The organism is Robbsia betulipollinis (assembly GCF_026624755.1).
In the GTDB taxonomy this organism is placed as follows: Bacteria; Pseudomonadota; Gammaproteobacteria; order Burkholderiales; family Burkholderiaceae; genus Robbsia; species Robbsia betulipollinis.
This window is the reverse complement of record NZ_JAPMXC010000002.1, coordinates 1-56,132: the sequence shown is the minus strand read 5'-3', so window position 1 is coordinate 56,132 and position 56,132 is coordinate 1. Positions and strand designations below refer to the sequence as shown.

Here is a 56,132-nt window from a genome sequence, read left to right as displayed (position 1 = left end):
ACGAAGAAGCCGCAGCGGCGAGTTGCGGTATGGCCTCAGACGCCGACCGACGTTTCCTTGTATTTTCCATACGCCATCAACCGCTCGAACCGCCGGGCGCGCAGGTCGGGGACGCTCATGCCCTGGAACTGGCGCAGCGCATCGATCAGCGCGCGGCGCAACAGTGCCATCATGGCCTTGGGGTCGCGCTGCGCGCCGCCCAGCGGCTCGTTGACGATCTTGTCGATCAGGCCGAGCGCCTTCAGGCGATGCGCGGTGAGGCCCAGCGCCTCGGCGGCCTCGGGTGCCTTCGACGCGCTTTTCCAGAGGATCGACGCGCACCCCTCCGGCGAGATCACCGAGTAGGTCGAAAACTGCAGCATCTGCACGACGTCGCCGACGGCGATCGCGAGCGCCCCGCCCGATCCGCCCTCACCGATCACCGTCGCGATGATGGGCGTCTTCAGTTCCGCCATCACGTAGAGGTTGCGGCCGATCGCCTCGGACTGGCCCCGCTCCTCCGCGCCGATGCCGGGATAGGCCCCCGGCGTGTCGATGAACGTAAACAGCGGCAAACCGAATTTTTCGGCCAGCCGCATCAGGCGCTCGGCCTTGCGATACCCTTCCGGACGCGACATGCCGAAATTGCGCAGCGCGCGTTCGCGGGTATCGCGGCCTTTTTGCTGGCCCAGCACCATGCAGGGCTGACCGTTGAAACGGGCCAGACCGCCGATGATCGAAAGATCGTCGGCGTAGGAACGGTCGCCGTGCAGTTCATGAAAATCCGTGAACAGCTCGCCGATGTAATCGAGCGTATAGGGCCGCTGCGGATGACGCGCGATCTGCGAGACCTGCCAGGGCGTCAGGTTCGCGTAGATGTCCTTGGTCAGTTGCTGACTCTTGCGCGACAGGCGCTCGATCTCTTCCGAGATATCGACCGCCGAATCGTCCTGGACGAAGCGAAGCTCTTCGATCTTCGCTTCGAGTTCGGCGATCGGCGCCTCGAAATCCAGAAATGTCGTTTTCATTTATTGGGAATCCTCGTGTTCCGGCCAGCGCGTATTCTACACGGGCGCGCGGCATCTTCCGTATCGGCCGTCGGCGTCCCCGCGCGCGCGTCGCGCCGGCCCCACGGCCGGGCGCGACGCAACGCGACGCAAGACGGGCGGACGGCTCAATACACCACCGGCACCGGTTCCAGACTGCGCCACATATACCAGGTCGCCACCGTGCGCCAGGGCTCCCAGTTGGCGGCGACCTCGCGGGCCTCGCTGCGCGTCACCGGTTCGCCGCTGAAATAGTTGACGCTGATCGCCTTGATCAGCCCCAGATCGTCCAGAGGCAGGACGTCGGGGCGCATCAGGTTGAAGATCAGGAACATCTCGGCAGTCCAGCGGCCGATGCCGCGGATGCGGGTCAATTCCTCGATAACATCCTCGTCGTCCATCGACGCCCAGCGGTCGACATGCAACGCCCCGCCGACGAAGTGCTGGCCCAGGTCGAGAATGTACTCCGCCTTGCGACGCGACAGGCCGCACGCGGCCAGCCGCTCGTAACCCAGTTCGACGACCGCCGCCGGGAGGATGTCCGGACAGGCCGCCAGCACGCGTTCCCAGACGGACTGGGCGGCCTTCACCGAGATCTGCTGCCCGATGATCGAGCGCGCCAGCGTAACGAAGGGGTCGCCGCGCGCCTTCAGATGCACGGGGCCGAATTGCGGAATCAGCTTTTTCAGGATGCGGTCGCGTTTCATCAGATCGGCGCACGCCTGTTCCCAGTATTCGGGACGCACGACGGTGGGGATCAGATCGGCGATCTGCACCGCGACTGCCTTCACGGGCCCGGCATCCGCCGCGTCCTTCCGCACGGCGCCCATCGGCACGGCAACCGTCCGCGCCGCGCCCGCCCGGTCCTCGCCGCTCGCATCGCCTTGCGCGTCGGGAAGCGCGTGGCCGCGATGCACGACCGCGCCATCGGCAAGCACGACATCCTGGACGCCCACCGTGCCCAGGGCCGGAGCTTGCGACACCACAACGCCGGGTACCACGGCCGCGCCTTTCCCGGCCGTTTCGTCCTGGCGCGCGGCCTTTCCCGCCGCCGTCGCTTTCTTCGTCGACGTCGTCTTCGTCGTCTTCGTCGCCTTCACGGTTTTGGATGCCGGCACATGTGGTGCCGCCCCCGCTCTCGCCGCGACGACATCCATGGCGCTGCCCGCCGTCTTACCCTCCGAAGCGCGCGGAGCGGTCTTCGACGATGCCGTTTTTCTGGCCGTTGCCATCTAGCAATTATCTCCGGTCTTCTCAGTCTTGCCTGCCCACGCGCGATGCGACGACGGGTACGCCGGCAGGCTCGCCACCGGGGCGGCCGGAGCGATCGCCGGCTTGCCGGCCCGTTCCCCTGAACCCGACGACGCCGGGCTCACCCGCGCCGCCAGTCGGTCAGGCCGCCGGCTTTGTCTTCGAGCACGATGCCGGCGTCCAGCAGTTCCGCGCGAATGCGGTCGGCCAGCGCGAAGTCCCGCGCCTGCTTCGCCGCGGCCCGCCGGGCGATGCGCGCGTCGATCTCCGCCGGGTCCAGCCCCGGCGCGGCGTCGGCGCCAGCCGCCTCCTGCAGGAACATCCGGGGTTCGCGCGAGAGCAGGCCCAGCACCGCCCCCAGTTCCCGCAACTGACGCGCCTGCACAGGCGACGCGGTGCGGTTCACCTCGGCGGCGAGTTCGAACAACACCGCGACGGCCACCGGCGTATTGAAATCGTCGTTCATCGCCGCGCGAAAGCGTACCGCGTGCGGATCGCGCCAGTCCAGCGGCGCCTCGTCGATTTCGATGTCGCGCAATGCCGTATAGAGGCGCGTCAGACTTTGCCGTGCGTCGTCGATGTGCGCATCGCTATAGTTCAGCGGGCTGCGGTAGTGCGCGCGCACGATGAAGAACCGGACGACTTCCGCGTCGAAACGCGCCAACACCTCGCGGATCGAGAAGAAATTGCCCAGCGACTTGGACATTTTCTCGTCGTCGATCTGCACGAAGCCATTGTGCATCCAGTAGTTGACCGGAGGCTTGCCGCTCGCCGCCGCGCTTTGCGCGATCTCGTTCTCGTGGTGCGGGAACTGCAGATCCTGCCCGCCGCCATGGATGTCGAAATGTTCGCCGAGCAAGGCGCAGGCCATCGCCGAGCATTCGATATGCCAGCCGGGGCGGCCGCGGCCCCAGCGCGACGGCCAGCCCGTTTCCTCCGGCTCGTCCGCCTTCGCGTGCTTCCACAGGACGAAGTCGAGCGGATCCTGCTTCGCCTGATTGGCCGCCACGCGCTCGCCGGCGCGCAGGTCGTCGAGCGATTTGCCGGACAGCTTGCCGTAGCCGGCGAAACGCCGGACCGAGAAATTCACGTCGCCGTCGTCCGCCTGATAGGCGTACCCCGCGCGCTCCAAAGTATCGATCATGCCGAGCATCTGCGGCAGGAAAGCCGTCGCGCGCGGCTCGATGTCGGGCCGCGCCACGCCCAGCGCCTGGGCGTCCTCGTGCATGTAGCGGATGAAGCGGTCGGTCAGCGCGCCAATCGTCTCGCCGTTCTCCACCGCGCGGCGGATGATCTTGTCGTCCACATCGGTGATGTTGCGCACATAGGTCACCTGATAGCCCAGCGCGCGCAGCCAGCGCTGCACGATGTCGAAAACGACCAGCACCCGCGCGTGACCCACATGGCAATAGTCATAGACCGTCATTCCGCAGACGTACATCCGCACCTCGCCCGGCCGGATCGGCACGAAAGTCTGTTTGTCGCGCGCGAGCGTGTTGTAGATGCGAAGCGAATCCATAGAGAGTGTCGTGCGAGCGAAGATCAGCGGCGCTGGTGGAGGAACAAGCCGGCCGTGTGGGGGAAGCGTGTCGGACCGTTCCCCGGAACGGCCCGACGTTTTGCTAGAATGCGAGGGAGTATAACATTCCAGATCGAGCACATGAAACTACACGGCGACCGCCCAGCCTTTCCCGCGAACCTTGCCGTACGTTGCGCGACGTTCGCCGCGGGCGCCTTCTGTCTGGCTGGTCTGGCGACCGTCGCCGTGCTGCCGGGCGTCGCGCAGGCCCAGTCGGCGAAGCACCACCGCGACCTGACGCCGGAGGCCGATCAGGCGATCGCGGGCAATAACTGGCCGGCCGCTCTCGCCGCGCTCGACAAGCGCGTCGCCGCCAACCCGCGCGACGTGCAGGCCCGTTTCAAGCGCGCGACGGTACTCGCGCGCATGGGCCGCGACGACGAGGCGATCCAGGCGTTCACCGACATCACGCAGACCACTCCGGAGCTGCCCGAGCCCTACAACAACCTCGCCGCGCTGTACGCGAAGCGCGGGCAATACCAGCAGGCGCGCGCGGTGCTCGAAACCGCCCTCGCGGCAAATCCGGCGTTCGCGCTGGCGCGGCGCAACCTGGGCGATATCTACCTGCGCCTGGCCGCCGACAGCTACCAGCAGACGCTGCGTCAGGATCCGTCCGACGGCGTCGCCGCGGGCCGCGCCAAGGCGCTCCAGTCCCTCCTCGCCGCACATCCGGCGAGCGCCGCCACGCGCCGCCCGGCGCACGCGCCGGCACCCGTGGCGGACGACGCGCCCGCCACCACGAGCGCCGAAGCGGTCAACGCGCGCGGCTTCGTGCCGAGCATGGGCGCGCAGCCGCCGACGATCCTGTCCGTGCCGACCAACGACGCGGTAGGCGCGACCGTCGAATAGGGCGACGTGCCGCGCGTTTGCGACATCGCCCCCGTTTCCACGCCGACTCCCTGATTTCCCGACCGAGGTATCCGCCATGTCCGCCATGTTTCGCCCCGCCGTTCTCTCGCTGCTGCTCGCGGGCAGCGCCCTGCTCGCCCCGGCCCTTGCCGGCGCGGCGCCCCCGGCCGGTGCCACGCATCCGACGGTGCTGCTGAAGACGTCACAGGGTCCGATCACGCTCGAACTCTTCCCGGAAAAGGCGCCGAAGACGGTCGCGAATTTCCTCGATTACGTGAATCACGGGCAGTATGCCGGCACGGTGTTCCACCGCGTGATTCCGGGGTTCATGATCCAGGGAGGCGGGTATGATGCGAACCTGCGCGAGAAACCCACGCGCGCGCCGATCCCGCTGGAGGCGCGCGCCGGCCTGAGCAATGTCGTCGGCGCGGTGGCGATGGCCCGCACGGGCGACCCGGATTCGGCGACCGCCCAGTTCTTCATCAATACCGCGGACAACAAGAATCTCGACTATCCGCGTCCGGACGGCAACGGCTACGCGGTGTTCGGCCGGGTGACGGCGGGCATGGACGTGGTGCGCAAGATCGAGGGCGTCGCCACCGGCTCCAGCGACGGCATGTCGGACGTGCCGCGCACGCCGGTCGTCATCGAATCGGCGACGGTGGTAAAACAGTAATACCGTAGCAATACGGAAACGCCGCCAGCCCGGCGGCGCTTCCCCCCTCACCGACCAGACAGGAGTCGACATGGTTGAACTGCACACGAATCACGGCATCATCAAGATCGCGCTGAACGCCGAGAAGGCACCGAAGTCGGTCGCCAATTTCCTCGCCTATGCGAAAAAGGGCCACTACGACAACACGGTGTTCCACCGCGTGATCGACGGCTTCATGATCCAGGGCGGCGGCTTCGAGCCGAGCATGACGCAAAAGCCGACCGACGCCCCGGTCGACAACGAGGCGAACAACGGCCTGAAGAACGTGAAGGGCTCCGTGGCGATGGCGCGCACCAACGATCCGCACTCGGCCACCGCGCAGTTCTTCATCAACGTCGCGGACAACGACTTCCTGAACTTCACGTCGCCGACGCCGCAGGGCTGGGGCTACACGGTGTTCGGTCAGGTCACCGAAGGCCTGGACGTGATCGAGAAGATCCGCAAGGTGAAGACCGGCAACAAGGGCTTCCACCAGGACGTGCCGGTCGACGACGTGATCATCGAGAAGGCGGTCGTCACCGAATAAGGTCAGGCCGATGTCGGCGACGCCCCGCGACGCGGTCGCGCCAGCGGCGCCGCTCACACGCCCGGTCGCGCCGCCCGGCGACGCGGCGCGGCCGGGGGAACCCGCCGCGCCGTCCGCCGGGCGCGCCACCCTCTTTCTCGCCGACCTGCATCTGAGTCCGGCGATTCCGCGCACGGTCGCCGCGTTCGAACGCTTCATCGATGCGATCGACGCACACGATGTCGGCGCGGTCTACATTCTTGGCGACCTTTTCGAATTCTGGATCGGCGACGACATGCTGCGCACACCGTTCGCCGCCGCGGTCGCCGCGCGTCTGGCCTCCCTCGCGGCGCGTGGCATCGCGCTGCGCGTCATGCACGGCAATCGGGATTTCCTGCTGGGGCGCCGTTTCGCCCGCGCGGCCGCGGCCGAATTGATCCCCGACCCCTTCATCCTCGACACCGCCGGCGCCCGCTGGATCCTCACCCATGGCGACGCGCTGTGCACGGACGACATCGGTTACCAGCGTTTTCGCCGGTTCGCGCGCCACCGCGCGGTCCAGTGCCTGTTTCTGGCATGGCCGCGCCGCTGGCGCATGAAGCTCGCCGGCAATATGCGGGCGAACAGCGAACAGGCGGGCGGCTCGCGCATGCATATCAGCGACGTCAATGGCGACGCGGTCGCCGCCCTGTTTGCCCGGAGCGCGGCCACGCGCATGATCCAGGGGCATACGCACCGCCCGGCGCGGCATGACGAGTCGCATGACGGGCGCGCCGCCACCCGCTGGGTGCTGCCGGACTGGGAACTCGATACGACGCCGCCGCGCGGCGGTTACCTGCGCCTGGATGACCAGGGCCTGCGGGAGATCGCGGTGACGTTCTCGACAATCCGCTAGGCGTGCCGGGACCCTCACCGTCCCGGCATACCGCCCGGCCCCGGACCTCACGCCTGCCGGTCGTCCCGGCAGCGTGCCAGCACGTGTTTGGCGATGCCGCGAAAGATATTGACCTCCTCGCGCGTGAGCGCGGTGCGCGCGAACAGTTGCCGCAGCCGCGACATCAGCTTCTTCGGATTCTCCGGGTCGAGAAACCCCACGCGCACCAGCGCCGCTTCCAGATGGCCGAACATGCCGGCGATGTCCTCCGCGCCGGCGCCCGCGTCGCCCGCGGACGCGGCCTGCCCGGGCACGAGCGGCGACGACGCGCTCGCAAGCGCCGCATCGAGGCAGGCGAGCCGCATCTCGTAGGCCAGCACCTGCACCGCCTGCGACAAATTCAACGAACTGTAGGCCGGATTGGCCGGGATATGGGCGATCGCCCGGCAACGCTCGACGTCGTGGTTCGCCAGCCCGGTCCGCTCGTTGCCGAAGACCAGCGCGACGCCGCCGCCCTGGGCGGCGACGGCCGCGCCCTGCATGCCCGCCGCGCGCGGCGCGAGCAGCGGCGGCCCGTACTCCCGGGGCCGGGCCGACAGCGCCAGCGACCACTGCACGCCCGCAAGCGCGGCGTCGAGATCGTCGACGATGCGCGCCGCGGCCAGCACATCGTCGGCGCCGCTGGCCATCGCGCGGGCTTCCGGCTCCTCCCGCACCGCCGCGTGACGCGGATGCACCAGCACGAGTTCGCCGAAACCCATGGTCTTGATCGCGCGCGCGGCGGCGCCGACATTGCCCGGGTGACTGGGTTCGACGAGCACGAAACGCACGCGCGCCGCGAGCGTCTCGAACGGGGAAGGACCGTGAACGTCTGCCATGCTTTCTCTCTGCCGATGCGCCTGGGGCCCGCAGTGTAATCGAACGATGCCGGAAGTTTATCGGGAACGCCGCGCCCGACTCGGCTAAAATAGCGGTTTCGCTTTTTCGCCGGGACATTCGGCTCCCGTCCCCTGCCCGGTGGCTGGCCGTATTTCGCGGGATTTATCGCGCTGGCCGCATCGCGCAGGATCAGTTCGCTGGATTCATTCCGCCGCACCCATTTTCGGGCGACTCGGTCGCCAGCGCTGGCCCACCAGCGCGCACAGGACCTCATATGCATCATCCCATGCTCAATATCGCCGTCAAGGCGGCACGCGCCGGCGGTCAGATCATCAATCGCGCGTCCCTCGACCTGGACCGGGTGAAGGTCAGCAAGAAACAGCACAACGATTTCGTGACCGAGGTCGACAAGGCGTCCGAGGCCGCGATCATCGGCACGCTCCTCGCCGCCTATCCGGACCATTCGATCCTGGCCGAGGAATCCGGTGCGACCGACAACCGCTCCGACTACCAGTGGATCATCGATCCGCTCGACGGCACGTCGAACTTCATCCACGGCTTCCAGTACTATTGCGTGTCGATCGCCTTGCTGCACAAGGGCGTCCCGACCCAGGCGGTGGTGTACGACCCGACCCGCAACGATCTCTTCACCGCCTCGCGCGGCGCCGGCGCCTACCTCAACGACAAGCGCCTGCGCGTGGGCCGCCGCGACCGCCTCGCCGACGGGCTCATCGGCACCGGCTTCCCGTTTCGCGACACCGACGGCGTCGAGAGCTATCTGCGCCTGTTCGGCAAGATGACCGAATCGTGCGCGGGCCTGCGCCGCCCGGGCGCGGCCGCGCTGGACCTGGCGAACGTGGCGGCCGGACGCCTCGACGGTTTCTTCGAGCAGAACCTGAAGCCGTGGGACGTGGCCGCCGGCAGCCTGCTGATCACCGAGGCGGGCGGCCTGGTGGGCAACTACCGCGGCGACGCCGACTTCATGGACCTCGGCGAGATCGTCGCGGGCAATCCGAAGATCTTCGCGCAGATGGTTCATCTGCTGGGCGAGTACTCGAAGCAGAAACCGGCCTCGGCCGCCGCGGACGAGACGGGCGCGAGCGCCTGAACGCCCCAGGCACGCGTGACGCGGCCGCCGACGCGGTGGCCGTCACGACCCTTGCTGTCACCACGCGGCCATGACCCGCCCCGCCGGGGAAGACCGCGCGGCCAGCCCCGGCCGATACGCGCCGGCTGCATAGCCTGTACTCTGGGAAAGCGCGGTGGTCGTGGAGCATCGTCTGCGCCATCTCTGACCTCCTTCGCACCGTTCCCGAATGAAAAAAGGCTTTTACACGATCATCGCGGCGCAGTTCACGTCGTCGCTCGCGGACAACGCGCTGCTGATTGCCGCCATCGCCCTGCTGGTCGACCGTCACTCGGCGTCGTGGGTCACGCCGCTGCTGCAGATCTTCTTCTCGATTTCCTACGTCGTCCTCGCCCCGTTCGTCGGCGCCTTCGCCGATTCGCTGCCGAAGGGGCGCGTCATGTTTCTCGCCAACGCGCTCAAGGTCGCCGGCTGCCTGCTGATGCTGTTCGGCGTGCATCCGATCGTCGCCTACGGGGTGGTGGGCATCGGCGCGGCCGCGTATTCTCCCGCGAAGTACGGGATTCTGACCGAACTGCTGCCCGCCAGGGATCTGGTCAAGGCCAACGGCTGGATCGAGGCCGCGACCGTGGGTTCGACGATTCTCGGCACGGTGATCGGCGGTGCGCTGATCGCGCCGCATGCCGCCGCGTGGATCGGCGCGCTGCATCTGCCGCTTCTCGACAGCGCCGCGCGCGGCGCGATGTTCGTCGTGATGGTCTGCTACGCCGCGGCGGCCCTGATCAACCTCGGCATCCCCGACACCGGCGCGCGCTATGAACAGGTCTCGCTGACCCGGCCCGCCTACCTGGTGCGGGACTTCGCCCACGCCTTCACCGTGCTCTGGCACGACCGTCTCGCGCAGATCGTGCTGGCGGTGACGACCTTGCTTTGGGGCGCAGCGGTCACGCTGCAATTGCTGGTGCTGAAGTGGGCGCAGACCGCGCTGGGCACGACCCTGTCCGGCGGCGCGGTGCTGCAGGGCGTCATCGGCATCGGCCTGGCGATCGGCGCCACGCTCGCCGCCACGCGCCTGCCGTTGCGCAAATCGATGAGCGCGCTGCCGGTGGGCATCATCACGGGCTTCGCCGTCATCGGCATGGCCTTCTACAACCGCGACCTGTTCCCGGCGGGCTGGGCGATCGTCATCGGCGCTTACCGGATTCCCGTCTACATGCTGCTTGCCTACCCGCTGATGGCGGTCATCGGCGCGCTGTCGGGATTTTTCGTGGTGCCGATGAACGCGGTGCTGCAGCATCGCGGCCAGGTGCTGCTCAGCGCCGGCCATTCGATCGCGGTGCAGAATTTCAATCAGAACATCGCCGTGCTGGCGATGCTCGGCCTGTACGCGCTGATGCTCGCGCACGGCATGGCGATTCCCTGGATCATCACCCTGTTCGGCGTTTTCATCTGTCTGATGATGGCGCTGGCGATGCGCCGTCATGCCTACAACGTGCGCCACCACGGCGTGCGGCTCGTGGTGGACGACGATGCGGCCGGCGCGCAGGGCGCCCATGCGGCGCGCCGCGGCGCCGCGCAGCCGTCGGGCAAATAATGCCGGGAGGCGGTAGACTGATTAAAGGGATAGCCATCGTGGGCACGCAGCCCGTCAGCGGGCGGCCCGATATGCACCGATACCCGCCGAACCACCGTCATCAATAGGAGCTAGAAGAATGGGACTGTTCAAGAGCAAAAACGAGCGCATGGCAGACGACGCCGTCCAGCAAACCCGCAAGATCGGCGGCCGCCTGTCGGACCGTGCCAGTTCCGTGATCGACGACGGCAGCGACCGCCTGAAATCCCTGATCGACGATCTGGAGTCGGCGCTGAAATCCAGCGATCTGAATGCATCGTCCCTGCGCGACAGCGTACGCAGCAAGCTGGATACGGTCCGCTCGAGCGTGACCGAGCGCGGCGCGGCCATGTCGCAGAACTTCAACGATACCCTCGGCACCGCCGACGACTTCGCGCACGAAAAGCCCTGGCAGGTGATTGGCGCCGTCGCGGGCATCGCGCTGGTGATCGGCTTCCTGGCCGGCCGCAGCTAAGCTCGCCGCGCCCCCCGTAACGGGGCGGCGCCGGAGTCGTTGCGACATCCCGCTGCCCCGCCTGGCGCTCTGCCAGGCGGGGCAGCGTCGTTTGCGCCACCCGAAACCGTCCGCGCGCCAGCGAAGCGCCCACCTTGTCCGGTGCGCATCCTCTTGCTATGCTGCGCTGCCTTCGCGTCGTCGGCTGCCCTGCCTCCGCGTCAATTATTTCGCTGTCCTGACGAGCTATCGTGCCGCCCGCCCTTTTGCCTCTCCGCCGAGCCTGCCTCCTGTTGTCGGCCTGTTGCGTGCCCTGTGCCGCCTCCCCCTTGCCGGCCTTCGCGCCCGCCGCACCCGCGCCTTCCGTCCCGGCCGCGCCGCTTGTGCAAGCCGCGCCGCTTGTGCCGGCCGCGCCGCTTGTGCCGGCCGCGCCGCTTGTGCAGGCCGCGCCGCTCGCGCCGGTCGGGGTGACGGGCACCGTTCCCGGCGCCCCCGTTTCCCCCGCAGCGGGCGTCGTCACCCTGCTCGAGCCACGGCGCGCGCTTGCGTCCCTGCCGGCCAGCGACGGCGCCGATCTGCTCGACAAGCTGCCGGGTTTCTCTGCGATTCGCAACGGCGGCAGCAACGGCGACCCGGTCCTGCGGGGATTGTCCGGCTCGCGCCTGAACATCCTGGCGAACGGTACGACCCTGCTGGGCGCCTGTGGCAGCCGGATGGATGCGCCGACGTCGTATCTCGCACCGCAGACGTTCGACCGGGTGCGGATCGTCAAGGGACCGCAGACCGTTCTGTGGGGACCCGTCGGCTCCGCCGGCACGGTGCTGTTCGAGCGCGACACCGAGCGTTTCACGGCCCCCGGCATGCGTTTTCACGGCGCGCTGGCGTTCGCGAGCGCGGCGCGCGACGACCGCCTCGCCGATCTCGCCGTCGGCGCGGGCATCGGCGAGCTGCGGGTGATCGCGCAGCACGCGCGCGCGGACGACTACCGCGATGGCAGCGGCCGGCGCGTGCCGTCGCGCTGGGAAAAACACCAGTTGGACGCCACGCTCGGCTGGAACCTGGATGCACGCCACCGGTTCGAACTCAGCGCCGGTGCGGGTGACGGAGAGGCCCGCTACGCGGGCCGCAACATGGACGGCGTGCGTCTGCGACGCGACAGCGGCGCGGTGCGTTTCACGCGGCGCGCGCCGGGCGACGCCCTCGAGGCGATCGCGCTGCACGCGTATGCGAATCACACCGATCACGTCATGGACAACTTCACGCTGCGCCGCGGCCCCGCCGACGCGCCAACGCGCATGGCGTCGAATGTCGAACGTCTGACCCTCGGCGCCCGGGCGGCGACAACGCTGCGGCTCACCCCCGATCTGCAGGTGGAGTCCGGCATCGACGCCCAGACGCAGCGGCACGGCACGCGACGGCGCGTCGCCGGCGTCGCGCCCGACGACTTCGCGCATCGCCCATGGGCGCGCGACGCGACGTACGCCCAGCTCGGCGGCTTCGGCGAAGCCCGATGGACCTGGCGCGCGGCGCATCGGCTGATCGCGGGCGGACGCGTCGACCATGTGCGGGTGCGGGACCTGCGCGCGCCGGTCCCGCCGGTCCCGCCGCTCACAGCGGATGCGTGCACGCGCCGCGACGCTTGGCTCGCGAGCGGCTTCCTGCGCGTCGAGCGCGATTTCGCGGCGTTGCCGGTGACCGTCCATGCCGGGCTGGGACACGCCGGCCGGTTTCCGGATTACTGGGAATTGTTCGCACCGAGCGCCGGCCCGCGCGTCGATCCGCAACGCGGCGTCAATGCCTTCGGCAGCGTGCGGCCCGAGCGCACCACGCAGATCGATATCGGCGCGCGCTATGCACAGGGAGAGCGCGAGGGCTGGCTCTCGGCGTATGCCGGCAAGGTCGACGATTTCATCGTTTTCGACTATCGCAGCGCACCGGGCAGCCGCGTGCGGCAGGCCGATGCGCGCCTGCTGGGAGCGGAACTGGGCGGCCAATGGCCGCTCGGCGCGCGCTGGCAGGTACAGGCCTCGCTCGCCTATGCCTGGGCGCAGGACCGGCACGCCCATGGCCCCCTGCCCCAGGTGCCGCCGCTGGCCGGCCATCTCGCGCTGCGTTACCGGCACGGCGCGGGCGAGGCCGGCGCGCATTGGCGCCTGGCCGCCCCGCAGCACCGGATCGCGCCGGGTCAGGGCAACGTCGCGGGCCGCGACCTGGCCACGAGCCAGGGTTTCGGCGTTCTCTCGCTGCACGCCGCGTATGCCGTGTCGAAGACCGCGCGCATCGCCATCGGCATGGACAACGTCCTGAACAAACGCTACGCCGAGCACCTGAACAAGGCCGGCAGCATCGCGTTCGGCTACCCGGGCGCGGCGCGTTTCGACGACCCGGGCCGCGCGACCTGGGCGAAGCTGATTCTGGACATCTGAGTACCGACCGTGCGCGCCACGCGCCGTTCGCCGTGCCGGGGCCGGTATACTGGCACGTTGTCGACGAGGGAGGCACCGCTATGCTGTCATCGTGGGAACTGGTCGCGCGCCTGATCCTGGCCGCCGTGTTGGGCAGCGTCATCGGCTTCGAGCGCGAGCGCCTGTCGTGGGCGGCGGGGCTGCGCACGCACATGTTGGTATGCGTAGGATCGGCGCTCTTCATGCTGGTCTCGGCCTTCGGCTTCAACGACGCGCTGGGCCGCGAGCACGTGGTGCTGGACCCCTCGCGCGTCGCCGCGCAGGTGGTGTCGGGAATCGGTTTTCTGGGCGCCGGCTCGATCCTGCTGCGCGGCGAGGTGATCCGCGGACTGACCACGGCCGCGAGCCTGTGGAGCGTCGCCGCCGTGGGTCTGGCGGTCGGCGGCGGCCTGTACACCGGCGCCATCGCCGCGACCATCATCATCCTGTTGATCCTGGCCGGCGTGAAACCGCTCGAAGAGCGCTACCGGGCAAGCTGGCAGACCCGCACCATCCGCCTGCAGGTGGAGCGTGGCGCGCTGACGCTCAGCAAGCTCGATGCCGCGCTGGGCCCGCGCTCCAGCAAGGTCCGGCAGTTCGCGGTGCAGCCCGGCGAAGACAACGGCGACTTCGACGATGTCACGATCGCGCTGGCACGCGCCTCGAACCGGCAGACCGACGAGATCCTGCGCACCCTGCTCGCCTTGCCCGGCGTCAAGGCCATGCAGGAACCCTGACGCCCGCCAGGCGCCCGCGATGGGCGCCGTGTCAACGGCGGAAAAGGTACCAGGCGAGCCCCAGCGTGCCAAGCATGCATATCGTGAGTTCCATCGCATTCTCCAACGCGCCGCGGCGCGACGACAGGTAGGCAGGCGCGCCGGCAGGCGCAGGCGTCGACGGCGCCGGGAAGCGGCAACCGATTGCCCATGTTAATGAGAATCATTATTATTTACAATCGATTCCGGTAACAGGGTCTTTCACCCGGGCGGCACGCGCCCGCCCGGGTGCGATGCTCAGTCCTGCCTGCCACCTTCAGCCTCAGGCAGCGGCGTGCGCGGCCGGCCCATCAGCACCGGCTGGAAAAACACGGCGCCGACGAGCGTGCACAGCAGCGACAAGGTCAACAGCCGCCCCATGCTCGACGTGCCCGGATGGTGCGAGAACCAGAGACTGCCGAACGCCGTCGCGGTGGTCGCCGCGCTGAGGATGACCGCCTGCGTCAGTCCCGAGTGCAGCAGCCCGGTCTGCCCGCGCCGCCAGGCCAGCACATAGTAGATCTTGAATGCGACGCCGATGCCGAGCAGCAGCGGCAAGGCGATGATGTTGGCGAAGTTCAGCGGCAATCCGAACAGCACGCACAGTTCCAGCGTCACGGCCCCCGACACCAGCAACGGAATCAGCGTGCGCAGCACATCGTCGAACCGGCGCAGCGCGATCCATAGCAGCAGCGTGATGGCCAGCAGCGCGATCGCCGTCGCCTGGAGAAAGGCGGTGATGATGGCCCGCGCCGACTCGATGATGGAGATCGGCCCGCCCACCGCCCCCGGTGCCGCCTGCAGCACGGCCGAAGTGAAGCGGCGCAGCATCGCGTCGTTGCTCGGGTCCGTACCGGGCGGCACGCGCGGCGAGACCTCGACCAGCGCCTGTCCGGCCGCGTTTTGCCAATTCTCCCGCAATACCGCCGGAAGATCGGTCAGTCCGACCGGGGCCGCCTGCAACAGACTGGCGAGACGCGACAACGAGATGCGCAGCGGCAGCGCAAGCGCCGCCTCGGCGCGGTCCCGCGTGGCGGCGTCGGCGTCGGCGAGCCGCCGCAGGCTCGCGCCGAGGCGCTTCGCCTCGGCGGCACCCGGCCCCGGGTGGTCGAGCGCCGCGTTGCGCAGTTGCAGCGATGCCTGCCGCAGCGCCGATACCCGCGCCGCGTCGGTCGCCGCCGGTAGCGGCGCTTGCGCGAGCACCGGCGCGAGTTGCGCGCGCAGCGCCACGATGGCGGCCAGCTTGGCGGCCTGATCGGCGGGAATGAAACTGTTCAGCGACAGCGCCTGCCCCACTTCCGGCACCGCGGCGAGGCGGGCCGCGCTCGCCTGCGCCGCCGCCAGCGACGGCTGCAATACCTGGATGTTGTTCACGCTCGCGACCGAGCTGTCGAGCGCGGCGAGCGTACGCATGGATTCGCTGTGCGGATCCTTCAGATGCAGCGGGTTGAAATCGAAACGCAGGAAGAAAAGCAGCGGCAGACCGGCGATCACCAGGGCGAGCGTGCCGATCAGGATGGGCTTGCGCTGCCGCTCGAAGAGACGGTCGACCGGCGCGAGCCAGGCAAACCCGGGCGGCGCGCGCTCGCCGCGCGGCTTGAGCAGCACGATCAGTGCCGGCAGCAGTGTAAGACTCGACGGAAACGCCACGAACAGGATACCGACGCCGGCGATCAGTCCCAGTTCGGAAATGCCGCGATAGGCGGTCGGCAAAAAGGAGAAAAAGCTCACCGCGGTCGCCGCCGCGGCGAGCGACAGCGGCAAGGCCAGCCCCCGGGCGGTGCGCAGCAACGCCGCGGACAGATCCGCCGCCAGGAAGCGTTCCTCGCGATAGCGCACGCCTACCTGGATACCGAAATCCACGCCGATGCCGACGAACAGCACGGCGAACGCGACCGAGATCAGGTTCAGCGCGCCGACCATCCACAGACCCAGCGCGGCGGTGGCCGCCAGGCCCGCGATCAGCGTGACGAACACGGCCAGCACGAGACGCAGCGAGCGCACCGCATACCAGAGGATCGCCACCACCGTCAGCAGCGTGGCGATCGCGTTCGGCACCGCGCCCTCGGCCACGGAAGCGAACTCCTCGTCCGCGAGCGGGCGCGCGCCCGTGAGCCGCACCGTCGCATGAAAGCGCGCGTCGAGCCGCAGATCGCGGGCGGCGGCGCGGATCGTCGCCGATGCGGCGGCGCCCGGCTCCAGCGCGCTGAAATCGAGCACCGGCCGCACCGTGACGTAGCTGCGTCCCGCCGCGACCGGCGCGCCGTCGGCCGCTTCGGCCACGGCGTCGCGGGACTGGGCGAGATTGCGCCACGACAGCGCGACCGGCTTGCCGTCCAGCGCCCCATCCACCGCGTCGGCGCTGCGGCCCAGCAGCGTGCGCATGTCGGCCAGCGCGAGCTTGCCGCTCTCCACTGGCACGAGCAGCGTCACCGAGAGCAGATTCGCCAGCCCGCGCAGACTGGGGTCGTGCGCCAGCGAATTGAGCAGCGAGCGCGCGTCGGTCAACTGCCGGCCCAGGCGCTCGACTTTCGCGGTGGACAGATATAGCAGGCCGTTTTTCTCGAAAAACGCGCCGCCATCGGGCCGCGCCACCGATTCGAAGCGCTTCGGGTCGCCCGCGAGACGCGCGGCCAGCGCGTCGGCGGCCGCGTCGGCGAGTTCCGGCGCCGGGGCGTCGATCACCACCAGCGTGGTTTGCGAGCGCCCCGGGAAGGCTGCATCGAGCGCCCGGTCGCGCGCGGCCCAGGGCCGCTTGCTGTCGATCAGGCCGCTGATGTCGGTATTGATGGCGAAATGCCGGGCGACGTACACGACGCTGCATACCGCCAGCAGCACGGACACCATGACGACCCGCCACGGGTGTCGGATCGAGCCGTTGACGACTCTCGTAATCAGCGAAGTCAGCATGGTCGAAGCGCGCTCCTGTTGCGAAAGGCTTGCAGTATAGCGGCACCCCGCCCCCGGCACGGGCGCCTGGAGGCGCGGCAGGGAGCGACGGGCCGATCCGCTATACTCGACCACATCGACGTGGCCAGGCTGTCGCTACAGCTTTCCGCTCCCCCACTCTCCGCTCAAGGATGACACTCCGCTTGCGCTCGCACCCCTTTTCCGTTCATTCCCTGTCCGCTTCCCGCCGTGCGCCGCACGCCGCGGCCCTCCTGCGCCGTCTGCCGCATGCGCTCGCGCTCGGCGGCGCGGTCCTGCTGCTCGCCGTCGCGCCGGGTCTCGCCACCGCCGCCCCCACGGCCTCCGCCGCTTCGGCGCCGGTTGCCGCCCGGGCCGCGTCGGACGTGGTCGTGCCGCCCGCCTCGGCCAGCGCCGACGCGACCCTGAAAGCCGCCGTCGAAGGCACGCTCGCCGCCATCCGCAGCGATCCCGTGGCCAAGGGGGGCGACCCCGCGCGCACCGCGCAACTGGTCGAAACCCATTTCCTGCCGTTCACCGATTTCCGCCGCACCGCGCGGCTGGCTGCCGGAGACGCATGGAACAGCGCCACGCCCCAGCAGCAGGAAGCGATCTTCCAGCAATTCCAGGCGTTGCTGGTGCGCGTCTACGCCGCGCAGTTGACGCAGATACAGGGACAGCACATCCAGTTCCGCTTCGACCACCCGAAGCCCGTGCCGAATTCCACCGACGTGGTGGTGCGCAGCCAGGTGCATACCGACACCGACGACATGTCCACCGGCTATCGTCTCGCGAAGACGCCCACGGGCTACAAGGTGTACGACATCGACCTGATGGGCATCTGGCTGATCCAGGTCTACCGTCAGCAGTTCGGCGACCAGTTGCGCCAGGGCGGCGTCGACGGCCTGATCAAATTCCTCGCCGCGCACAACGCGGCACACGGCGCCGACTGAGCGCTGCCGGGGATGGCGTCGCGCGGAGAATAAAAACCTGCCGGGAGCGCCCTCGCGAGAACGTCGCGGCGCGTCCGGGCTGCGGCCAGTACGAATCTCGTTTATATTTCGGCTTTGCATTTCGCGTTGTATCGCTCATGCCGCCAAAACCTCGCACCTGGGACGGACGTCTGGCTCGCCAGATGATACTGCCCCTGGTGTCCACGCCCGTCACGCCGAATCACCTCACCACCGTACGCCTGATCGTGGGGCTGGCGTGTGCCTGGGCGTTCTCGCTGGGAGGCTATGGCTGGACGAATCTGGGCGCGCTGCTGCTGGTGCTCTCCAACGTCATCGACCATGCCGACGGCGAACTGGCCCGTCTGAGCGGCAAGAGCAGCCGCTTCGGGCATTTCTACGACCTCGCGGCGGATTCGCTGGTGACCGTGCTCTTGTTCGTCGGCATCGGCGCCGGCGTCGCGCATATCGCGGACACCCCTGCCGGCGCGCACCTTGCGCCGCACTTTGCACCGCATTTTCCGCACTACGCCACGGCCGCCGGGACGCTGGCAGGCATATCGGTCGCGGCGATCTTCTTCATGCGCATGCGCATCGAGGAAATCGCGGGAAAGGCCGGCACCGCACAGCCGAGTTGGGGCGGGTTCGAGCTCGAGGACATCCTGTATCTGATGCCGCTCGTCACGCTGTTCCAGGGGCTGCAATCCTTCCTGATGCTGGCCGCGATCGGCGCGCCGGCATTCGCGCTGTGGATCACCTTCGATTATTTCCGCGTCATGCGGCGCCGCGTAACGCCCGCCGCCCCCGTTTCCAAGACTCCCAGCAGGCCGTAACATGCGTTCCGCCACCTTGCCCGAAAGCGTTCCCCAGCCGTCCGCCCCCTCCCAGCCCGATGTGTCCGCGGCGGCGGCGCTGCCGGCGCGCCTGGCCGGATTCGACAACGACGCGTTGCAGGACACCTTCCACGCGCAGGGCGAATTCCTGTTTCTGAAGGAATTCCTGCCCGAGGCCACCACCCGCATGCTGATCGACGGCATGCAGGCCGCCCGCGTCGAGATGAACCGCAACTATCTGCCCGGTCACAAAAAGGGCGGCAGCGTCAGCCGTCACGCGATCGACCGTCTCGCCCCCGGCATCGCCGAGCTGTACCGCTCGCCCGCGCTGATCGCCTGGCTCTCGCGCCTGTCGCGACAGAAACTGCAAATCTCGCCCGATACCGATCCGCACGCGTACGCGCTCTATTTCTATACGGAGCCCGGCGACCATATCGGCTGGCATTACGACACGTCCTACTACAAGGGTCGCCGCTACACGCTGCTGCTGGGCGTGGTCGACCGCTCGTCGAGCAAGCTCGAATACCGCCTGCACACGCGCGACGCCGCGAAAAAGACCGTCGAGGGCGTCGAGGGACTCGACCCGGGCGGCCTCGTTTTCTTCGACGGCGACCAGCTGCATCACCGCATCACGCCGCTGGGCGTGGGCGAGGAACGCGTCTCGCTGACCTTCGAGTACGTGACCGACCCGGACATGGGACGCTGGCAGCGCTTCATCTCCAACATGAAGGACGCGGTCGCCTATTTCGGCTTTCGTCAGGTGTTCCGTTCGCGCCGCGCCGGATGAAACGCTCCGCCTTCATCGCCCTCAGCCTGGGGCTCGCGGTCTTCGTCGCGCTGCTCTCGTGGCGGGGCGCGGGGCTGATCGCGGCGACCTTCGTCGCCGCCGGCTGGGGGCTGCTCGCGGTCGCGCTCTTTCATCTCGTGCCGCTGCTGCTGGACACAGCCGCGATGCATGTGCTGGCGGACCGGCAGACGCGCTTCGGCGCGACGCTGGGCGCGCGCTGGGCGGGTGAATCCGTCAACAGTCTGATGCCCGCCGGCCAGATGGGCGGGCCGGTCGTGATGGCGCGCATGCTGGCCGGCGGGACCGGATCGATGTCGGCGGCCGGCGCGCTGGTCGCGGTGGCCACCACGCAGCAGGTGTTGGCGCAGGCCCTGTTCGCGATCCTCGGCGTGGCCCTGCTGTCGCTGCGCACCGGCAGCGGGCATCTCGTCCTGCCGTTGATCGCCGGCATCTCGCTGTTTACGCTCAGCGGCACGTTTCTGTACCGGCTGCAACGCCGGGGCCTGTTCGGCAGGCTCGGCGCCCTGACCGCGCGTCTTGGCATCGGATCGGGCGCGGGTGGCGGCTGGGCCCGGCGCGCGGCACGGCTCGACGCGATGGTCGAGTCGATGTATGCCCAGGCGCGCAGCGTGCGCGCCTGCTTCGGCCTGAACCTGCTCGGCTGGCTGGTGGGCACGGGTGAAGTCTGGCTGGCGCTGCACTTCATCGGCCATCCGGTGAGTCTGCTCGACGCGCTGCTGCTCGAAAGCCTCGGCCAGGCGATACGCGGCATCGCGTTTGCGATACCGGGCGCGCTTGGCGTGCAGGAAGGCGGTTTCCTGCTGCTCGCGCCCTTCGTCGGCCTGTCTCCCGAGGCGGCGCTGGCGCTGTCGCTGTGCAAACGCACCCGCGAGCTGCTGTTCGGCTTGCCCGGGCTGGGATACTGGCATTGGCGCGAGCGCCTGCGCCGGCGCGCGGCCGCCGTCGCGCCGCATGGCGTGCCCCGCCCTGTGCCGCATGGCGTGCCCGGTCCTGCGCCGCATGTCGTCAAATCGCCCTGAACCGTCGTAAAGTTGCCCTGACCGGCACCGTACCTGAATCCCGCGGCATGCCGGCAAACCCTCCCGCGTGGTATCGATGCCGCGAACGGGATCTGCCCCCGGGTCTTCCCGCCCGGTCTCCTCATACTTTCCTTGCCTAACTGATCTCATGAGCAAACGTGCAGTCATCCTGGCGGCAGGCGTCGGACAACGGCTGCAACTGGCCGCCGACGCTCCCGCGCCGAAGTGTCTCCTGCGCTTTGACGGGCGGACCCTGCTGGAGCGGCATCTGCGGCTCCTGCGCGCGGTCGGCGTGGAGGACGTGGTCATCGTCGTCGGCTACGAGCACCAGCAGATCGCCGACGAACTCGACCGGCTCGACTGGACGCCGCGGCCCACGCTGATCCTCAATCCGCAATACCGGCAGGGCAGCGTCGTCAGCGTCGCCGCCGCCGAATCGGCGCTGTGCGCCGGTGGCGATGTGCTGCTGATGGACGCGGACGTGCTGTACGACGTGCGCATGCTCGCGGCGCTGGTGGCCGACGACAGCGCCGACCGCCTGCTGCTCGACGCCGGTTTCGAAGCCGGCGACGAGCCGGTCAAGCTGTGCCTGCGCGACGGCCGGCCGGTCGAGTTGCGCAAGAAAGTGGCGGACGGTCTGCGTTACGATCACGTAGGCGAGTCCGTCGGGTTTTTCCGTTTCACGCAGGCGAGTGCGACACGCCTCGCGCAGATCGTGCGGCAGTACGCACAGACGCAGCGCGGCGGCGAGCCGCACGAGGAAGCCGTGCGCGACCTGCTGCTCGAATCGCCGGAGCGCTTCGCCTGCGCGGACGTCACCGGCCTGCCCTGGCTGGAGATCGATTTTCCAGTCGACGTGATCCGCGCCCGCGAAGTCGTGCTCCCCCAACTCCACCCTCTTCTGTGATCATCGACATGAACGCATCGCCCACCCCGGCACCGCACTCCCCGCACGCTTCGGTCAATCCGTCCGCTTCGGCGCAGACGTTGAGCCGCGCCGCGCAGTTCCGCGCGCTGCTGACCAGCCCGCAGCTCGAATTCATCATGGAAGCGCATAACGGCGTGAGCGCCCGGATCGTCGAGGAAGCCGGCTTCAAGGGCATCTGGGGCTCGGGCCTGACGCTGTCGGCGCAATACGGCGTGCGCGACAACAACGAGGCGAGCTGGACGCAGGTGGTCGACATGCTCGACTTCATGGCCGATGCCAGCAAGCTGCCGATCCTGCTGGACGGCGACACGGGCTACGGCAACTTCAACAACTTCCGCCGCCTGATCCACAAGCTCGAACAGCGCAGCATCGCCGGCGTGTGCATCGAGGACAAGATTTTCCCGAAGACCAACAGCTTCATCGACGGCGAGCGCCAGCCCCTGGCCGACGTCGACGAATTCTGCGGCAAGATCAAGGCCGGCAAGGATTCGCAGTCGGACCCGGATTTCTCCATCGTCGCGCGCGTCGAGGCGCTGATCTCCGGCTGGGGCATGGACGAGGCGCTGCGCCGCGCCGAGGCGTATCGCGCCGCCGGCGCCGACGCGATCCTGATCCACAGCAAGCGCTCCAAACCCGACGAGATCCTCGAATTCGCGAAGGAATGGGCCGGCCGCAGCCCGCTCGTGATCGTGCCGACGAAGTACTACAGCACGCCGACCGACGTCTTCCGGCGCGCCGGCATCAATCTCGTCATCTGGGCGAACCATCTGCTGCGCGCGGCGATTCCGGCGATGCAGGCGGTCGCGCGCGAGATCCACGCGAGCGAGACGCTGGTCGAGATCGAGGACCGCGTCGCCCCCGTCGACGAGATCTTCCGCCTGCAGGGCGCCGCCGAATACAGCGCCGCCGAGCGCCGCTACTTCGCCCCCAGCCGCCCGGCGCCGCGCGCCGTCGTGCTGGCCGCGAGCCGCGGCGACGGTCTGGAGACGCTGACGCTGGAACGCCCGAAGGTCATGCTGCCGATCGGCGGCAAGCCGCTGCTGCGCTGGCTCGTCGACGCCTTCAAGAAGGAAAGCGTCAACGACATCACGGTGGTCGCCGGCTACAAGGCCGAGGCGATCGACATCCCGGGCCTGCGCAAGGTGCTCAACCCCGACTACGCGACGAGCGGCGAACTGGTCTCGCTCGCCGCCGCCGCGGACGTGCTGGACAGCGACGTCGTCATCACCTACGGCGACCTGCTGTTTCGCCAGTACATCCTGCAGGACCTGCTGCAGCAGGACGCGGAGATCTGCATCGTGGTGGACTCGTCGCAGGCGGCGGGCACGGGCGTCGACCTCGCCTGGTGCTCCGCACCCGACGACCGCGGCCTGTTCGGTCAGCAGGTCACGCTGCGCCACATCGGCAACGCGGCGGGCAAGGACACGAGCCACGCCGCGAGCGCGCCCCTGGGCGCAGCCGCCGGACGCTGGATCGGCATGCTGAGCGTGCGCGGCGCGGGTCGCCAGCATGTGGCCACGGCGCTCGCGCACCTGCGCGCGCAATCGGATTTCGCGCAACTCGGCGTCCCCGCCCTGTTGAACGCCTTGACCGAAGCCGGCCATCCGGTCGGCGTCCTGTACGTGCACGGCCACTGGCGCGGCGTCAACGACCTCGAGGATTTCCGCCTGGCCGGCGAATTCGCCCACGCGCAACGCCCGATCGGCACAGGGAGCGCGCATGATTGACGCCGCCCAGTTCGTCGAGGCGGCGCGCGCACGGGGGTTTTCCCGCTACGCGGGCGTGCCCTGCTCGTACCTGACGCCCTTCATCAATTACGTGATCCAGGACCCGTCGCTCGATTACGTTTCCGCGGCGAACGAGGGGGATGCCGTGGCGATCAGCGCCGGCGTCGCGCTGGCCGGCGAGCGCGCGGTGACGATGATGCAGAACTCGGGCCTCGGCAACGCGGTCAGTCCGCTGACCTCGCTGACCTGGACCTTCGCGCTGCCGCAGCTGCTCATCATTACCTGGCGCGGCGAGCCCGGCGTGGCCGACGAACCGCAGCACGCGCTGATGGGACCGATCACGCCGGCGATGCTCGACACGATGGACGTGGCCTGGGAAATCTTCCCGACCCGGCCCGAGGACATCGACGCCGCGCTCGAGCGCGCCTGCGCGCACATGGCTGGCACCGGCCGCCCGTACGCGCTGTTGATGAAAAAAGGCAGCGTCGCACCGTTCAAGCTCAGCGGCTCCGGCGCCCCCACGCCGCGCGCGGCATGCGTGCTGGAATCGGGCGCGGAGGCGCCGCGCCCCGGCGTGGCGTCCAACGCGCGCGCGGCGCGTCCGAACCGCACCGAGGCGCTCGCGCGGGTGATCGCGCACACGCCGCTTGGCGACACCGTCGTGCTCGCCACCACCGGCTTCGCCGGCCGTGAACTCTATGCGCTCGCAGACCGCGCGAACCAGCTCTATATGGTCGGCTCGATGGGCTGCGTCGCCACGCTCGCGCTCGGGCTCGCCCGGGCGCGTCCGGACCTGCGCGTCGTCGCCGTCGACGGCGACGGCGCGGCGCTGATGCGCATGGGCCTGTTCGCCACGCTGGGCGCCTACGGTCCGTCCAACCTGCTGCACCTGGTGCTCGACAACGGCGTGCACGACTCCACCGGCGGACAGGCGACGGTTTCCGCCGGCGTTTCGTTCGCGCGCGTCGCCGCGGCCTGCGGTTACGCATGGGCCGCCGAGGGCGATGCGCTGGACGTGATCGACCGCCTCTTCGCCGCGCCGCACGCACGGGACGACGCAGCGCCGGACACGGCGTCAAGCCCGGCGGGAAGTCCGGCGGAAACGGCATCCTCCCTCTCCGGCGGCACCCGTTTCGCCTGCCTGCGTACGCGCCCCGGCAGCCCCGCCGACCTGCCGCGTCCGTCCGTCACGCCCGTGCAGGTCCGCCAGCGCCTCCAGGCGCACATCGCCCGATGACCTCGCCCATGCTCCTGCTCAATCCCGGCCCCGTCACGCTGTCCGAGCGTGTGCGCCGCAGCCTGCTGCAAACCGACCTCTGCCACCGGGAGGACGAATTCTTCGACTTGCAGGACGAAATCCGTGCGCGCCTGCTCGACGTCTATGCGCTCGATGCCGCGCGCTGGGCGCCGGTGCTGCTCACCGGCTCCGGCACGGCGGCGGTCGAGGCGATGATGTCCTCGCTGCCCGGTGCCGACGCCCGTCTGCTGATCATCGAAAACGGCGTCTACGGCGAGCGCATGAGCGCGATCGCCACGCGTCATGGCATCGCCCACGAGACCGTGCGCCACGCCTGGGGCGCACCGGTCGACGTCGCGGCCGTGATCGCGCGACTGGATACGGCAACCCCGGCGATGCCGGCCGTCACCCACGTCGGCATCGTCCACCACGAGACCACCACCGGCCGGCTGAATGCCGTCGGCGCGGTGGGCGCGGCCTGCCGGGCGCGCGGCATCGGCGTCCTGCTCGACGCGGTCAGCAGTTTCGGCGCGGAGATGATCGACTTCGCCGGCTGGGGTATCACCGCCGCCGCCGCCACCGCGAACAAATGCCTGCACGGCGTGCCCGGCGCCTGTTTCGTCATCGCCGCGCGCGATGCCCTCGCGCAGGCCGCGCCGCGCACGCTCTACCTGGACCTGCCCGCCTGGGCACGCGCGCAGGATGCACGCGGCACGCCATTCACGCCGTCGGTGCATGCGTACTACGCCTTGCTCGAGGCATTGCGGGAATTCGCCGACGAAGGGGGCCTCGACGCCCGGCAGGCGCGCTACGCCGCGCTCGCCGACCAGGCGCGCGCCGGTCTCGCCGCGATGGGCATCGAAGGGCTGCTCGAGCCGCGTGACGCATCGGTCGTGCTGCGGGCCTACCGTCTGCCCGACGGCATCGACTACCCGCTGCTGCACGACACGCTCAAGCGGCACGGTTTCGTGATCTACGCGGGTCAGGGCGCGCTGGCGAAGGCCATGTTCCGCATCTCGACGATGGGCGCGATCACCGCCCCCGATATCGACCGCCTGCTCGCCGTCATCCGCGGCTTGCTGGCCGCGCGCCCCGCGGCGGATTGAACGCCACCCGCGGCGGGCGGCGGGTACCGCGATCGGAACCGCCGAGACCCATCATCGGGGCGAGCCGTTTCAAGCCCGTGCGCCCGCGCGTCTAATCGCCCGACGTCGGCGCGCCGCAGTGCTTGCTCTCCGACAGCGATTCCAGCGCCTGCCGGCGCTCGCGCGCGCTTTTCAGCGCCGAATCCTTTTCCAGCACGTTGCCCAGACCAAAATCGGCGAGGAACGAACCGACGGAGCGCAGGTTGAACGCGCTTTCCTTTTCGACTCGCTGGACGAAACCGTCCACCTTGGCGAGTTCAAGTGTGATCTCGCGACAATTCATCTGCGTTCGCTCCGCGGACGTCAAATCGCCCATCCGGCCGTAGTGCTTGGTCGCGCATCCCGCCAAAGCGAGCAGCGTCAAGCCGACTGCAATTGCCTTCATCAACCCATCCCCTTTTCGTCGAACCGCCGCGCATTCGGGCAAAACGCGATCTTGACAGTGCCAGACACGGCGTTCCATCGGACACGTCCGGTTGTGTACCGCAGCACGCAGATCCGGTCCCGCCAGGCGGGAAAAAAATGCTCCCTGCCAGGGCATGCGTCATGACGGCGTCGCCGTCGCTGCGTTACACTCGATCAGGCGCTCGACCGGGCCCGACCATTCCTCCAACCGGATTCCGTATGAAACTGATAGGCATGCTCGACTCCCCCTACGTGCGACGGGTCGCGATCACGCTGGCCGCGCTCGACATCCCGCACGAGCGCGAGCAGCTGTCGGTATTCCGGCATTTCGACGCGTTTCGGGAAATCAATCCGATCGTCAAGGCGCCGACGTTGATCACCGACGACGGTACGCTCCTGGTGGAATCGACGCTGATCACCGATTACCTGGACGGAGAAGTTGCACCGGAACGCCGCCTGACGCCCGCCGACGGCGCCGCGCGGCTGCGTGTCCTGCATCTGGTCGGCTTCGCGCTGACGGCGGCCGACAAGGCGGTCTCGATCGTCTACGAGCAGCAATTGCGTCCGCAGGACAAGCAGCATCAACCCTGGCTCGAGCGCGTGAGCGGGCAGCTGCACGCCGCCTTTGCCGCGCTCGAGGCCGCGGCCGCCATGAGGAACGCGGCGAGCCCGGCACCCTGGCTCGTAGGCGAGCGCATGACGCAGGCCGACATCACCGTCGCGGTCGCCTGGCGTTTCACGCAGCACCTGCTGCCGGGGACCGTCGATGCGGCCACCTACCCCTCGCTCGCCGCCCTGTCCGCCCGCGCGGAAGCCCTGCCGATTTTCGTCGGCGCGCCACTTTAACCCCGGAGCGATGCCGATGATCGAACCGCTCCTGCTCGCCGTCTGCCGGGTCAGTACCTATGACGGCGAACGCCGGCTCACGAACGCGAGCAGCTTTTTCTTTGAACGCGAACGTCGCCTGTTCCTGGTCACCAGCCGGCACGTGATGATCGACATCCCGAGCCAGCACCACCCGACGCGGCTGCAGGTGGAACTGCACACCGACGCCGAGGACATGGCGCAATCCACCGGTTTTTCGATCCCGCTGTACGAGGATGGCAAAAGCCTGTGGCGCCAGGGTATCGACGCCGGCGGCGAGATCGACGTCGCCGTCATCGAAATCGATCGCAACGCCCTGCCGCAGGGCGCGGTATATCGCGCCTTCGGCCCGGCCAACCTGCTCGCCCCCGGCGATCAGGTCGAGGTGGGCTCATCGCTGTTGATCGTCGGCTTCCCGCTCGGTTTTCACGACACGCTGCACCATATGCCGGTGGTGCGCCACGCAGTGATCGCCTCGTCGTTCGGTCTGCGCTTCAAGGGGGAAGGGTATTTCCTGACGGATGCGCGTACGCACCGCGGCACCAGCGGCGCGCCGGTGGTGCTGCGCGCGCCCGTCACGCGCGGCATGCCGGAAACCACGCTGCAATGGCTGCTGCTCGGCGTGCACTCGTCGCGCATCGACGTGGGCACGCGCGACCAGATACTCGACGAGGCATTGGGGTTGAACGGGACGTGGTACACCGATATCCTAATGACGCTCACCGATCAATAAACGGCAGGCCGCGACCGGGACGTCGGGTATGCCGTTCATGGCGCACCGAACCGTGCGCCGAAAGCGGCAACGGAAAGCGGCAACTACTTGGGCGACGGCGTGGGGGCGCCCGTTGCATAGCGCAGCCAGACCGCGCCTTCGCCGACCTGATCCACGCTTTTCAGCGTCATGTAGGCGGGCTGTTTCCATGCTTCCTTCCCGATCTCGAACGACGCCGGATGCTCGCCTCGACCATCGACCAGGGGCAGGATCAGCACGCTGACCTCGTCCACCAGGCCGGCGTTGACGAACGCGCCGCTGACATGCGCCCCGCCCTCGACGATCAGCGTCCCGACGCCCAGTTCCCGCTGCAAGGTCTCGAGCACGCTCGCGAGATCGATCTCGGTCTTGCCGCCGAAGACATAGGACACCCCGACCGATTGCAGGTAGGCCAGGAAATCGTCGGACACCGATTCGCTCAGGACTTCGACGACGTGCGATTTCAACGCGACATTGCTTTTCCACGGCACCGCGCCTTTCGGATCGATCGAAATCGCATATTGCGCAGCGTCGCGCACCACGAAGTGGTTCGTGCGCGGCACCGGCTCCTTCGCCAGGCCGCGTGGGTAATCGTCGCAGTGCGAGACTTCCTGCATCGTCACGCGGCCACAGATCCAGCCGTCGGCCTTGAACTGCGAGGCGGTTTCCTCATACAGCGCCGATGCGCCCTTCAGGTGCCAGCCATCGGTCAGGCTGTGGCCGTCGATCGACGACATCATGTGACACACGATATATGGTTTCATTGTCGCTCCAGATTTGATGGCAGTGGCGATCCTGTGGCAAATCCCGTGCCCGCACGCATCCCCCATCCCGCGCCCCGGCCGTGCGCAATCGTTTACCATGGGGCCTCCACCGCGTTCGCGGCGCGCCATCAATGCAGTTCGGCCAGGAGGTAATGCGAGCGGCAGAACAGGCTGCCGCTCGCACGCATGAAACGAGGCGAGCGCACCTTCGCACAAAGACACCCGGCATCGCTTTCGCACGATGTCGGCGCGATAAATCCACCGAAGATACCGCATGCGCATTGGCATCCTCACCCATGTGAAACATCCCGTCCGCGAGCCCTTCGCCGGCGGTCTCGAGGCGTTCACCTACGATATGACCCTCGCGCTGAAAAAGCGCGGTCATGACGTCACCCTGTTCGCCAGTTCGGGCTCCGCCGCGGAACTCGGGCATATCGCCATTCTCGACGACGAAAACTATGGCGAAACCGGCACGCGCGGCATCAAGGAAGCGTTTTTTGAAGAATACCGGGACGAGCATGTCGCTTACATGAACTGCATGCAGCGTCTCGACGATCATCGTTTCGACGTCGTATTCAACAATTCACTGCACTACGTGCCCGTGATGATGGCGCCCCTGATCGGGACGCCCATGCTGACGGTGCTCCACACTCCCCCGTTTTTCGAATTGTCCAACGCCATCGCGGCGCTCCGCCGGACCACGAAAATACGCTTCGCCACCGTATCGAAATCCAATGCGCGCAGTTGGGCGCGCTGGGTTCCCGAATGCGACATCATCGCGAACGGCATCGATCTATCGACATGGGCGCCGGTCGCGCAGCCTTCCAGGCGGCATGCGCTCTGGTATGGCCGCCTGGTACCGGAAAAGGGCGCGCACCTGGCGATGGACGCCGCGCAGCGCGCGGGCCTGTCGATCGAGATCGTCGGGCAGGCCAGCGACGAAACCTATTTCAAAAACGAGATCGCCCCGCGCCTGAACGAACACGCCGTCTACCTCGGACACCTCGAACGTTCGAGCCTGGTGAGCCGCGTGCAACATGCGAGTGTCTGCCTGGTCACGCCTTGCTGGGACGAACCGTTTGGTCTGGTGGTGGCGGAATCATTGGCCTGCGGCACGCCCGTGGCGGCCTTCGCACGCGGGGCCATTCCCGATCTTCTCACCGCCGCGACGGGAGTCACCGCGCCGCCGGGCGATGTCGATGCACTGGCGCAGGCCGCCGTGCGCGCCCGTGAACTGTCGCGAGCCGAGTGTCGCCACGCCGCGCAGGCATGGTGGAGCCAGGACCTCATGCTGACGCGATACGAACGCCTCTTGCAGGAGGTCGCGACGCGCCGGCTCCCCGCCGATGCGTAAAGTGTCGATCGGCTATTACGCGCATCATCATGGCAGCGGGCACGTGTCGCGCGCCCTGCAGATTGGTCGATTCCTGGATCATCCCCCGACCCTTTTCAGCAGTGCGCCCCTGCCGGACCATGACGCTTCTCACGTCACCTTCTGCCGCCTCGACCCGGACACCGGCAACGCCCTCGCGAATCCTACGCCTCACGGACTGCATTATGCCCCGACCGGGCTGCGCGGCATCGTAGAGCGCACGGGGCGCATGGTCGATTGGTTTCGCGCGCAATGGCCCTGTGTCCTGGTGGTAGACGTCTCGGTGGAAGTCGCGCTCCTGGCGAGGCTATGCGCGGTGCCGACCATCCTGATCCGTCAGAACGGCATCCGCACCGACGCGCCGCACAGGCTGGCCTATGACAGCGCCGTGGCGCTGCTCGCGCCGTTTCCCGCAGCGCTCGGGGCAAAACCCGAAGACGATGCCTGGGGCGGAAAAACCGTGTTCACGGGATTCATCTCGCGGTATTCCACCCCGGCACGCACGCTGCCGGCCGCGCCCAATACCGTCTCGGTACTGATCGGACATGGCGGCACGATGGTGACGCTTGCCGACCTGTGCGCCGCGGCACGTGCCACCCCGGCATGGCGGTGGTCGGTTTTGGGACCTATCGCGCCGGATTCGGCGGTTTCCTGTCCAGCGAATCTCGATTTGCTGGGCATCGTGCCCGATCCGGCAGAACACCTCCGTCGTGCGCAGATCGTGGTGGGTTCCGCAGGCGACAACGTCGTCGCGGAGATGGCGTATCTCCGCTGCAGATACATTGCCCTGTCCGAGCCGCGTCCGTTCGACGAACAAATCCTCACGGCCCAGACGCTCGAACGCCTGGGGCTGGCGCTCCACTGTCCGGACTGGCCGGTGGCCCCCGCATGGCCCGCCTTGCTGCAACGGGCATCGGCGCTGGACGCATCCGGATGGAACGCGTTCACGGCGCAATCCGGTGCGGAAACGGCCGCGCGGGCCATTCAGGCGATCTCCGACCAGGCCTGGAAACACGGCATCGAAAACAGGCAATCATGATCAGTGTCCTCACACTCGTCCACGGCCGCGCACGTCACCTCGAAAATTTACTGGCCGGACTGGAACGGGGCGATGTCCCGCCGCACGAGGTCGTCATCGTTCACATGAACGAGCCGGCCGTCCAGCGGCACAGCCGGCATTTCCCCATCGTCGCGCGCGAAATGGCCGACGAGAATTTCCTGCCGCTCGCGGCGGCACGAAACGCTGCCGCCGCCGCGGCCCGGGGCGACCAGCTCGTTTTTCTCGATGTCGACTGCATTCCGGATCCGCAACTCGTCAGCGACTACATGGCATCGCTGCGCCGCCATCCCGACGCGATACACCAGGGCGAGGTGAGATATCTTCCGCCCCGTGCCGACGGCCCCGGGCAGGGAGCCTGCCGGTCCAACGACGACGCGCGCCCGCACCCCCTGCACGCGCATCGAATCGCAGGCGAGCCCGTTCCCTACAATCTTTTCTGGTCGCTGAACTTCGCCTGCCGGAAAGCGGTCTTCGACAGCCTGGGCGGATTCGACGAACGGTATCGCGGGTATGGGGCCGAGGACACCGATTTCAGCTATCGGGCACACGCCAGGGGGACGCCCCTGTCCAGCGCCCCCGCCCTCGCGTTCCATCAACACCACGCGAGCTACGACCCCCCTCTCAATCATCTTGCGAGCATCGTCGCCAACGCGTGCACGTTCAAGAGGTCATGGGGAACCTGGCCGATGCGCGGCTGGCTGGACGCGTTCGAACGGCAAGGTCTGATCACGGTACACGACGATCGCATCGCGTTGAAGCGGATGCCGACGCCGCAAGAAATCGCGGCTTGTCTCGAGAAGGATCACGGTGCCGATTTTTAGCGATAGTTAATATTACGTTAAATGTCGAGAAAGGACGAACGGCGCGATCACGTGGAATGTTCATCGACCCGCACCGCGCCTGCTTCCGAAAGCAGCGTTCGCACCGTCTCGGCGCCGGCAGACAACCCCTCCAGGCCGATCGCCATGTAAACGGATTCATGCGCGAAGGGCTCGCGCGTGGGTTCGGATGTGCTGGGCGTCTGGGGCGCGGACTTCTCGACGCCGAAAAGCTTGGCCAGCAGGCTTTGCAGATGGCCCAGGGGCCCATTGGAGGACATCTCGGTCTCGGCCCCCTTCACCCTTTCCCTCTCCCCCGGCATGACGACCGGCGGTGTTTTCACGCTTGGGTAGGTATCGATGTGGCTGTCCGGAATACCCGCTTGAACGAGACGTCGTATGGCATCGCGCGCTTTCGTGGTGTTGTCGAAATCTGCAACCAGGACGGTAGGCATGTTTTCCCCTATGAAACGAAGTGGATCGTCGAATCCGGTCCGCGCTGCGAACTCGCCGGACCATGGCGCGGTCTGGAAAATGGGTTCGGCTACGATCGCAACCGATCCCTCTTCCAGCAAGCGACGTTCCAGACAATGCACGTCCGGCGAAACGGGCACGGCATCGATCGACCCGATTACGGTGCCGTGGCCACATCCCGGCGAGCGGATTGCATGGCCTGCCGTGCCACCGGGCCGGCGTCCGCGCCCTGCCCGCTCCATGAGCGTCGCATCATTTCCGTGGTCCGCTGCCGCAACGTCTCGAGGGTAAAGGGTTTCGTAAGCAGTTGCGTTTTCTCGGTTTCATCCCGATCCCGTAAAACGGCATCGCCGGCGTACCCAGTGATGAACAGGACACGCAGATCAGGCCGGGTGCGCCGTGCCGCCTCGGCAAGTTCCCATCCGTTCATGCCGTTGGGCAAGCCGACATCGGTGATCAGCAAGTCCACCGAGCCAGCCGCGTCGAGCGCCGTCAATGCGGCCGGCCCGTCGCCGGCTTCCAGAGTGCGATAGCCGGCATCGCTCAAACATTCCACCAGAACCGCCCGTACGCTGGACTCGTCGTCGACGATCATGACCGTCGCGTCCGCCGCGCGTCGCAACGGCGACACGACCGGTTCGATGGGTTGCGGCATGTCCGGCAGCGCCGCATGCCGGGGCAGAAAGAGCCGCACGGTGGTGCCGCGCCCGACATGCGAGTGGATTCGGATATGACCGTTCGATTGCTTGACGAACCCCTGGATCATCGAAAGACCCAGACCCGTGCCGGTGCCCACGGGTTTGGTCGTGAAAAACGGATCGAACGCACGTTCCAGCACATCGGCCGGCATGCCTTCTCCGGTATCGGTGACGGAAATGCACACGTATTCGCCGGCCGCGATCTGCGCCGCCCCCGCGCTGGATTCGTCGAAGCGGGTATTCGTTGTTTCGATGAAAAGCCGCCCGCCCCTGGGCATCGCATCCCGACTGTTGATCGCCAGATTCAGCACCGCATTGTCCAACTGATGCGGATCGCACCATGCTGCCCATAATTCGGTCGCGAGCAGCATATCGAGCGAGATTTGGGGGCCCAACGCGCGCACGACCAGTTCCCGCATGCCGTCGATCAGCTGGTTCGCATCGACGGCGCGCGCGCTCAGGGGCTGCCGCCGCCCATACGCCAGCAAGCGATGCGTGAGCGCGGCGGCGCGCTCCGTCGCGCCCCGGGACATCGCCATATAGCGCTCGAGTTCGTCGAAGCGCCCTTGCCGGATGCGCAGCGACATCAAGTCGTGACTGCCCATGATGCCGGCCAGCAAATTATTGAAATCGTGGGCGATGCCTCCGGTCAGCTGCCCTATCGCCTCCATCTTCTGACTCTGCCGGAGCTGCTCCTGGGACTTGTCGAGCGCCGATTGCTGCGTCTTGAATTCGGTTACATCCCGAACTGTCCCAAAATAGATGCCGTCCTGATGCGCGACATGCCAAGACAGCCATCTGTAGTCTTGCGTTTCGCTGCGGAACCGGTTTTCCACGGTCAGAAAAGAACGCGGATGCCGAATCGAATCGTGCCACGCGGCCACATCATCCGGATGCAGGAAGGCGTCCAGCGGCGTGCCGGTGAGCTGCCCAGGCGTCCAGCCCAGTATGTGCTGCCAGGCGGGATTGACCGAAAGCAGACGCCCTTCGTGGGAGAAGGTGCAGATCATGTCCGGCGAATGGTGCCATATCTGATCCCGCTCCTGAATGCGGGCATCGACTTCCTTTTCAAGACGTCGGTTCGCGTCGCGCAGCAGGCCCAGCGTACGCCGGAATCGCGCGCAGACGATCGCCATGGCGCCGCTGACGATGGCAAAACTGAAATTGTCCAGCCACTCGTTCAGGTTGCGATCGAAGGCGAAGGCCGTACCGACGAAAAAATACTCGGCGGATAGCATGGCGAGCAGGGTCGAGAACACCGCCGGTCCGACGCCCAGCCAAAACCCGTTCAGCATCAAAACCGGCACGAAGAACAGGTAGGGCAGACCTTTCATTTCCACGTACAACCGGAAAACCGTAGGAATGCAAATCATCAGACCCGCGATCAGATATCGCGCCGCCGGCGGAAAATCCGTCGGGAAATCCCGACCACGAAATGCCGAAACCGACGAAAGATTAAAACGCACTGCCTGTTCCTGTTGAAGCCACGCCGGCGGCATGACATACGCATGCCGATATGGGGTCGTCGGTTACCGTGAACGCGAAGCGGACGATGTCCTGGCACGGGCGCAGGCCGACGAATGCCGGCAAAGACGTTCTCCATGACGCGCGCCCCCCGCCGTCCGCGAAACTGCACATGGCGTCACGGCATCCTCGCCGCATGAAACGGCACAAATTACCGATCCGATATCGACCCAAGGAATTCTCTCAGATATGCACACGAATGACACCTGAAAATGGCATATTTCGGGCTCTTCGACACCAATCCAACACAATTCAACACGACAGTCCATGCAAGGAAACATGCGCGGCAACGCTGTTACAAGAGCGATAATGCTATCCGCCCTTACCCATTCAGGCAATTATTACCTTTTTTTGAAAGAAACGCGATCCGCCGAATTCGACCTCAGGACGGCACGGCCGTATGCCCGACACCCAGTGATGCCATCCACTTCGTTCATTTTGCGGCGGTACCATGCGCGTTCGCGGGTTTCTGCGGTCGATACGGGTCGCCGCCCGTCGCCATCGGCGCAATGAACCCAAGTTCTTCGCGCAAGTATTTCATCAGCACCGCTGTCGCCGGCGAGGACTTTCTCGCCCCGTATCGTCGGGCGCGCAAACGGCCGGACACGTCGTCTTACCCGGCGGCAGGCGGGTTTCAGGGCACCGCATCGGGACGCTTGCTCGCGCCATGTTTCAGCAGTTCGCGCACCGCACCCGCTTGCCCCTGCTCCTGCGCCAAGGCCAGCGGCGTGCGCCCTGCCTCGTCCACGGCGTTCACCTGCGCGTCGTAGTCGACCAGCAGCGTGATGATCGGCACCGCGCCCGCCCGTGCCGCCAGATGCAGAAACGTCATGCCGCCCGGTCCTCGCGCGCGTACCGGCGCGCCACGGGCGAGCAGATCCCCCACTTCGTGGCTGTCGCCGCGTTCGATCGCCTCGGCCATCGCCGTCGACACCGTGCTTACGTCGTTGGTCCACCGCATTCCTTGCCCATTCCTTTATCGATATCGGTCCACCGCGCCGATCCGCCCCTGCGCGCGCCCGACGATGCGGCGTGAAGATTCCCCTAGAATATAGGACTTGCGCGCGACGCATCCCGCCGCGACGAACAACATACACGACACTCGCGTCATGGAACGACACCTCGCCGACGACGGCCGCGTTTTCATCGACATGCCCGACGACCCGGCGCGCAACCCGTGCCTGGATTGCGGCGCCTGCTGCCAGCATTTTCGCGTGTCGTTCTATGGGGGGGAGTCCGACGCGCATCCCGGCGGCTTCGTCCCGGACCATCTGATCGTTCCGATCAATCCGGTCATGGCCTGCATGAAGGGCACCGAGACCGGTGGCGCGCCCTGCGTGGCATTGACCGGCGTGGTCGGCCTGGGCACCGGGTGTTCGATCTATGCAAACCGGCCCACGCCCTGCCGCGAGTTTCCGGTATGGATGGCGGACGGCTCGCCCAATCCCGCGTGCCAGCGGCTGCGGCCGATGATCGGGAAGCCGCCCTTGCCCTGGCAGCCCCCGGAATACTAAACGACGCGCCGCGCCGCGCGAATCCCCTAGAATGGTGGCTTTCCGAAGCACCCTGCGCGATGGCGCACTCGAATGATTGAATGAAAAGTGAAAATCTGACGCCCCCCACGCCCGCCGTGGATCTCGCGAAGCACACCCCGATGATGCAGCAATATCATAGTACAATCTTTCTTTTCTCTGTTTTATAAGGATTTTCTTCAGTATTTCAATGTTATAAAAACGATAAGAATACACAGAGCATACTTTTTGATGCGGGCACTTGGCGGTAACTAGCGTGCAAGAATGGTGATGTGATGCCAACCAGACGCAAGGAGCCCATGACATGTGCGGACGATTTTCACAAGCGCGGAACGGCCTTGATTACGTCGAACCCTTGATGGGTGGCTACGATCCGCGGTAGAGCGAGCCGGACCTCTTCCGACCAAGTTACAACGTTGTGTCAAGCACGAAGCAACCCACCATCGGCCCGGACGGCCCTCGTCTTGACGCGTGGGGCTTCCGGCCATCCTGGGCAGTTGCTTGAAAAATCCCGTCGATGATCAACGCTCGGCTCGACAAAGCCGGCACATCAACGTGGAAGGGTCTATGGAAATCGCACCGCGTCATCGTTCCTTGCGAAGGGTGGTACGAGTGGATCACTGAGGCGGCAAGAAAAAGCCGTTCTTCATCGTCCCCAAGGATGGAAAACCCCTCTTCTTTGCAGGGTTATCTAACGTCAGGCTTAATTCGGATCACCCTCTGCCCGAAGGAACGTACGACGGCTTCGTGATCGTCACCGACGCATCGTCCGGCGGGATGGTCGATGTACATGACCGGCGGCCCCTCGCTTTTCGAGCGGATGAAGCTCAAGAATGGCTCGACCCCTCGATTGATTTCGAACGCGCGTCGCATTTGGCGAACAACGCTGTCACCAGGTCGGACGCCTTCACGTGGTTTAGGGTCAGCACGGACGTGAACAAGGTCGGGAACAACGAGGCAAGGTTCAACGAGCCACATGAATAACCTCGCTGCCCGTCTGGCCTGCCCTTTCCCATTGCCCTGGTATGGCACACCACTGGGCAGGGTTGAAGTGGCGGCATCGAGCGCTTGGATGCGCCGATGTGTACATTCGCAGGTCGAGGTGAACGACCTGCAACAGTCGGTACGCCCGCTGCGCGGCCTTCCCGATCAGCACCACTGTTCGCAGATTGGGTAACAGTGGAAGCAGGTTGTTCAGCTCTTCGACGCCGCGCCGGATCTCCGCCGCGTTGTACTTAATCGTCGCGTTTCAGCCCGGAATCACATTCCACAGAACGGTCCGCTTGCGCTCAACCCCAGCCGTGACCATGAAGTTGAACAGATTCTCCGCAGTTGGATCATCGTTATTCCGAGAGATAAACCCAGAGCCTTGCTTCTTGTCCGTCGGGGACGTCATCGGTCCAGGCTTTTCGAGCAGGAACAGTATGTACGCCCCGCACCCGCCGTCAAGCGGGTCAAATTCCTGGAACTCCCAGTCGGGGTCCCGCACGCGCAGGTCTGCCACGTACGCCACGAGCGGAGCGATGTGCGGTTCTGCGAGCATCGCCCGTCGAAGAGCGACGGCCTCGAGGAAGTGCAGGGTTCGAGGAGCATCTTCAAGCACCATGGCCATCTCAGATTTTAAAAAAGGTTTGGCGGACCGATAAAGAGACGATGCAGCCCTTTGCCAAGTTGGTTTGCCCTGTGCGAAGCGCACAGCCTAACAAATATCAATGAACACGGTTGCCACCACAATCCACGAGCGTAACGCCTGGCCGCCGCCCTACGGCACCGCCGTCGGCTCGCCCGTGAGCATAGGCATTTAGGTTGGAGGAAAGCACCGCATGGGAAACTGCTGTCCCTTTTCACATTGTGTCGGGCTTCGACATGGGAAAATCACAGCAAATGACTCAACAAGCAGGTCGATCCGTGAACGAAAAGCATGTCCGACGTGCCACCGCTGCCGATGTGCCAGCCCTGACCCGCCTCAGGAACGACGCGCACCAGAAAAAGATCTCGTACGGTGATCACGCTTGGGGCAAACCTGGCGACGGTTTCTCGGAGCGGTGGGTGCGGAACAACGTCGAAGAAAAGGAGGTGTACGTCGTCGAGCGCGCCGGTGATTTGATCGCATCGTTTTCCACGAGCCTTCGCGACGAACATTGGCCAGCTGACCAGCAACAGGCTATTTTTGTACACGGCCTGAGCGTGGCCACTGGGCATAACGGCCAGGGTCTTGGCATCTACATGCTGGATTGGTGCGCCTCAAGGGCGCGCGGGTTACACCGGTCATTCGTGCGCCTGGACTGCGCCGTCGCCAACGATTCCCTATGCGCTTTTTATGTGTCCGTCGGTTTTGTGCAGTTTGGTACCGACCCTGCAAGCGGTGCTTGGGCGTTGTTTCAGAAGCCGAGCGAATGAAGGATAGGCGTCGCTGCACCGTATGCAAAGGCACAGGCAGTCCACACAAAGCACAACACTCACCGTTGCATGCCGCACATCTCAAGGAAAAAAGCCCAGCGACATGCCGGGCTTTTTTCCTTGCGCAAAGCTTGATCGTCAGCTTTTCAGAACTTCCTTCTTCGCCTGCCCCTTGTAGGGTGCAAACGAGACGGCCGTGATGAAGCAAACGAGGCATTGAACGAAGATAAGTCCGCTAAAACCAGCGCCAACGACAGCGACGGTCGGCGCACCTTGCAGGCACGTTGCGAGAAATACAATGGCAAGTATGAACGCCATAAGCATGCACCAGAAGGCTCGAAACCCGCCCGCCCGGATGACTTTGCCGTCGGGCGTCGCCACAGCGAACGCGGTCAAATGCCAGAGAAACCAGGAATAACCGACCGCGACGTCGCCGCTTTGGTGGAGAGCGCGCTCCATTTTTTGGTGTACGTGAAGGCCCTGCAACGTTTCGCCTCCGATCGTCAAAACTTTATAACATCGATACGAAGGTGCCCCCGCCGGATCTGACGTGCCGATGTCCGTAACCTTTCCTTCAACGCGTGCCATGTGTTTTTCCTTGATCGTCGTTAATCTTGTGCTTTAAGAACGCTTGCCGGCTTGGTCGAATCGCACGATCCAGAACCGCGGATCGGTGTTCGCCTTGTACTTCGTCAAGAATCCCAGCATGTCCAACTGCAGGCCCCATTTCGCGGTCATGCGCATGTCGCTGAAAGCGGCGGCGCCGAACTGCGACGAGGGCGGCAAGGGGCCGGTGGTCCGATCCTTTCCTGTGTTCGGTACTCCGGGCAAGACGTACGCCATGAGCATGTCTGTCGATATGCCGGTCGCCACCAGTGCCGTTGCGTTGGCACCTGTGTTGGTATCCCCCGTCACGTCGTTGTGGTTCGTAATAGGCTGGTCGTCACAAAGCCGGAATCGTTCAACGTGGTTCGTTTTCGCGTTAGCCCAAATCGTTGCGGTGTACGTCCAGCAATGTTGCTGCTCGCCCCAGTCGTTGACCTCCAGAGCGACCCTTGGCCATTGCTTGGTCGTGCGCATACCTCTGACCATGCCGTCGTCAAAAATATTTTTTATTTCGGTTCCGCCACTTACAGGTACGTACCAGCTGGAACCGTAATCCGTCGACCTGGAAATCCTGTGCGATAGCTGGTCAATACCGCTCTTGATCTTCGCATCGGTGTTCGTGAGCACACCCGCGATACCGCCAGATCCGTCCTGCGTAGCGCATCCGGACAACAGTCCGGCCAGCATCAGCGCACCAACACCCCATTGTTTCGTCGTCTTCATTGCCATGGTCATGATTTTATTTTCAGAAAAAGAGCTTAATCGCCTCGAACTGCAACACTAAATGTTGAACGTTGCATTTTGCGTCATTTGCATCGATTACGGTAAATGCAACACTTCGTGTTGCAAAAAAGTGGAGGCATCAGGTGGATCGAGCCCAAAAGATTCGCGAGAACGAAACAAACGTCGCGGTCGGCAAACGGCTTGCCTTCGCTCGCAAACAGAAAGGTTGGTCTCAAACCGAACTTGGCGAACGGCTAGACGTGTCGAAAGAGACCGTCTCCCGCATAGAAAGTGGTTTCTCCAGCACCAGCTTGCAACGCCTGTCCGAGTTCTGCACGGCGCTTGACTTAACCTTCTTGGACCTGTTCCGAGGTACTCCGATTGCCAACGAACACCGTCTTGATGCAATGCAGCCACTGGTAGACGCCATGAAGACGCTTCGCCCCGACCAGGTGTCGTTTGTGTTGCGTGGGGCGATGGACCTTGTTCGCCTCGTGAAGACAGCGCCCCCGCCTGGCGACGACTGATCATTCGTCGTCTCCTGAATCAACGTTGACCGCTGACATGCCCGAGCCACTGGTCTTGCTGTACCCGTCGTCGTGCGTCACAAAGACGCTCAGGGCCGTGGCGCTCTTGCCAACCTTCGGTGTGAACGTGTGCTTGGCTATCACCGCGCCGATTTCCGTTTGAAGATTCTGCCCATTCCAATCGTGCAAGCCCGGCAAACGGACACTCCACAGTTCGCCCATGACGTATGCCTTTACGGTGGGCCTAGGCACACAACTATTTCCGAAGTTACCTTCGAACTTTCGGTAGACGTGGCCGATCGCTCGCTCCACTGCAGCTTCTGAATCGTCACGGGTTGTAAAAATAAAGTCAGCGCCGAAACTGACCTGCTTCCCTTGGAGCATGTGGTATACACTGCCCTGATAGTCGATTGAGCCATCAAAGTACGCTCCTGCGAAACCGCTGGTAATCGCAGACACCTGTGCATCGTTCGGGCCGTCTGTCCACCGAACGGAAATGGACGCGCCACCACTGTATCTTTTGCTCCTCACGCTGAAGTTCACACGTGGAAAAGCCTCCTTCAATGCTTGGCGAACGAGTTTTGCGGTCTCGGCACAGGAGAGGTATTTCATCACCCGCTCCTTATTGCTTCACACTGATAAGCACGTGGAAGCACATGCCGTTTGGCTTGCCCCCATTGAACCCGAACAACGCTTGCAACCCGTGATCGATGTCCCGCATCTCACCAACTAAGACTGATTCGAGCGATCCGTTGAACCATGCCAACGCGTCGTCAATGTCCACCAGGTCTAGGGCCTCATCCGTGATAAACGCTGGGCTGTGAATGCCATGACGTGCCAGGACATGCTTTGCGATTTGCACCAGATGCTTTTTGGTGGGCCGTGGGGAGGCGAAGGGAACAGTCGCGCTGTTGACGTTTGTGTGGTTCGATATGACGTGATCGATGCTGTTCATGGTCCTTCCCCTTTCCGTTAAGTTGTGCTTTCTGGAGCCGCCGTGGCGCCAAAAGAGCACGTCGAAACAGGGGTCAATGGACCGATACAAAGCCGCAGCCCCGCACGGGGACCGGGTGTCGAATCGGAGCACCGCGAGCCGTTGATCAATGGGGCGGACAAAGTGCTAGGCGTCGAAGAACGGCGGACCAGGGGGCACAACAAGGAAAGGGGTGGAACGCATCGCCAGGTGCCTCGTCACATCGACGGCGACCCGGCTTGCGCGGGTGCCAGGTTCAAGGGTGTTTTTACAGTGTGCAAAGGCACATCGCTTTTTTCTTACCAGGAGATTTGCCAGCCGTTCGCCGTTTTCTGTGCTACGACCTTGTCGTCCATCGGCTTGGTCATGCCGGGCAACGTGGGGAACTTCGAACGGTCGACGTACGACGGCAGATCGTCCCACTGCCATGTGTAGTTGACCTCGGTCGTGTTCTCGCCTTTCGCTGGTTCGACGTAGTTCGTCACGTCGACGATCGTGCGGCTACCGACGCAGAAGCCCTTTTTCTCGTCGTAAACGTGTTTGGATCGGCCCTCTGCCGTAAGGTCGATGGTCAAAGCGAACCCGGGAAGTGTGAAACCGCCGGACGTCAGCGGCCCCATTTTGGCCGTGACAAGCCCGCTCCGATTCAAGCCATCAATGACGCCAAGTTGCGTTTTGTTGAGCCCTGCTCCGGCGTTCATCGGAACTTGGATGGGGAAGCTCACTGGCCCGGTGGTTTGCAGACTCAGACATGCTTCTTCGGGGTGTGCTTTTTGAGCCGCGACCAGGCTGTCCTTGAGCTTGCTCTTGCTGAGACCGTCCCCGCACGCGGCAAGCATCGAGGCCGCAACGATCGCCAGGACAGTCATGCCAATGCTTTGTTTCATGTTCATTTTTAGTGTTCCGTTCAATGCTGCAAGTGGTTATTGCAAGTACACGGCGAGGCGATTGTGGGCCGTTGCCTCAAGGCTGTTCGCTCCATCGGCCGTGTGCAGGAGAAGCGGCGTGGTGCCGTCTCCATCTTTCATGACCACATTCCAAGCACTGTCGAAGCTCGCAGTCACCCTAGCGTCCGTCCCCCCCGCCCCCACGTAACATGAGTTGTAGTATCCCGTCGGCATGTCGACCAACTGCGCGGCAGACGGCACGAGGCCCAAGCTGGACGACTTGCACGCGGCAATGGCGTCCGTTTTGAGCGTGTTGATCAAGGTCAGTATTGACCCGACACCGTTCGGGACGGTGCCTTCGTTGGTCACATATTGGGTAAGCGCCTGGTAGGCATCATAGACGTTGAAGTTGGTACTGGAGACCGAAGAACTCGCGGTGATCAAATCAGCGCTGTCCAGTTCGCTCAACACCGTCGCCTTCGCTGGGAGGGCATTGCCCACGACCATCTGGGCCACGCCCTCGTTGAACCATCGCTCGAATCCCCCAGCAAATGGGTATAGCCTCGAATCGACAAACACGTGGACAAGCTCGTGTTGAAAAAGTTGAACGTAGGAGAGCGTTCCGTAAATGCTGGTCGCGTTGGGGTATCGAGTCGAAAAGTTTGGACTGTCGATGCTCATCAATGTCAATACTCCGGTCGAGCCTTCGCCTGATTCCCCGCCTGTCCCCATAGCCGTGGACGTCCCAAGCTGGTCGTCCACACAGACGTTGATTCGCGTGCCAGTAAAACCAACGGTGGTGGTACTTTGCGAGAAATACGACTTCACGTCAGCGATGCTTTGCTCGGTCAGGTCCGCAGCAAGGGCTTGCGCTTTGTCCGAAACTGCTGTCGTCGCATACACGACCGCGTTGGGAGTCACGTACACCGTCGTGCTCGTGTTCGCTGCCACCGAGCATCGCGCGATCACGCCCGTGTCGTTGTTTGAAAAAGCCGTGGCGTAGTTCGTTTGTTTATCAGCAGTGATGCTGGTCGGCACGGTGTAAGCAGCAAGCAGTTGGGCACCGGTCAGTCCGGTGGTAGCGCCCGAACTACTGCTCGACGACGTGCTGTCGCCGCTTCCTGTCGAGGCAGTCGTAGAAGACCCGCCGCCGCCGCCCCCTCCTCCACACGCTGCAAGGACAATGGGTATTGTTAAAAGACCAAGCTTTTTCGTTTTCATGTTTTTAGCGTTCTGGACCTTAACGCTGCCTTACTTAATTCCCCGGGCAGCTCTATTTTTGCAACATAATACGTCAATTTTTTAATTTTATTGCATTTAGAGTTGCATATGGAGTTGCATTTTGAGGAAAAAACGACGGTGGCTGAGCGCATGTCATAACCTGAGTGTGTCTAGGCCCACTGAACATCAATACTCATGGGTCTTGGCACATTTAAAATAGCTTTACGCATCGTTGAAGTCTTGAGAAGATCGACGTTTTACGGTCGGAGGTGGAGTCCGGTGACACCAAAATCGAAGGGCGCGAGGGGTAAGAAAACGCCAACCAAAAAGATTACACCGAAGACCACGGTCAAACCGGACGAAGCAAATCCACCCGCATCCGCAAAACGTTCGCGTGGTCGCCCTCTCAGAGAAAGCTCGAGAATCGCGGAAATGCGGCTCAACATTTTCATCGAGCCGCAGATGAAGCAGCGATTCATCGCCGTGGCCAAAGGCACGAACAGCCACGGTACAGCCGCCAGCGTCGTGCGCGACCTCATAAACCGGTGGTTCGCTGGCGAAATCAAGGTCCCGGTTGGTCCGTCGGCGTTGCGCGACCCAAAACGGATGTACGAGGGACCCTTACCAAAAATGGGCGTGAACTTACCTGAGACGATTTATCTCAAGTTCAAAGCTCAAACGGCTTTGCAAGGGCATAGCATGTCCGCCGTAACCTTGACCCTCATTGGATGGTTCCTCTCGAATCGATAACGGTTATGCCGCCGCTTTCCTCGCTGTGCCTCGGCACACCGCCTGCTCGAACCACTCGTCGGTTACGCGCGGCACCTCAACGGTATCGAAGAGCGCGTCGGCTTTCTGGATGTCGGGCAGCAACGAATCGTCAAGGGATGCGTCACGCTCCGCTTTCAGAGCGGTCAGCACGCCCGGCTTGAACGAGAGCGCGGTGCCGTCACCGTTCCGACCGAACATCGCACGCAACACCAGTTGCATTGTCTTGAGGTGTGGGCAAGCCCAACGGCCCACGGCCGAACCACCACACTGGTTGATCTTCGCTAGCGACGTCGAGTTGCAAGAAGAAGGTGTGCAGAACAGCATCCCGACCGACCACGCCGCGTCGATCCCATTGAGGTGTTGTCCAGCCGTTCAGGTCGACCGCGTTTGGGTCAAAAACGAAAATGCCGGTGATGCTGCGACGAGCCATGACAATGCTGCTGTGAAGTTGCTTATATACAGCGTTGGCACATCGATTGGTACTGCGCAAGCTGATAAGTCTTTGAACCTAAAGACTTTCGAATCTTGTTGACGGGTCGTTCGGAAGTACGGTTACATTGCATTTATGGTGTGCTTTTGCACATATATAAATGTTCACGGTGAGATTGGCACGCCATCCAACAACTCCGAGAAACGAGGTGTACATGAAGACCATCGCCGTTGTGTCGCCCAAGGGCGGCGTCAGCAAATCCACCCTCACGGTCCACCAGGCGGCATGTGCAAAGCGTCGTGGTGACGACGCCATGCTCCTCGACACGGACGTGCAAATGTCCACATGCGAATGGGACGGTGCCGGCAACGGGCTGGACTTCCCTGTCGTCGGGTGTGTTCGGCCGCAAGTCGAGAAGTTTGTGGCATCCCTCGCCCTACCGCGCGATTACCTCTATATAGATACAGCAGGGATCCCGGTGAGCAACCAAGCGACGATCGCCGCGGTGCGCCTTGCCGATTTGGTCTTGATTCCGGTCACCCCATCCGCATTGGACATGTGGAGCATGGGCGCGCTGGTCGAAATGGTCCATGCCCGCATCGCAATAACCGGTGGCGCGCTGAAGGCCGTGTTCGTCATAACCCAAGCCACGCACCGATCACGCCTGGCCCGATCGGTTCGGGAGGCTTTGCTCGAGACCGGCTTACCCGTCTTGAACACAGTCATGACCCGTCGCAAGTCTTACGCCGAAGCCGCGGCGAGCGGTTGTACCGTGTTCGATCTGGCCGACATGACCGCCCGAGCGGAAATGTTGGATATCGCTGCCGAGGTAGAAGCCATACTCGCCCCGGTGGCTATGCCCCGCCCTGTATTTGTCGCTGCGGCGTGAGGGCGACGACGGTGAAGTTGACGTTCAAGAAACCAAGCGTTGCGAAAGGGGTTGAGCGCAAGGCGGAGGCTATTCAAGCACCGCCGGTCGAAAAGAAGGTGCGAGCGCGGCACAAAAGTGTGCAGACCAAGCGCCTGGCGCCACGGCTCATTGTGGAAGACAAGAAGGCGTTTGAGCGCGTGTGTCAGATGGCAAATGTACCGATGACGGTTATGGTCGAGCGACTCATGAACGCCTGGCTGAACGGCACCATTAAGATGGAGGTGCGGCACATCTTGAACCCATCGGCCCTGTGCGAACGTCTGGTACTAGATCCACCGCTGGAAGCTTACCGGGCGTACAAGGCCAAGGCCGGGACTGACGGTGTCACGCTGACCGACGTGGTCGGGGCGCTGGTCAAGCGGACGGATTTGATACTGCGGATGGTCAAGGGGGAGGCAATGTTGGATGGGTTAACGTGCTAGCAGGATCTGAATGATAATCTCCGAGTTGCTGCGCTACTAACCAACGGAGAACCCCGAAAGTGGCTAAACAATCACCACCCAAACAAAAGAAACCCAAGTTCACGCGATCAGCCCAAGAGGATGGATTTCTCCAAGTTCTTGCCGGAATCTCCCTGATAGAAACATCGGGGGTACTCACATGGAACGATGTCGCCAATACCTTTGACTGCATGAATGACGAACATTTCGACGGCTTCTGGAGAGCAAGGTTTGGTCCAGTTTTCGGTCGAACATGCGCATGGAACATGTTCTCCACGGGAGCCGAGTTCTTGCTCAAGGGGCTCATGTTATCGTTCAACCGACCTATCCGCACAGCTAAAAAAGCCAGATCGTATCCGTCCAACCTGACAAAGTCAGGCATCGAACAGTGGGCCGCAGACTATAAAGACGAAGAGCCCGACGTCTGGGTCGGCAACTACAAAACTATGGGCGACTTCTTTCACATGCCCCCAAAAAGTGAACCGGCACACGTGTTCATCGACACGATTGAAGCCGTCTTCGAAATACTTAGAGGACGAGCGGCGCCTGATGCACTTGAAAGACTGGAGAGCGACAGATTGCTGGTTTTCGCTGCCTACGATTTACTGAGGGGGGCGATACGTAATCGAGACGCACATGCTTATGTACCAAATGCACGTCAAGCGCACAACAATCTACGGCAAGCAGTGTTTTTGCCCACGATGCAGTGTCTAATAAAATGGCTGCCGCGCCAGAACGATCTTCGCGAGGCATATAAAAACGCGGCGAGATATGTTGAGGACGCTGGATCTGTTCACCTCGATTTTCTTCCCTGAGAATTAAAAAGCGCCAAACCGACACATTCTTGGCTCACGCCCAAGGTAGCCTTCGGCCCGAAGGGAACGGGAGCGCGGCAGCGCCCCAGAGTACCTTGGTGGGTGAAGGCACACCGCCCACCTTCAACGGTGTGCCTTTACACAGATCAGCGCTGCACCTCGACCGTTCGTGCCTTGCGCTGGGCCACCACAGCCTTGCGCGCATTTTCCAACGCGACGGCCCGCTCCTTCTCCATCCGTTGGACCCGGTTCGTCTCCGCCCGTTGAGCCCTTTCCCGCTTCTGCGCTGCGAGAAGCTGTGCGGTGGTCTCGCGTCGCTGCTGCTCCAACCGGCGAGTCTTCTCCGCCGGGCGCATGAACGTCTTGGGTGCATCCACGAGGTCTGGCATTGCACGAACGAAGCCGCTGGCTTTCACGATGGCTTGCGCGTCACGCTCACCCGCCGCGGCGATGGCTTCGCGGTCCATACGAACGATGTCCGCCGCGTGACGAGCGATCGACTGCTGCTCTTGTTCTATGGACCGAGAAACGCCGCGGCGTAGTACGTCGTCCAATCGCTCGTTCAACGTCTTGGCACCTTCGAAGGTCGTGGTCTTCGAGAGCGTCGGACGGATCTCGACCTCCTTCCGGTCCAGCGTCGTTTCCTTCAGATTGACGAAGCCCAGGCGTTGCTTGACACCACCGTGCCGAACACCGTGCTCGTCCTCTTCACCGAGAAGAACTTCTTCGGTGCCGAACGCCGTGTAGGTGGTCTTGGAACGTGTGAAGCTGACCAGGCCCAACTGGTTGTCCAGCATCTTGACGCCGCCCTCGCCGAACAAGGCAAAGACAGATTCCACTCCCTGCCCTTGGCTGCGGTGGGTTGTCATCGCATACCCAAGATTCAGGTCTTTGCATTCCGCAGTGTCGACGAGGACTTCCCGCCCGTTCACCTCCGGGATATCGCTCTGGAGTTTCAGAGTGACACTGTGCCCCATGCCGGCCTGGTTCTTTTCGAGCCGGGTGACAACGCCTGAAAAGCCGTTAACGACGCCCAGGTCTTCGTTTTTCTCCGTGAACGTCAGAAGATCGTTGACGGAAATAGTCAGGTCACGGAACTCGTCGTCGACGATCAATCGAACGATGTGGTCCTTGCCCAACTCACCATGTGCTTTGCGCCCAGCCCGAATGGCCAGATTCAAATCGTTGACCTCCGAACGGGTGCCGGCCAGCACCAGCTTCTCGGTGTCCGGCTTGGGGTCGTCGAGGTAGGCCTTGACCAGCTGCTTCTTGGCTTCGCTCTCCGTTTCAGCGATCTGGAAATGCCCGTCGTTGAACAGACGGTCGGCGATCTTTGCGCCGTTCGGAACGTTGCCGTCGTTCAGACCGTAAAACATGCCAGCGGTATCCCGCATCTGCGCGGACTTTTGCCGGCGGATCTCCGTGAGCTTCGTGTCGCCAATCTCGTCGATCGCAAGCCGAAACCCCGCACCGCTCTCCACAGGTTGCAGTTGTAAGCAATCGCCCATGAGCACCAGCTTAGCCCCCGCTTTGTCGACGTGCTTCTGAAGTTTGGCGATCGTGCGCGACCCGGCCATGCCGGCCTCGTCGAACACCACCACACTGTCCTGGCCCAACTTGATCTTGCCGTTGTCGAGCCATCGCAGGAGCGACGCCGACGAGTAGCTTTGTACCTCGGTCTCGGCCTCGAGTTTCTTGGCTGCCTTCCACGACGTGGAGACGCCAATCATTTGCTTGCCCGCCATCTCTAGCGTGGTCCTGGTCGCCATAAAGCTGCTGGTCTTGCCGGCCCCGGCGAATCCGGTGACCGCCGCAATGCCTCCTGTGTCGCCGCATACCCACCGAACGCCTTCTTCTTGCTCATCGGACAGGCGGAACTTCGCGCTCGCATGGTACGCATCGAGCCCATCCTGGACTTGTTCAGGCGTCAAGCGCACGGTCAGATCGTCCTTGCGAGCACGAGCGGCACGCCCAATGCCAGCTTCCAGCTCCATCATCTCGATGGACGAGTACAAGTGCTGGCCGTGCTTGTCCAAGCCGAAGTACCGGGTCAACGATTGGGTTTCCAGAATCTCGTTGGTCTTTGCTATGACTCCGTCCCCGTCCAGCCGTCCGACGTACTCTTGCGCCACGTTCTTCAAGAGGTCGGCGCGTTTGAAGAACACATTATTCGCCGTACAGGCTTCCAGGATTTGCGCATCGGTGCGCGGCTTGTGCTCGTCCTGCTCGAGGTTCGACGTGACGTTCGGCCCCAACAACTGCGTGCACGACCCGTATGCCTGCGGGTTGGCTTGGCGGAACTCCGTGTGCTGTTTCGCCCATTGCTCTTGCAGCTCGACATACGTCGGCTCGTCCTTATCTTTGCGCGTGGCCAGGTTCGCCCTTTGGCGATCCACGCCCGGATGCGCGAGCATGTACGCTTCGATTTCCTGGGTACGCTTGGAAGACATGTCGTACGTGGTTTGATCGATCCCGCCAACACGCCAGAACACCTTGCCGGTCTCCCGGCCCTTTGCGTTCAAGTCGCGGTGCATGTTGACCGTCAGCCCCAGGCGTTGCGCGCCGGCAGCGGACTCCGCACGGTAGATGGCCCCGATCGCATGTTCGTATTCTGCAATGGTCGCCCCGTCGATGCTGTTCCACTGCTGCTTGCCGTTCGCGTCGGTGAACAGGGCCATGTTCGACATGACGGCGTGGGTGTGAATCTGACAATCGAGGTCGCGCGAGGAAAAATGATCGACCAGCATGAAGACCGCCTCCACATCGCTGTGCCGGTCGGTGCCCTTGCTCCCCGTCCGGACAATGAGCAAGCTTTCCAGGTGCGCCAACGCCTTATCGACCGCGTTGCGATGGGCCTCCACGATTTGGTCTTTCAGCGCGGCCGAGGTGGTCGGGTCGGCCAAGAGGATGGACAGCGTTTTTTCCTGACTGAACGTCAAATCCCACCCCATGCGCCGCCCCTCCCGGCCAGCGTTCTGCACAAGGGCCTTGCCATCAGGACCTCGACCTTCGATGGCGTTTGCAAAATCGTCGAAATCGACCGCGCCTTTCAGCCCAAGGGCCTCGGCACCCGCACCGCGCCAACGGGTCGGCGCGTATTCTTTTCCGCTTGTTGCGTCTCGGTAGTACTCAATCTGACCTAAATAAGCTAAAACTCCTTTGTTGATCACCGTTCGCGTCATCATTTGTGGGTCTCCTCCTCGCAATAAAGGGTGGCATTTGCCACCCCTCAACGTAGAGCAAGGCACGTTTCCGTCAAGCCTCAGACCCTCGTGCGTTCACCGTCGAGCACAGGTACTCGCTTCTTTGTGACGACCGTTTCCTGAACCCTGGGGGGCTCGACGGTGACCGTGCGCATTTCGCCGACGCTGTCGATCGCATTCTCCACATGTCGCGAAGGTGCCTGCATGTCGTCCGCAAGGTCGAGGGCTTTGAACAACATGGACGCACCTGACAGAGCACTGTCGAAGACGCTCTCGAGCATGGCTTCACCGACGAGCGATGCGGCTTGGCTCGGCTCGCCTTGTTCCTGCCATTCGCCGCGCTGCTCCTGGGCCCGTTGCAGTTCCACGGCGTCGCGAGTGGCCTGGACATACTCCGGCGAATCTTTCTGCGCGTCGACCTCGATCGTTTCTTCGACCGTTACAGTACGGGTCGAGGAGGCTGCCATCCGCTTGGCGTGCTCGGCAGCAAAGTCGATCTTGAAAGGCTTCTCGATCGGCTGGTCCTTGGTGAGCGCGATGCCACCGGACGACCCGGAACTTTCCGCTGAAACGGTTTCTTCCGTTGCCTGGGTGATCGGGTCCGACAGAGTCCGCATTGGGTCGTAGTCCACGAGTTTGGTATAGGCATCGCCGGTCATCCACCGGGCAAGCTCGTACGTCTTGCGAGGAGGACGGGGCACAAGTTCAGGGTCGGCGAACGGCCAGGTCAAGTGGTACAAATCGTCACCGATCCGTACGACAGCGTTCACACCGGCGGGCGTCCTACCCTGTTTCTTCTGCGGCCCCATCCGATCCGTGGACGTCAGAAGCTCGGGACGCATAACCGGCTCTTGCACCTCCTCCGTGCTAGGCTTGCCGCCGGTGCTGTACTTCGTGACCTTGACCGTGCGGTTGCCGTAGGGCTCCGCTAGCTCCGACCCGATCGATGCATCAGCCGCGAGGCCGATGACCTTGATTCCGGTGTTGCCCACGATCCGTGCGGCGTCGTGCTCGCCGTACAACGAGAGCAGCGCGCTCTGGGTTTGGAAGGCGATGGCGATGCACTTGACGCCTTTGGAACGCCCTTTCTCCAACGTCTTCAAGACGCTTTCCCATTTGCCCAACGACAGGAATTCATCGAGTGAGAGAATAAGGTTTCGCCCGTTACCATCGCTCGGGTTGTCCGGCAGCGCCAGTGCCGATTTGGAAATAAAATCGAGCGTGTACCGCAGCCAGCCCTGACTTAAGGCCTCGTATTCCTCATTGCTGCGCAGGACCAGTTGACGCGGGGTCGTCGCTGTTGGATCGTCCATGCCGGCGACGAACGCCCGGAGACTCACCCGGCGGCGCTTCGCGCCAGGCGGATCGTCGCCCCATGCTTTACCCAACGGGACGATCGACTCGCTGGCAAACGTCCGCATGGTGATTTCAAAGCTGCGCACCGTCGCGCTTTGCTCGTAATCTTTGATGATTTGAGCCACCATGGGGTCGGTAGCTTCGGCCCAGGCGTGGATGTCTTTCATCGCGGCGGACACCCGTGCGGCCAGGTGGCCCCAGTGCCACGGGGCCGGCTTGGGCAAGCCTTCCTCTTTCGCCTTCTTCTTCGCGGCCCGGTATTCGTGAATGAGCGACAGAACGACGACGCGCAGGACCGCACGCGCGCCGGCGGACCACATCGGATCTTTGGACTCTGGGACCATGGCGGCGGCGAAGACGGTGGCGTCCTCGTCTCGGATCAAGTCCCGACCGATGTCCGGCACCGCATCCGAGTCGCAAAATGGGGAGATGACAGCGACGTTCTTTGAGGAACGACCGAGACGACGGTTGATTTCGGTCAGGACCCAGGCCTGAGTGCCTTTCACGTCGAGCACCACCATGTGGTGATTGGCTTCCTGCGAGTGGTAAACAATATTGGCAAGAATCGCCGACTTGCCAGCACCGGCGGAACCGAAGACCACCGACGACCGGGACCAGACCTGTTCTGACAACCACGTCAACGAAGGATGAAGGGGAAGGAACGGCGCGTTGCCCTTGTTCAGCTTCTTGATGGCAGCATCGGCACGTTTCAACGCGTCCGGTCCACTGTGCAGTTGCGTGCCCTTCACGTGCTTGACGTTGCTCACTGGACTCCACATCGACCGTCCGACGAGTGCCGCGATGCCCATACCGAACAGCCCTGCAAGCACGGCTTTGCCTTTCACGACCATGAACGGCAGCGTTGCGAGCCATGCCTTGTAAGCCCCGACGTCATCCGCGAACGGACGTTTGCGCATCACCGCGTTCGCCAACACTTCCATGCTGTACCGAGCATGCATGCCCAAACCGAAGCTACTCGTCACGCCACCGAGGGAACCCGTCCGTCCGGCGGCCAACCATTCCAAGACAAACGCGCCCGCGGCGACCATCGACCCGACGATAGCACCTGTGACAAAAGCGGAACCGACGAGGCGAAACGGCTCGTCGCTGTCGAGGTCCTTCGGAACTGAAAACAGCGCGTTGCGGATCGGTTTGGTCATGGTCCCCTCTCTATATGCATGTTTTTCAAGCCAACGTAGCGAAACAGTTGCGTATGGCAATGGCTTACGGGTTGGGATTAACGTAAATGACAAGGGTCATGAAGAACAGAAATCCGCCACCCCAAAGAAGGATGTACGGCAAGGTGTCCATAAAGCGCTCGCGAAACGTCGGTGGGCGCCATGAAGCCGGCCGAGGGCACGGCTCGAACATTTCGGCGGGCAAGGCCCTGAAAAACGCTCTTGATCGCTCCAGCCGTGCACGATCGGTTCGAACAAGCCGATGTTCCTCGTCGAGGGTCACGAAAACCTGCAAGCGCAGCCGTGCGTTCGGCGGGTGACGCAGCAAGCGACGCAATACGCGCAGTTCGTGCGTTCGCTTCTCAGGCGCGCTGTACCACTCGTTTCGCAACTCGTCTTTCAAGTCGATCAACGACGGGCTCTCGTAATCCGTTGGGGGATCGATGTCTTCCTTCGGCTGCGTCCAGAACATGAGGTTCATGCTGTACTCCATCGTGTTAGGCAGGCTTACCCGTGGCTTCGTAGACAATGCCGATCAGGGTCTCGAGCTTGTCGTTCATTTCCTGCTCGATTCTGGACCGCTCTTTGATCGCGTCACTGATTTGCCGTTGCAACCGCTCCTCGTTGACCTGCTGTTTGAAAAGAAACTTTTCGAGTTCCGTTTGGAACGCTCCAAGCTTCGTTTCAAACGGAAGGCGATCGGCCTGCGCGTCAACGAGCAACTGTTGCCCCAGAATACGCATTTCGGCTATCCAACGGATCCGCTCCTCGTCGATCTGATCCACGCCATGGAACACGCCGAACACCAGGTTGTACAAATATTCGGACATGCTCGACGCGTTGCTTTCGCGAAAGCGGTCCTCGACGCGTTCCTTCTCCTGCGGTGTCACAGACAGCCCGATCGTGCTACGACGTGCTTCTCTGTTTTTTGGCATGGTCTCCTCCGTTAATGTGACGCGAGCAATGCTGCTCAGATCAACATAGCAAGTCTCGGGAGGTACGCAAGAGGGTACGGCGAAAATGTTTAAGCACTGTGAGCCAGGCCCGACGTGGGTCTGGATGGCTTGGAATGGATGGGGGCTTAGACTTTGCTTAAAGCGTCTGCGCCTTGCTGGATGGTGCTTTGACGCCGTCTCACCGGAGGCGTTTTTAACCACCGAAGGTGAGACAGGTCTGTGGTGACTCGGGTTGGTTTTTGACGTTCCTGCGATGACCTCGCCGTTTCAGTCAGCGACAAAAAGGAACAAGCAAAACCCCCGGACACCCTCCCATGTGCGAAGCACATCACCTCTAGCCTCACCCGCTTCACCGCCTCGCCCTCTGTCTCGACGAACGCTTCACCGTTTGAACAGAGGGAGCATTGCTCATCGACGGAACGCCCCACCCACGTCGATGTGTGCCATGCGCCGTTGACGTTTCTGTGACGTGCGCGAGCAATGAAACGCCAAGCGTTACCGCGCATGTCATGCCCACGTTGTTGTGGACGAAGCGAAGCAGAACGTCCTCACCGTTCCGCGCCGTCCATGCCGTCACCTTGCTTGCTGCGCGCGGTCCGACCATGGAGTTGGAAGAGACCCGTGCATGCCGGTGACGTACGCCACGCGTCGGCGTCACCTGCCGTTACCGGTATGCATTTGTCATGATGTGCAAAGCGACGATCGGATCAATGCGCGAAGCGTTCGGATGGTCACGCTGTGCGCCTTGCATTCGACGTGGGTGTTCGGTGTGTGCAAATCACGCTCAACTGGAACGACAGCGCAGCGTCGATGCGAGACCTGTTACCGGTATGCATATGTCATGCGATGCGTTGTGGTGCGATGGTGCCGGGTGCCGAGGCGGAACGCCGGGGTGGTTTGAAGCGAGGGAGGCGCTGCGGTGTTGCTGGTTGTGGAGCATCAAGGTGTGACGATGACGGTTACTTGGACGATCCGGTGCAATGCAGTTACGACTTGGGGACACATGCTTGTCGATTTTTGTACAGCGGAGGCGCCGGTGATGATTCGTCGAGCAAAGCCGTCACGCCAAACGGAAAACCTCTCGCTACATTGGCAAGCTCATGGGGGTGCGGGGGGAACCCCCGCATATCTGTACACATACCTCTCACACCTTTCCCCTCTTGCTCTTCTTTGCAGACATGGGTTTCAGATCGCTCCGCTTGAATACCCAGAAGCCTTGTTCGTTTTTCGTCGCAGGGATTTTCCCCTGCGTTGCCCGCCGTACGACCGTGGTGTGAGCAACGCCCACGATACGCGCTGCCTCGATAAGACCCACGGTGGACGTGTTAGACCGTTCGTTGATAAACCGGTCAAGCTCCGCGATGGTGACGTAGAAGCATTGCTTGACCAACTTCGCGTTGAGCTGGCCAGCCTCGATCCGTCTCCATGTGGTGGAGACGTTCTTATACCCCAGGTAGTGCGTCGCTTCCCGCAACGTTATGCACCCTTCGATCGGTTCTGGTTCGCGCGACATCCTTGTTCCCCCCTTGGTGGAATCGGTGACCCGTTTGAAGAAGTCACCGCTTGTTGTTGGACTCATTTCGATTTATCAAACAACTCCGGCGTCATGTACCCAGCGGTCGAAGCAAAAAACGAAACACCGAGCAAGCCGAGCATGACCAAGGGTATGTTGTGGTGTTGCGCAGCGGACCATACGAAACGCGAGCCACATACAGCGTTGATCAAAAACACGATGAGCATAACGACGGTGAAGAACGTAGCGTTGTTGAAGCGTTTTGCGATGGCGTTCATAGTGAATCTCCGGTTGGTTTCTGGTGTCGCGTCGTGCAGCACCGATGTACCCAGATTAGCAAAACGCTCGCGCTAAGCAATATCTAAACCGAAGTTTTTCAAGATATTCTTCGACCATCTGACGAACGGTCGACATGCAAGATGAACGGTCGACACATGGTTTTCTTTACCGTGCGGAACGTGGCTCGTGCGTAAGCGGCCGGTGATCCCATCTGGCATCGCGCTCGAAAGTGTAAGAGCATACGTGTCCACGATCAGTGAACTGACCCCAAGAAGTTGGACATACCTTGGGGGGGAAATGAGCAAATATACAGACGAGCAGAAGGTGGCCGTAGCGGTCGATTACTGTTCAGGGTCAGCCGGGATGAGAGCCGTTGCGCTGCGTCACGGCGTGGATTTCACATCGCTGCGGCAATGGGTGGCAGGCTACCGCGAACATGGTGCCGCAGGAGTACAAACCAAGCCGCGACAGCGATACAGTGCTGAATTCAAGCTAGCGGTGGTGTTGCGGAAGCGCGCGGAGCGACTGTCAGATCGCCAAGCTGCGGCGTTGTTTAATGTTCGACGGTTTAATATCATTCGTGACTGGGAGCGCGCCTACGACGCAGGGGGCGTCGGCGCGTTGGAGCCATATATCACCGAAAGACGCAAGAAAGCGATGAAAAAACCGTTGGTGCTGCCTGAACGTGCGCAGGAGTCGGATGTAGCTCGTTCAAAAGAAGACTTGATAGCCGAATTGAATCAGCTTCGGATGGAGAATGCATATCTAAAAAAATTGGATGGCACGTTCAACGGGTCGTTGCAACACCTTCCTATTAATATCGAATAAGGGAGGGTTGACGAATGGCACAAATGGGACGGCCTGGTTTGCCGATAGAAGGCAAGGCGGAAGTGTGGCGGCGGTGGCGGGCAGGTGAATCGTTTCTCGGCATCGGACGGGCGCTAGGCAAGCCAGCGGGATCAATTTACGGCGTGATCCGGCTATGCGGAGGATATACCCCTGCTGCGCGTAAGCGATCGTCGTGGGCATTGACATTGAGTGAACGTGAAGAGATCTCGCGCAGCGTCTCAGCCGGGCT

Annotated in this window: 54 protein-coding genes and 2 pseudogenes; 32 read left to right on the top strand and 24 right to left on the bottom strand. The window is 63.8% G+C overall.

The window, feature by feature from the left end; genetic code table 11:
- Nucleotides 1–35: 35 nt before the first annotated feature.
- The 3 genes from OVY01_RS12080 to cysS all read right to left on the bottom strand — a co-directional run bounded on the left by OVY01_RS12080 (nucleotide 36) and on the right by cysS (nucleotide 3,795).
- Nucleotides 36–1,007 carry an acetyl-CoA carboxylase carboxyltransferase subunit alpha gene (locus OVY01_RS12080; RefSeq protein ID WP_267847823.1) on the bottom strand — a complete coding sequence of 324 codons (972 nt, stop codon included), beginning with the start codon at nucleotides 1,005–1,007 and terminating at the stop codon, nucleotides 36–38.
- 146 nt (nucleotides 1,008–1,153) lie between these two features.
- Nucleotides 1,154–2,257, bottom strand: a complete 1,104-nt coding sequence (locus OVY01_RS12075; protein ID WP_267847821.1) for a DNA-3-methyladenine glycosylase family protein — start codon at nucleotides 2,255–2,257, stop codon at nucleotides 1,154–1,156.
- Nucleotides 2,258–2,397: 140 nt separating this feature from the next.
- Nucleotides 2,398–3,795, bottom strand: a complete 1,398-nt coding sequence (gene cysS / locus OVY01_RS12070) for a cysteine--tRNA ligase (RefSeq protein WP_267847820.1) — start codon at nucleotides 3,793–3,795, stop codon at nucleotides 2,398–2,400.
- 141 nt (nucleotides 3,796–3,936) lie between these two features.
- On the opposite strand from cysS, the gene OVY01_RS12065 reads away from it, so the two are divergent.
- From OVY01_RS12065 to OVY01_RS12050, 4 genes are all read left to right on the top strand, one after another.
- Nucleotides 3,937–4,704: a tetratricopeptide repeat protein gene (locus OVY01_RS12065; protein WP_267847819.1), complete on the top strand. Its 768-nt coding sequence runs from the start codon at nucleotides 3,937–3,939 to the stop codon at nucleotides 4,702–4,704.
- A gap of 85 nt (nucleotides 4,705–4,789) precedes the next feature.
- Complete coding sequence (locus OVY01_RS12060; protein ID WP_267848065.1) at nucleotides 4,790–5,380, top strand: peptidylprolyl isomerase; 591 nt, start codon at nucleotides 4,790–4,792, stop codon at nucleotides 5,378–5,380.
- Nucleotides 5,381–5,450: 70 nt separating this feature from the next.
- Complete coding sequence (locus OVY01_RS12055; protein ID WP_267847818.1) at nucleotides 5,451–5,945, top strand: peptidylprolyl isomerase; 495 nt, start codon at nucleotides 5,451–5,453, stop codon at nucleotides 5,943–5,945.
- Between the two features lie 10 nt (nucleotides 5,946–5,955).
- Nucleotides 5,956–6,819, top strand: a complete 864-nt coding sequence (locus OVY01_RS12050) for a UDP-2,3-diacylglucosamine diphosphatase (RefSeq protein WP_267847817.1) — start codon at nucleotides 5,956–5,958, stop codon at nucleotides 6,817–6,819.
- 47 nt (nucleotides 6,820–6,866) lie between these two features.
- On the opposite strand, the gene OVY01_RS12045 is transcribed toward OVY01_RS12050, so the two are convergent.
- Entirely contained in the window at nucleotides 6,867–7,676 is an 810-nt protein-coding gene (locus tag OVY01_RS12045) for an RNA methyltransferase (protein WP_267847815.1), read from the bottom strand.
- 275 nt (nucleotides 7,677–7,951) lie between these two features.
- Between OVY01_RS12045 and OVY01_RS12040 the strand changes: the two genes are divergently transcribed.
- From OVY01_RS12040 to OVY01_RS12020, 5 genes are all read left to right on the top strand, one after another.
- Nucleotides 7,952–8,785, top strand: coding sequence for an inositol monophosphatase family protein (locus OVY01_RS12040; RefSeq protein WP_267847814.1), 834 nt, complete (start codon nucleotides 7,952–7,954; stop codon nucleotides 8,783–8,785).
- Between the two features lie 208 nt (nucleotides 8,786–8,993).
- Nucleotides 8,994–10,358 (top strand): lysophospholipid transporter LplT, encoded by a 1,365-nt coding sequence (lplT, locus tag OVY01_RS12035; protein ID WP_267847812.1) that lies wholly within the window; start codon nucleotides 8,994–8,996, stop codon nucleotides 10,356–10,358.
- 148 nt (nucleotides 10,359–10,506) lie between these two features.
- Nucleotides 10,507–10,851, top strand: a complete 345-nt coding sequence (locus OVY01_RS12030; RefSeq protein WP_267847811.1) for an ElaB/YgaM/YqjD family protein — start codon at nucleotides 10,507–10,509, stop codon at nucleotides 10,849–10,851.
- A 308-nt stretch (nucleotides 10,852–11,159) separates the two neighbouring features.
- Nucleotides 11,160–13,256: a TonB-dependent copper receptor gene (locus OVY01_RS12025; RefSeq protein WP_267847810.1), complete on the top strand. Its 2,097-nt coding sequence runs from the start codon at nucleotides 11,160–11,162 to the stop codon at nucleotides 13,254–13,256.
- Nucleotides 13,257–13,336: 80 nt separating this feature from the next.
- On the top strand, nucleotides 13,337–14,011 hold the full coding sequence (locus OVY01_RS12020; protein WP_267847807.1) for an MgtC/SapB family protein: 675 nt from the start codon (nucleotides 13,337–13,339) through the stop codon (nucleotides 14,009–14,011).
- A gap of 276 nt (nucleotides 14,012–14,287) precedes the next feature.
- On the opposite strand, the gene hpnN is transcribed toward OVY01_RS12020, so the two are convergent.
- Entirely contained in the window at nucleotides 14,288–16,939 is a 2,652-nt protein-coding gene (gene hpnN, locus OVY01_RS12015; RefSeq protein WP_267847806.1) for a hopanoid transporter HpnN, read from the bottom strand.
- 170 nt (nucleotides 16,940–17,109) lie between these two features.
- Here hpnN and OVY01_RS12010 point away from each other — a divergent pair, with 170 nt between their 5' ends.
- The 8 genes from OVY01_RS12010 to OVY01_RS11975 all read left to right on the top strand — a co-directional run bounded on the left by OVY01_RS12010 (nucleotide 17,110) and on the right by OVY01_RS11975 (nucleotide 25,544).
- On the top strand, nucleotides 17,110–17,889 hold the full coding sequence (locus OVY01_RS12010; protein ID WP_267847804.1) for an MlaC/ttg2D family ABC transporter substrate-binding protein: 780 nt from the start codon (nucleotides 17,110–17,112) through the stop codon (nucleotides 17,887–17,889).
- Nucleotides 17,890–18,026: 137 nt separating this feature from the next.
- The gene (locus OVY01_RS12005; RefSeq protein WP_267847803.1) at nucleotides 18,027–18,719 is read left to right on the top strand and encodes a CDP-alcohol phosphatidyltransferase family protein; all 693 of its coding nucleotides are present in this window, start codon (nucleotides 18,027–18,029) and stop codon (nucleotides 18,717–18,719) included.
- A gap of 1 nt (nucleotide 18,720) precedes the next feature.
- Nucleotides 18,721–19,506 (top strand): HalD/BesD family halogenase, encoded by a 786-nt coding sequence (locus OVY01_RS12000; RefSeq protein WP_267847802.1) that lies wholly within the window; start codon nucleotides 18,721–18,723, stop codon nucleotides 19,504–19,506.
- A complete protein-coding gene (locus OVY01_RS11995) occupies nucleotides 19,503–20,546 on the top strand; it encodes a lysylphosphatidylglycerol synthase domain-containing protein (RefSeq protein WP_267847801.1) in 1,044 nt (347 codons plus the stop codon). The genes OVY01_RS12000 and OVY01_RS11995 overlap by 4 nt, the downstream gene beginning before the upstream one ends.
- A 148-nt stretch (nucleotides 20,547–20,694) precedes the next feature.
- On the top strand, nucleotides 20,695–21,453 hold the full coding sequence (locus tag OVY01_RS11990) for a phosphocholine cytidylyltransferase family protein (RefSeq protein WP_267847799.1): 759 nt from the start codon (nucleotides 20,695–20,697) through the stop codon (nucleotides 21,451–21,453).
- 8 nt (nucleotides 21,454–21,461) lie between these two features.
- The gene (gene aepX / locus OVY01_RS11985; RefSeq protein WP_267848064.1) at nucleotides 21,462–23,201 is read left to right on the top strand and encodes a phosphoenolpyruvate mutase; all 1,740 of its coding nucleotides are present in this window, start codon (nucleotides 21,462–21,464) and stop codon (nucleotides 23,199–23,201) included.
- A complete protein-coding gene (gene aepY, locus OVY01_RS11980; protein WP_267847797.1) occupies nucleotides 23,194–24,438 on the top strand; it encodes a phosphonopyruvate decarboxylase in 1,245 nt (414 codons plus the stop codon). Before aepX ends, aepY begins: the two co-directional genes overlap by 8 nt.
- Before the next feature lie 8 nt (nucleotides 24,439–24,446).
- The gene (locus tag OVY01_RS11975) at nucleotides 24,447–25,544 is read left to right on the top strand and encodes a 2-aminoethylphosphonate aminotransferase (protein ID WP_267848063.1); all 1,098 of its coding nucleotides are present in this window, start codon (nucleotides 24,447–24,449) and stop codon (nucleotides 25,542–25,544) included.
- Nucleotides 25,545–25,635: 91 nt separating this feature from the next.
- Here OVY01_RS11975 and OVY01_RS11970 read toward each other — a convergent pair whose 3' ends face one another.
- Nucleotides 25,636–26,046 (bottom strand): hypothetical protein, encoded by a 411-nt coding sequence (locus tag OVY01_RS11970; protein ID WP_267847796.1) that lies wholly within the window; start codon nucleotides 26,044–26,046, stop codon nucleotides 25,636–25,638.
- Between the two features lie 161 nt (nucleotides 26,047–26,207).
- Between OVY01_RS11970 and OVY01_RS11965 the strand changes: the two genes are divergently transcribed.
- Together OVY01_RS11965 and OVY01_RS11960 are read left to right on the top strand one after the other, a co-directional pair.
- Nucleotides 26,208–26,834, top strand: a complete 627-nt coding sequence (locus tag OVY01_RS11965; RefSeq protein WP_267847795.1) for a glutathione S-transferase family protein — start codon at nucleotides 26,208–26,210, stop codon at nucleotides 26,832–26,834.
- Nucleotides 26,835–26,850: 16 nt separating this feature from the next.
- Nucleotides 26,851–27,585 (top strand): S1 family peptidase, encoded by a 735-nt coding sequence (locus tag OVY01_RS11960; RefSeq protein WP_267847794.1) that lies wholly within the window; start codon nucleotides 26,851–26,853, stop codon nucleotides 27,583–27,585.
- Between the two features lie 83 nt (nucleotides 27,586–27,668).
- Here the strand turns inward: OVY01_RS11960 and OVY01_RS11955 are convergent, their stop codons facing one another.
- Entirely contained in the window at nucleotides 27,669–28,367 is a 699-nt protein-coding gene (locus tag OVY01_RS11955; protein ID WP_267847793.1) for a RibD family protein, read from the bottom strand.
- A 274-nt stretch (nucleotides 28,368–28,641) separates the two neighbouring features.
- Here OVY01_RS11955 and OVY01_RS11950 point away from each other — a divergent pair, with 274 nt between their 5' ends.
- From OVY01_RS11950 to OVY01_RS11940, 3 genes are read left to right on the top strand one after another with little or no spacing between them, the layout of a single operon-like run.
- Nucleotides 28,642–29,721 (top strand): glycosyltransferase, encoded by a 1,080-nt coding sequence (locus OVY01_RS11950; protein WP_267847792.1) that lies wholly within the window; start codon nucleotides 28,642–28,644, stop codon nucleotides 29,719–29,721.
- Entirely contained in the window at nucleotides 29,714–30,778 is a 1,065-nt protein-coding gene (locus tag OVY01_RS11945) for a glycosyltransferase family protein (RefSeq protein ID WP_267847791.1), read from the top strand. Before OVY01_RS11950 ends, OVY01_RS11945 begins: the two co-directional genes overlap by 8 nt.
- On the top strand, nucleotides 30,775–31,620 hold the full coding sequence (locus OVY01_RS11940; RefSeq protein WP_267847790.1) for a glycosyltransferase family 2 protein: 846 nt from the start codon (nucleotides 30,775–30,777) through the stop codon (nucleotides 31,618–31,620). The genes OVY01_RS11945 and OVY01_RS11940 overlap by 4 nt, the downstream gene beginning before the upstream one ends.
- A 47-nt stretch (nucleotides 31,621–31,667) precedes the next feature.
- On the opposite strand, the gene OVY01_RS11935 is transcribed toward OVY01_RS11940, so the two are convergent.
- The 3 genes from OVY01_RS11935 to OVY01_RS11925 form a co-directional block, all read right to left on the bottom strand.
- Nucleotides 31,668–32,192, bottom strand: coding sequence for a hypothetical protein (locus tag OVY01_RS11935; protein ID WP_267847789.1), 525 nt, complete (start codon nucleotides 32,190–32,192; stop codon nucleotides 31,668–31,670).
- A 56-nt stretch (nucleotides 32,193–32,248) separates the two neighbouring features.
- On the bottom strand, nucleotides 32,249–34,288 hold the full coding sequence (locus tag OVY01_RS11930; protein ID WP_267847788.1) for an ATP-binding protein: 2,040 nt from the start codon (nucleotides 34,286–34,288) through the stop codon (nucleotides 32,249–32,251).
- Between the two features lie 659 nt (nucleotides 34,289–34,947).
- A complete protein-coding gene (locus tag OVY01_RS11925; protein WP_267847787.1) occupies nucleotides 34,948–35,274 on the bottom strand; it encodes an ankyrin repeat domain-containing protein in 327 nt (108 codons plus the stop codon).
- Nucleotides 35,275–35,422: 148 nt separating this feature from the next.
- Here OVY01_RS11925 and OVY01_RS11920 point away from each other — a divergent pair, with 148 nt between their 5' ends.
- Both OVY01_RS11920 and OVY01_RS11910 read left to right on the top strand, forming a co-directional pair.
- Entirely contained in the window at nucleotides 35,423–35,827 is a 405-nt protein-coding gene (locus tag OVY01_RS11920) for a YkgJ family cysteine cluster protein (RefSeq protein WP_267847786.1), read from the top strand.
- Nucleotides 35,828–36,362: 535 nt separating this feature from the next.
- Nucleotides 36,363–36,829, top strand: a pseudogene (locus OVY01_RS11910) (SOS response-associated peptidase family protein).
- Between the two features lie 265 nt (nucleotides 36,830–37,094).
- Here the strand turns inward: OVY01_RS11910 and OVY01_RS11905 are convergent.
- Complete coding sequence (locus tag OVY01_RS11905; protein ID WP_267847784.1) at nucleotides 37,095–37,457, bottom strand: uracil-DNA glycosylase family protein; 363 nt, start codon at nucleotides 37,455–37,457, stop codon at nucleotides 37,095–37,097.
- A 194-nt stretch (nucleotides 37,458–37,651) separates the two neighbouring features.
- Here OVY01_RS11905 and OVY01_RS11900 point away from each other — a divergent pair, with 194 nt between their 5' ends.
- A complete protein-coding gene (locus OVY01_RS11900) occupies nucleotides 37,652–38,245 on the top strand; it encodes a GNAT family N-acetyltransferase (RefSeq protein WP_267847783.1) in 594 nt (197 codons plus the stop codon).
- Between the two features lie 138 nt (nucleotides 38,246–38,383).
- Here OVY01_RS11900 and OVY01_RS11895 read toward each other — a convergent pair whose 3' ends face one another.
- Both OVY01_RS11895 and OVY01_RS11890 read right to left on the bottom strand, forming a co-directional pair.
- A complete protein-coding gene (locus OVY01_RS11895) occupies nucleotides 38,384–38,833 on the bottom strand; it encodes a hypothetical protein (protein ID WP_267847782.1) in 450 nt (149 codons plus the stop codon).
- A 33-nt stretch (nucleotides 38,834–38,866) separates the two neighbouring features.
- On the bottom strand, nucleotides 38,867–39,580 hold the full coding sequence (locus OVY01_RS11890; protein ID WP_267847781.1) for a hypothetical protein: 714 nt from the start codon (nucleotides 39,578–39,580) through the stop codon (nucleotides 38,867–38,869).
- A 137-nt stretch (nucleotides 39,581–39,717) separates the two neighbouring features.
- On the opposite strand from OVY01_RS11890, the gene OVY01_RS11885 reads away from it, so the two are divergent.
- Nucleotides 39,718–40,101, top strand: a complete 384-nt coding sequence (locus OVY01_RS11885) for a helix-turn-helix domain-containing protein (RefSeq protein ID WP_267847780.1) — start codon at nucleotides 39,718–39,720, stop codon at nucleotides 40,099–40,101.
- Here the strand turns inward: OVY01_RS11885 and OVY01_RS11880 are convergent, their stop codons facing one another.
- From OVY01_RS11880 to OVY01_RS11865, 4 genes are all read right to left on the bottom strand, one after another.
- On the bottom strand, nucleotides 40,102–40,713 hold the full coding sequence (locus OVY01_RS11880) for an LPD29 domain-containing protein (protein ID WP_267847779.1): 612 nt from the start codon (nucleotides 40,711–40,713) through the stop codon (nucleotides 40,102–40,104).
- Between the two features lie 10 nt (nucleotides 40,714–40,723).
- Nucleotides 40,724–41,056, bottom strand: a complete 333-nt coding sequence (locus OVY01_RS11875; RefSeq protein WP_267847778.1) for a hypothetical protein — start codon at nucleotides 41,054–41,056, stop codon at nucleotides 40,724–40,726.
- 317 nt (nucleotides 41,057–41,373) lie between these two features.
- The gene (locus OVY01_RS11870) at nucleotides 41,374–41,967 is read right to left on the bottom strand and encodes a hypothetical protein (RefSeq protein WP_267847777.1); all 594 of its coding nucleotides are present in this window, start codon (nucleotides 41,965–41,967) and stop codon (nucleotides 41,374–41,376) included.
- A 30-nt stretch (nucleotides 41,968–41,997) separates the two neighbouring features.
- Nucleotides 41,998–43,182 carry a hypothetical protein gene (locus OVY01_RS11865; RefSeq protein ID WP_267847776.1) on the bottom strand — a complete coding sequence of 395 codons (1,185 nt, stop codon included), beginning with the start codon at nucleotides 43,180–43,182 and terminating at the stop codon, nucleotides 41,998–42,000.
- Between the two features lie 279 nt (nucleotides 43,183–43,461).
- Here OVY01_RS11865 and OVY01_RS11860 point away from each other — a divergent pair, with 279 nt between their 5' ends.
- A complete protein-coding gene (locus OVY01_RS11860; protein WP_267847775.1) occupies nucleotides 43,462–43,932 on the top strand; it encodes a hypothetical protein in 471 nt (156 codons plus the stop codon).
- A gap of 3 nt (nucleotides 43,933–43,935) precedes the next feature.
- Here OVY01_RS11860 and OVY01_RS11855 read toward each other — a convergent pair whose 3' ends face one another.
- Nucleotides 43,936–44,172, bottom strand: coding sequence for a hypothetical protein (locus tag OVY01_RS11855; protein WP_267847774.1), 237 nt, complete (start codon nucleotides 44,170–44,172; stop codon nucleotides 43,936–43,938).
- A 425-nt stretch (nucleotides 44,173–44,597) separates the two neighbouring features.
- On the opposite strand from OVY01_RS11855, the gene parA reads away from it, so the two are divergent.
- The 3 genes from parA to OVY01_RS11840 are packed head-to-tail and all read left to right on the top strand — an operon-like array spanning nucleotide 44,598 to nucleotide 46,569.
- Entirely contained in the window at nucleotides 44,598–45,272 is a 675-nt protein-coding gene (gene parA / locus OVY01_RS11850; RefSeq protein ID WP_267847773.1) for a ParA family partition ATPase, read from the top strand.
- Between the two features lie 11 nt (nucleotides 45,273–45,283).
- A complete protein-coding gene (locus tag OVY01_RS11845; protein ID WP_267847772.1) occupies nucleotides 45,284–45,736 on the top strand; it encodes a hypothetical protein in 453 nt (150 codons plus the stop codon).
- Between the two features lie 59 nt (nucleotides 45,737–45,795).
- A complete protein-coding gene (locus OVY01_RS11840) occupies nucleotides 45,796–46,569 on the top strand; it encodes a hypothetical protein (RefSeq protein ID WP_267847771.1) in 774 nt (257 codons plus the stop codon).
- Between the two features lie 146 nt (nucleotides 46,570–46,715).
- Here OVY01_RS11840 and mobF read toward each other — a convergent pair whose 3' ends face one another.
- The 6 genes from mobF to OVY01_RS11810 form a co-directional block, all read right to left on the bottom strand.
- Entirely contained in the window at nucleotides 46,716–49,754 is a 3,039-nt protein-coding gene (mobF, locus tag OVY01_RS11835; RefSeq protein WP_267847770.1) for a MobF family relaxase, read from the bottom strand.
- 77 nt (nucleotides 49,755–49,831) lie between these two features.
- Nucleotides 49,832–52,288: a type IV secretory system conjugative DNA transfer family protein gene (locus OVY01_RS11830; protein WP_267847769.1), complete on the bottom strand. Its 2,457-nt coding sequence runs from the start codon at nucleotides 52,286–52,288 to the stop codon at nucleotides 49,832–49,834.
- A 64-nt stretch (nucleotides 52,289–52,352) separates the two neighbouring features.
- The gene (locus OVY01_RS11825; RefSeq protein ID WP_267847768.1) at nucleotides 52,353–52,787 is read right to left on the bottom strand and encodes a hypothetical protein; all 435 of its coding nucleotides are present in this window, start codon (nucleotides 52,785–52,787) and stop codon (nucleotides 52,353–52,355) included.
- Between the two features lie 16 nt (nucleotides 52,788–52,803).
- Nucleotides 52,804–53,241, bottom strand: coding sequence for a hypothetical protein (locus OVY01_RS11820; RefSeq protein ID WP_267847767.1), 438 nt, complete (start codon nucleotides 53,239–53,241; stop codon nucleotides 52,804–52,806).
- Between the two features lie 1,165 nt (nucleotides 53,242–54,406).
- On the bottom strand, nucleotides 54,407–54,841 hold the full coding sequence (locus OVY01_RS11815; protein ID WP_267847766.1) for a helix-turn-helix domain-containing protein: 435 nt from the start codon (nucleotides 54,839–54,841) through the stop codon (nucleotides 54,407–54,409).
- A complete protein-coding gene (locus OVY01_RS11810; protein WP_267847765.1) occupies nucleotides 54,838–55,053 on the bottom strand; it encodes a hypothetical protein in 216 nt (71 codons plus the stop codon). The genes OVY01_RS11815 and OVY01_RS11810 overlap by 4 nt, the downstream gene beginning before the upstream one ends.
- 298 nt (nucleotides 55,054–55,351) lie before the next feature.
- Between OVY01_RS11810 and OVY01_RS11805 the strand changes: the two genes are divergently transcribed.
- Together OVY01_RS11805 and OVY01_RS11800 are read left to right on the top strand one after the other, a co-directional pair.
- Nucleotides 55,352–55,882, top strand: coding sequence for a helix-turn-helix domain-containing protein (locus OVY01_RS11805; protein WP_267847764.1), 531 nt, complete (start codon nucleotides 55,352–55,354; stop codon nucleotides 55,880–55,882).
- Between the two features lie 14 nt (nucleotides 55,883–55,896).
- Nucleotides 55,897–56,132: pseudogene (locus OVY01_RS11800) on the top strand (IS30 family transposase); the annotation flags it as partial.

Coding starts and splice junctions, on each gene's coding strand:
- OVY01_RS12080 (WP_267847823.1), bottom strand. CDS start 1,007: ATGAAAACGACATTTCTGGATTTCGAGGCGCCGATCGCCGAACTCGAA.
- OVY01_RS12075 (WP_267847821.1), bottom strand. CDS start 2,257: ATGGCAACGGCCAGAAAAACGGCATCGTCGAAGACCGCTCCGCGCGCT.
- cysS (WP_267847820.1), bottom strand. CDS start 3,795: ATGGATTCGCTTCGCATCTACAACACGCTCGCGCGCGACAAACAGACT.
- OVY01_RS12065 (WP_267847819.1), top strand. CDS start 3,937: ATGAAACTACACGGCGACCGCCCAGCCTTTCCCGCGAACCTTGCCGTA.
- OVY01_RS12060 (WP_267848065.1), top strand. CDS start 4,790: ATGTTTCGCCCCGCCGTTCTCTCGCTGCTGCTCGCGGGCAGCGCCCTG.
- OVY01_RS12055 (WP_267847818.1), top strand. CDS start 5,451: ATGGTTGAACTGCACACGAATCACGGCATCATCAAGATCGCGCTGAAC.
- OVY01_RS12050 (WP_267847817.1), top strand. CDS start 5,956: ATGTCGGCGACGCCCCGCGACGCGGTCGCGCCAGCGGCGCCGCTCACA.
- OVY01_RS12045 (WP_267847815.1), bottom strand. CDS start 7,676: ATGGCAGACGTTCACGGTCCTTCCCCGTTCGAGACGCTCGCGGCGCGC.
- OVY01_RS12040 (WP_267847814.1), top strand. CDS start 7,952: ATGCATCATCCCATGCTCAATATCGCCGTCAAGGCGGCACGCGCCGGC.
- lplT (WP_267847812.1), top strand. CDS start 8,994: ATGAAAAAAGGCTTTTACACGATCATCGCGGCGCAGTTCACGTCGTCG.
- OVY01_RS12030 (WP_267847811.1), top strand. CDS start 10,507: ATGGCAGACGACGCCGTCCAGCAAACCCGCAAGATCGGCGGCCGCCTG.
- OVY01_RS12020 (WP_267847807.1), top strand. CDS start 13,337: ATGCTGTCATCGTGGGAACTGGTCGCGCGCCTGATCCTGGCCGCCGTG.
- hpnN (WP_267847806.1), bottom strand. CDS start 16,939: ATGCTGACTTCGCTGATTACGAGAGTCGTCAACGGCTCGATCCGACAC.
- OVY01_RS12010 (WP_267847804.1), top strand. CDS start 17,110: ATGACACTCCGCTTGCGCTCGCACCCCTTTTCCGTTCATTCCCTGTCC.
- OVY01_RS12005 (WP_267847803.1), top strand. CDS start 18,027: ATGCCGCCAAAACCTCGCACCTGGGACGGACGTCTGGCTCGCCAGATG.
- OVY01_RS12000 (WP_267847802.1), top strand. CDS start 18,721: ATGCGTTCCGCCACCTTGCCCGAAAGCGTTCCCCAGCCGTCCGCCCCC.
- OVY01_RS11995 (WP_267847801.1), top strand. CDS start 19,503: ATGAAACGCTCCGCCTTCATCGCCCTCAGCCTGGGGCTCGCGGTCTTC.
- OVY01_RS11990 (WP_267847799.1), top strand. CDS start 20,695: ATGAGCAAACGTGCAGTCATCCTGGCGGCAGGCGTCGGACAACGGCTG.
- aepX (WP_267848064.1), top strand. CDS start 21,462: ATGAACGCATCGCCCACCCCGGCACCGCACTCCCCGCACGCTTCGGTC.
- aepY (WP_267847797.1), top strand. CDS start 23,194: ATGATTGACGCCGCCCAGTTCGTCGAGGCGGCGCGCGCACGGGGGTTT.
- OVY01_RS11975 (WP_267848063.1), top strand. CDS start 24,447: ATGCTCCTGCTCAATCCCGGCCCCGTCACGCTGTCCGAGCGTGTGCGC.
- OVY01_RS11970 (WP_267847796.1), bottom strand. CDS start 26,046: ATGGAACGCCGTGTCTGGCACTGTCAAGATCGCGTTTTGCCCGAATGC.
- OVY01_RS11965 (WP_267847795.1), top strand. CDS start 26,208: ATGAAACTGATAGGCATGCTCGACTCCCCCTACGTGCGACGGGTCGCG.
- OVY01_RS11960 (WP_267847794.1), top strand. CDS start 26,851: ATGATCGAACCGCTCCTGCTCGCCGTCTGCCGGGTCAGTACCTATGAC.
- OVY01_RS11955 (WP_267847793.1), bottom strand. CDS start 28,367: ATGAAACCATATATCGTGTGTCACATGATGTCGTCGATCGACGGCCAC.
- OVY01_RS11950 (WP_267847792.1), top strand. CDS start 28,642: ATGCGCATTGGCATCCTCACCCATGTGAAACATCCCGTCCGCGAGCCC.
- OVY01_RS11945 (WP_267847791.1), top strand. CDS start 29,714: ATGCGTAAAGTGTCGATCGGCTATTACGCGCATCATCATGGCAGCGGG.
- OVY01_RS11940 (WP_267847790.1), top strand. CDS start 30,775: ATGATCAGTGTCCTCACACTCGTCCACGGCCGCGCACGTCACCTCGAA.
- OVY01_RS11930 (WP_267847788.1), bottom strand. CDS start 34,288: ATGCCGCCGGCGTGGCTTCAACAGGAACAGGCAGTGCGTTTTAATCTT.
- OVY01_RS11925 (WP_267847787.1), bottom strand. CDS start 35,274: ATGCGGTGGACCAACGACGTAAGCACGGTGTCGACGGCGATGGCCGAG.
- OVY01_RS11920 (WP_267847786.1), top strand. CDS start 35,423: ATGGAACGACACCTCGCCGACGACGGCCGCGTTTTCATCGACATGCCC.
- OVY01_RS11905 (WP_267847784.1), bottom strand. CDS start 37,457: ATGGCCATGGTGCTTGAAGATGCTCCTCGAACCCTGCACTTCCTCGAG.
- OVY01_RS11895 (WP_267847782.1), bottom strand. CDS start 38,833: ATGGCACGCGTTGAAGGAAAGGTTACGGACATCGGCACGTCAGATCCG.
- OVY01_RS11890 (WP_267847781.1), bottom strand. CDS start 39,580: ATGGCAATGAAGACGACGAAACAATGGGGTGTTGGTGCGCTGATGCTG.
- OVY01_RS11880 (WP_267847779.1), bottom strand. CDS start 40,713: ATGAAATACCTCTCCTGTGCCGAGACCGCAAAACTCGTTCGCCAAGCA.
- OVY01_RS11875 (WP_267847778.1), bottom strand. CDS start 41,056: ATGAACAGCATCGATCACGTCATATCGAACCACACAAACGTCAACAGC.
- OVY01_RS11870 (WP_267847777.1), bottom strand. CDS start 41,967: ATGAACATGAAACAAAGCATTGGCATGACTGTCCTGGCGATCGTTGCG.
- OVY01_RS11865 (WP_267847776.1), bottom strand. CDS start 43,182: ATGAAAACGAAAAAGCTTGGTCTTTTAACAATACCCATTGTCCTTGCA.
- OVY01_RS11855 (WP_267847774.1), bottom strand. CDS start 44,172: ATGCAACTGGTGTTGCGTGCGATGTTCGGTCGGAACGGTGACGGCACC.
- parA (WP_267847773.1), top strand. CDS start 44,598: ATGAAGACCATCGCCGTTGTGTCGCCCAAGGGCGGCGTCAGCAAATCC.
- mobF (WP_267847770.1), bottom strand. CDS start 49,754: ATGATGACGCGAACGGTGATCAACAAAGGAGTTTTAGCTTATTTAGGT.
- OVY01_RS11830 (WP_267847769.1), bottom strand. CDS start 52,288: ATGACCAAACCGATCCGCAACGCGCTGTTTTCAGTTCCGAAGGACCTC.
- OVY01_RS11825 (WP_267847768.1), bottom strand. CDS start 52,787: ATGAACCTCATGTTCTGGACGCAGCCGAAGGAAGACATCGATCCCCCA.
- OVY01_RS11820 (WP_267847767.1), bottom strand. CDS start 53,241: ATGCCAAAAAACAGAGAAGCACGTCGTAGCACGATCGGGCTGTCTGTG.
- OVY01_RS11815 (WP_267847766.1), bottom strand. CDS start 54,841: ATGAGTCCAACAACAAGCGGTGACTTCTTCAAACGGGTCACCGATTCC.
- OVY01_RS11810 (WP_267847765.1), bottom strand. CDS start 55,053: ATGAACGCCATCGCAAAACGCTTCAACAACGCTACGTTCTTCACCGTC.
- OVY01_RS11805 (WP_267847764.1), top strand. CDS start 55,352: ATGAGCAAATATACAGACGAGCAGAAGGTGGCCGTAGCGGTCGATTAC.